Raw genomic sequence first — 57,671 nt, forward strand, 5'->3', positions numbered from 1 at the left:
AGGCGGCAATCGCCCATCATCTGGTGCAACTGGGGCAGGTCTTCGACGGCAAAGGCTTTGGGGTTGTACATGATGATCTTTCCTTGGCGAATGCGAGCATCCTAGGCAGGCTATTGGTCTGTTGTAAGAGCCACTTACGGTGAATTCGATAGGTCCATTCGCGCAGATGTCATGGCCAACGTCATGACGCATCCTCCTTCAACCTTCCCCTACCCTAACCACTGCATGCTGACGGGACATCCGTTTGATAGTGACCGGGCAGAGCCATTTACAATTACGTAAAATTATCCGTCTGAATATATATATGTATGCTTTTACTGACCCAGCGCAAACGTAGGGTTCTGGTTCCTCAATCAAAACCGGAGCCTTTATGTCTACGTTCCTTACAAATGAATCAAGCGCGGCACTGCAGCCCAAATTTTCGACACTTAGCCCTCTAAACCTGTTGCCTGACGGCAATGCATTTGAACCCCATAAGTTTGCGGATCAGTGGTTGCTTGAGTTGCAACTCCTCGGTGACGCTCAGGTTCGCGTGTCTTATCAAGAAATCACAGCAGCCGATAGGGCTGTTGAAGAAAAAACGGCGTTGGTTCCCTTGCGGGCCGCGGTTACACGAAACTTCCTTTACGCCTATCAAAGCAAGGTGGTTCCCACGCTCGCGAGCTCAGCCCGGTGCGAAAGTTGGATTGATTTTCCTTACAGAAATCGCATGAGATTGGATTTTTCGCTGCTTCGGGTTAATGATCTTGCCCTATCAAACAGCGTCTTGACGAAACTGCAGATGGGTATCCCTCCAGATTACCGGGGAGAGCATCTGGCTGTTACCGCTGAGAAGGGGAATGGAAAGGGTCCACCAAATTCCAATGAGGATATTCGAAGCAGAGCATTCAGACTTCTAGATGCCCATCAGGCGGACCTGGCTCTTTTGTTCGCCGGCCTGCCGACATTCGACACGGTGCTTAACCGTCTGCTGGTCGAATTGATCATGGAAAACGTTGATCCGCGCAAATTCCATGAGCCAGTGCTACAGAATATCGATAACGATATCGGTAATTGGTACGTGAACAGCTTCACCACGGATGCGCGTGGACGACGCACGCTCGTTTCATCCAAAACTTTTAGCGAAACGCTTCGGGCGTGTTTATTAAATAACGAGCCCCCAGGTTTCTCTGTAGGGGGCGTAGGATTCTTCACTCGCCCAGACACCGTGCAAGAGGTCGACAGTCTATTCGTCGCTCCGATTGATGAAAGTACAATGCAAGCCATGGATTCGGCATTCAATATTTCCAACCCGACAACCAATTACCAAGTAAGGCGTCAGTTCCTTGATGATCTTGCCGCCTTTCGTTATAAAAAAAATATTAGAAAAACGCTCGAACCATCAGCCGGCTCCACAGCTGAAGAGGCGCTCGCCCTTCGGCTTTCCCAACGTTTTTCATATCTATTCGACTTATATGTCGCTGATCGAGAACCCTCGTCCCGACTCAGCCTGACTGGCCGAAACCTGCAGCGTGGTGAAGATCGCCTGCTGGGCATCATCATGACCCACCCATCAAAGGCTAGCAGGGAAAGGTTGATGAACAGGGAAGGCATACCTCATGTATATGAAGTCATGCTTGAGATGGAGGGCGGAGTGCCGCAAAAGTGGCCCGCTGCAATGGTAATAAAACAAATTGACCAACAGACGTTGTTTCTTTATTCCCTGGAAGGAGGACTACAGCGGTTCGATGATTTTTCAGAACTCATGGAGTCAGTAAATCCTTCCCATGAAGGGCGGGAGCGGAGAATAAAGCACATCGATATTGAACTCATTGAGCCTGTTTTCGAGGCGGCGGCAAAAGACCTGCTGCGGCTCCAACACTCCGCGCTCGAAGCCGTTCTCAAGGCCCCAGAAAAAGCACGGTACGACGTGGATACTTTTGCTGAGGCTACTGAAGCAGCGCTTAAATTACCGATGCTGGCGCTCGATGGCCCTTTGATTGCTCGTGTTGATACCTTGTTCAAGAATAGTCGCCCCATCGCTTATAAAACTGCGTCGGTTTCACAAAAAAAAATCTATCGGCTTTTAGAGGTTGAAGCAGTAGGGGCTGATGAGAGCGCCGCTCTTAAGCGTGTCCAGACGCTCCTGGAGTTTGCCCGCGAAAAGATAAACGCTTATCTCCGGGCCCACTGGCACGTTGATATAGATCCCGATCCGGATAAATCATTGATCACGCTATTCCAAGGGGGCGTGTGCAGATTAGCGCAATCGCGCATGACCAGCTTGACCCAGTTGATGTTGGATAACCTTCGGCCTCGTCAGTATCCGAACGCGATGAGGGAGCTGTTGCCTGTTCAACTTGTCGATGAAAAGGGCCGACCCATTGTTCATCCCGTCACCGGTTGCCTCATTGTGTTGAACGGACCTGAACTTGCCGAAATGGCGAAGAGCCTCGACATCGGCGGCAGCTATCAGATTTATCTCACCGGGAAACTGGGTGCACCAGACTACAAGCAAGCCTGGTGGAACGCGTATAAGGGCAACATGAGCTTCAAGTGCCAGGAGGCCATGCTCCGAAGCGATGAAGCATCCAACGTCACGGCGATCGATCGGGACGTCAAGCCTGCAAAAAATGAAAAGCTGGTCACTCTCTGGTGGAAAGCCGTTCTGTCATCCGCATCGGAAGATGACCGCGCGCAAGTCGGGGGGCGAAAAGTCTACGTCTACGGTCTATTGCTCGGCGGTACCGTAGCTGCCGGAAACCACCATGGCACGATGGGCAGTTCAACCAGCGTTGATGGTGTGTTGATTTTTTCGGATCAAAAAGGGCCAGATATTGAAGGGACTGTCGGCGTTTATTTCCCAGACAGCCCTGATAGCAATGATTATCACGAGTTTCCGAATCTTGGCGGCGGCATCGCACAACTCTTGCAGCTTGAAATCTGGCGGGACTACTTTTCCTCTCGCATTGCCACCAACGATCCTGAAGAACTAAACCGCGTATTAGGGCAGCGAGGTGGTGCGCCCTTGGTCCGTGGTTCGCTAATCACCGGTAATCTTGCTGATGCGCTGTATGCCGCCCATATCAAATTCTTGAGTGCTTACGCGAACCATCGCTCCGCCAGCAACCGGCAAATTCTTCATCAAACCATCGCCATTTTTGCAATGACAGCGTACGAAGCGCTCACGAGCGTCGCGTCGTCCTTTGCGTTTCTTCGTAATTTTTTCGGGCTGTTCCTGTTGGTGTCGAAGACCGGGCGAATTCCGTTGCACCTGAGTATCGTTAAATACCTGACCGCGTTCGGTATAGCGCGGCGCCCCGTTGGCGGCATCGTGGGGCTGCCACGAAGTCGATCTCTTCTCACTGGCATGACGGCACGCTTGAGGCGGCTCGAGGTGCAGAACGGACAACCCTTGGAACAAGCTGTTTATAGCCGTTATGCGGTAGTCGACAGATCGGTCATACATGGGTCCACCCCGGACGCCGGTGGGTTTTATCGCCCGACTGTTGAGGATGTGACCACCGGCACCATCACTGCTCGCCCTGTGTATCTGCGACAACCGGACGGGACAGTGTTCCGGGTGCACGATAATACGAGGTTGAATGCAACCGAGGCCACTCTTGTTGACCCCAATACCGGATTGAGTATCCACTCCAGTGGCGTGATGCGAAGCACCGTAGCGCGAATGTCCGATGGTGAATGGCGCGCTGTAGGATTTGGGTTTGGGGGGGGAGGCCGGAAACGCTCAAGGAGTCCATCGCCTCAACCCGGGCCCTCCAGACCAGCGGGATCTACTCCTGCGCGCTCTTCAGAGCCGGTTCTTCCCCGGTCGATCGAGGATATGGCCGATCTGGTAGAACGATCCGGTGAATGGGATTACTCGGTAATGGATATGGTTCCAGAGTTCATACCCAATCTGCCGAGCTGGCCTCGGGGTCGGGGATTGGTGATCATTGATGAGCGCCGAGGAAGAGAAGCCTCTACGATGCGGTTTGTTCCGCAGACGGCTCCGACCTATCGGTTCGACAACGCCCTGAATTTCAATACGGATGTAGTCTTGAGGCGCAGGGGCGGCAACCATTACGAACTGCTTCAAGCCAACAATGCAGAACCGATACAAGTACCCAGGGATGGAGATTGTTTCTTCAGGGCCGTTGCCCTGGGGTTGAATGCGCTTGAGGGCAGAGCTGATTTTTCGGTGCGGGGATTGCGTGTCGCATCAGCCAGGTACATTCGTCTGAATAGCCACTTGTTCGATTTTATCGAGACGCGACAGCCATTGATAAAAATCGAATCCACGCTGGACAATTTGCTCGGCAGGGAGTCGCTAGAGCTTCTGAGTGTTACTTTTTCCAGAGAGTCCAAGCCGAACGAATTGTTTCTACCGCTCCGTTTATACCTGGGCTCACCCGCAGTCCCTGTTGCAGTACAGCAGGATATATTGAGGGAAATTGCCGGCTTGGTATCCGACCGGCCTCGCTTTGGATCAGTGCCGGTACACACTCCTTATACGTCTGGGCAACTAAAATTAATTCGATCCTTTCTTGGCAGGGTTCTGGCGGGTGAGGCAGATGAGGGGATGTTGAGTTCAATGCTCGCCGACCCATTTTTTGAATTGAATAGGGACCTGATGCACATTCTGCTTGAATATGGCCTGCCGGCGGGTGATCTACTTGGTTTTTACCCTAGGAATCCGATGGGGTATGTCTTGTATGAACAGAAGTTACATGGCGAGTTGGGGAGTATTCAGCGCTTGCAGCGTATCGGCGGCAAGGAGCTTGTGTATCCATCTGAGTTGAAGGCTATCGCCGATAGGTTGAGGCATCGTACAGGTGAGGAGGTTAAGGAGGCTTCCCGGTTGATGGGTATATACCGGTATGAAAAAAGGGTCTGGCGGATGACCCATTTGCTTTTGGCATCTCTTCGCGGTAGACCAGCCATCCTGGCTCGAGCTGAGCTCCTCCTGGCTTCGCAGGTCATTTCAGCTAATCTGGGTGGACAATTGCCCGTGGCGGTGTTTGCAAGATGGGTAGGTGATACGGCGATCAGTTCAAGCAAGCTGACAGTGATTGCAAAATATTCCAGTAGCCGTCTACAGGAGTTGCTGGCAACCGGCAATATCGATATTCAGTGGACTCACTTGTTTAGCCATAATGTGGTAAGAAAAATTGTTATTCGAATGGAAGAGTTGGTGAGTTTCTTCAAGTTTCTTAAACCTTCATCGGCAGACGTGGATATGCCGGCGCTCATCAATTTTTTCAGTGCGCCCGGCGAAAGGCCCGTAGGTAGAAGAGTTGATATGCTGCTCAGCGACCCGACTCTATTAAATGACCTCAGGTCTAACTTCACGCCTGAACAGGCCGAGAGAGTTTGGGGCGAGCTGATCAGTCTTAACTATAGCAATAGCAATATTCTCCATACGCTTAGGCAGCAGAACTCGTTGGCTTCCGAGGCGGACTTCACAGCAGCATTAATCGTTAGCCTTGCGGACGATGCGCGCAGTGCGGATCAAATCGTTGCTAGCATCCTTGCAGATCAGACCATTGCGGCGGATGTTCGGGATAGTTTGTATCAGTTTGTGCTTTCGAATAATCGAGCGGAACACAATTGGTTGAGTTTCGTAACGCATGTCATGCGGTACAAAAGGCTACCGGATTGGGTTTACCAGTATAAAAAACCTGATAGCTGATTCACTCGCTGCGTTGCCAGGTTTTTCAGTGAAGGACCTGGCAATCGTATCGACGACGCAGGGGCTTGTGAGGACAATGGTTCAGACCCGTTAAGGTTGTACTTGTGGTTTCCCTGGCAATTGCGGGCATTCCAGGCAGGTTCGTGTTGAAAAACCATTCTGGTCAATTCGGTAGGCCCATCCGCGAGGAAGTCATGAAGAACGCTACACCGTCGTTGTCCTTCAACCCCGCCGGCATCGAACTGGACCGCCGCCATGGGCTCAGCCGCCAGCTGTACCAGGCGCTGCGTGCCCGGGTGCTGGACGGACGCCTGGCCAGCGGCACACGCCTGCCGGCCAGCCGCGACCTGGCGGCGGCGTTGTCGATCTCGCGCAACAGCGTGGTGCGGGCGTATGACCAGCTCTATGCCGAGGGCTTCATCGAAGGGCGGGTCGGTGACGGCACTTACGTGGCAAAACTGTCCTCGACGACCCTGCCGCTGCACAACATATCCACAAAAGTATCCACAGGCTTTTCAACAGGCTTACCCACAGCTTTATCCACAGATTGGCTGGATTTACCTGTGAGTCCATCCAGTAAAGTTATCCACAGTGATGCCTTGAACCGCGTCGAAAACCACCATTTACCCCCGCCACCCAGTGGCCCGCCGCGAGCATTCAGGGTCGGAGTGCCGGCGTTCGATCTGTTCCCTTTCGACGTCTGGGCCAAGCTGAATGCGGCTTTCTGGCGCAAGCCGGATTTGCAACAGCTGTGTTATGGCGATTCCCAAGGGGACGCACGCTTGCGCGGGTTGATCGCCGCTTATTTGCGCAGCTCCCGCGGGCTGCACTGCACGGCTGAGCAAATTGTGATCACCAGTGGCGCGCAGCAGGGCATTAGCCTTTGTGCACAGCTGCTGGTGGACCCGGGCGACGTCGTGGCGGTGGAAAACCCCGGCTATCGCGCGGCGGGGCATGCGTTCGCCGTTGCTGGCGCGAACGTCAGGGGCGTGCCGGTTGATAGCGATGGCTTGGATTGCACGGCGCTCGGTGCGTTGAACCACTGTCGGCTGGCCTACGTCACCCCCTCCCACCAATATCCGACCGGGGTGGTCATGAGCCTGCCACGACGCCTGGAACTGCTGGCCTGGGCCGAACGCAACGACGGCTGGATCGTCGAGGACGACTACGATGGCGAGTACCGCTACAGCGGTGCGCCCCTGGCGCCCTTGGCGGCGCTGGACCGCCAGAGCCGGGTGCTTTACGTCGGCACGTTCGGCAAAGTGGCGTTCCCGGCCTTGCGCCTGGGCTACCTGGTGCTGCCGCCAGGCCTGGTCAACGCCTTCGCCCGCCGACGTGCCGTGGACGTGCGCCACTCCGAGGTCAGCACCCAGGCCGTGATGGCCGAGTTCATGGCCGCCGGGCATTTTCAGCGGCATATCCGGCGCATGCGTCGCGCCGCCCTGGCGCGGCGTGATGCGCTGTTGGCAGGCTGGCCCAAGGCCGTTCCGGGTGTCGGCGCCATGCCCACGGTCGTGGCCGGGCTGCATGTCACGGTTCCCGTGGAGAGTATCGAGCGTGAAGCTGAACTGATCGCCCGGGCGGCAAACGCAGGTGTCGAAATCAATGGCCTGAGTGGCTATTGGTTACCCACTACATCTGGAAAAGTCAGCGCTGGGCTGGTGCTGGGGTTTGCGGCAGTCCCGCCCGCAGCGATCGGCACCGCGCTGGCGAGCCTGGTAACGGCCTGGAAAACCTGACGGCCCGCAACCGAGACATCCATCGCAGGCCGCGTTGTGCTTATGAACGTTTCTCTGAGAAAAATACCGGTAAGGCTTGGTCCACGGCAATTTCGCTGCGGTAGTGATCGATCAACTGACGTTGGCTCAATCCATCCGTAGAGATATCGGCGAATCCCGACCCGACCTGCTCAAACGTCTTCAGGCGCGCCGAAAGATAAAAACGCGCGGTAACCCAAGGCGTGGAATAGTTGAAGTCTGCGAACCAGAGCGTTTTTCCGGTATTTCTGTCTTTGATTTCATACCTGTCGAGGAATTGCGTTTGCGGGTTTTTGATGCGTCGTCGGTTGATTGTTTTGGTAATACGAATGAGGTTTCGCTCTTTCAACCAGACAACACCACTCATGGTTGGTGGGCTCTGCTTGATGAGACTCAGTACGCTTTCGTATTCCTGGTCCCATAGCGCGGTCGATTCTCTTTTAAGTTGCAATCGCAAGGATTCGGCCGAGCGTTGTTGTTCCGGTGGCGGTTCAACCGTTTCATTCGTGGTCACACCTTGTACCTGATCAAGGGCCTTCCTGATGGCTATCCCGACCGTTTCCATCCGGCGTGCATGCGTGCTCAGGATCATGGCGATGCCGGCAGGTGTACGTTCTGGCTGCTGCAGGTCTGTCTCGATTCGCGCCTTGAAGGCAGGCAGTCCGTCAATCAGGGCTTGGCCTTTTGAAACGCTTGTTTCCAGGGCTGGAACCGCCAGTGGCGTGTCGGACGTTTTATATTGGACCCATTCGCCCGTTTCCTTACGGTGGAATGTGGCGATGACTTCACCCGTGAGCGGACTCTTCACGTCGAGCCAACCCGTTTCTTCGTGCGCGCTGGAAAGGCGAGGCACACCGCTGACGAAGCCGCAAAAGCGAGTCCTGATAAATTTCTTTCTGGGCCCGGGACGTTGTTTATAAAGAGTCGCCGTATGTCGCTTGCGGCTGCGCTCATCGAGGGCTTGGGCCAAACCACGCAACGCTCGTTTTTTGAGATCACCTATTCGCTGTCGCAGGCCAGTGAGTTGCTGAAGATTAGCGCTGTCCTGGTATTCGCTATCCATGTAGTCGAGGTGCTCGTCGATCCCGGTGAACTGTTCCGTCAGGCTACCGAGTGCGTCGATTTGTTCATCCAACCGGATCCTGCTGCGCTCATCGAGCGCGTCGCGCAGGGTTTGGAAGGCCACCATCGTGTTGTCGATCTGCTGGTTAATCTCCTGCCAGCCTTCAGGCATCGTGTCGACGCTTTCAATAGCCAGACAGAGGTGGCGATACATATCCAGTTGAAGCAGGCGTATATCGTCGCTTTGGTAGGGAGGCATCTTTAGGCGATGGTCCCGGACGATCTCGAAGCCCCCCTCCCCGAGTTCCTTGAGCTTGGAATATCGAGTCTCTATGTAGTCCAGGCGCTCGATCATGTCGTCGCCGATCTGAATCATGCTGTTGGCGGCGTCGATGTGCTGTTGTTCCAGTACCTTGACCCGAGACAGGGTCATGCTCCTCGCTTGCTCCATGGCCGGGACAAAGCGCTCTTGCAGCATGGCCATTTCCGCGAAGGTGTAGTTGATCTGCGCATCCAGGTAGCTAACACCCCATCGGGCATAACCGGGTCTTGACTGGAAAACCGGCCATTCCATCAATCGCTTCAGGGCCTCTTCGTAAGTGCCCCGCTGTGCTGCCAAAGTCTGCGAGTAGACGTCACGGAAAATGGCTCTGGTTGTGTCGGGGGCCCGCTCCATGGCTTGAGCATCCATGGTCAACACGCGCTCGTTGGCCCGTCTTGCTTCTTCAATTATCTGGAGTTCGCCAAGCAACTCGATGTTTCGGCGTTGTGCGTTGAGGGTGACCTTTTGCCTGGAGCTTTTTGAACCGCCGCCGCGTAGACGCAATCGGCTATCGATGCGCCATTGACCATGTACGTTGCTGACCAGCGCAGGCCCGGAACGTGTTTTGATGCTGACCTGCTCTGCCTCGACGGCGACCTCGAACCATTTGTCCGCCATTTTCGCGTACCAATGTTGATCTTTCTGATAGAGCCCCTTGAGCGCGCCTTCGCTCGTGGGGAGTCCTGGGTCGTCGGGGGCATCGATGCTGAAACTCTCGAGCTGACTGATGTCCTCCCTGGATTTACCCATCAACGCGCCGCTGGTATGGATGACGTCGTAATGGTCCTGCGGCAACTCTTTTTGTACGAGCGGCGCGAGTGTCTCGATCGATAGCTTGGGCTCCGGTTCTGGCAGATTGCGCTCAGGGACGATTTGCGGCGCCTCTGTCGGACGGCTACGGTTTTTTGCTCGGTTGCGCTCGATGGCAACGTTGATGACGCCTAGGGCTACGTTGAGCAGCAAATCGACGAATATTTCCCACTTGGCCTGGCCCTTGGCCGCTTCGTCGTTTTGCGTCAGTTGCTCAAGGTCGTTCATGATTTGCCAGAGCCAGACCGTGGTGTTCGCCGTTGTCCCGAGATAAGGCAACGCCAGATTGAAAATCAGCCAACCCGCTTGTTTGAAAGATTCCCAGCGGTTCTCGCTATTAGAGACTGATTGACGGTCGGCGAGCGTGATCAAGGCGTCGGCGTTGGCCCTGAACAATAGCGGCATAAAGTCGGTCCCCAGGGTCTCTTCGCTGAGCGTGACGGGGCCGGCAGTGGCCAATGACGTGATTGGAGTCGCCACGAAATCCACGATGGCCCAAGGCGAGGGCAGGGCGCCAGGAAAAACATATCGGCTGTAGGTTTCTCGCACACCGTCGGGCAGCCATGCCAGCACCGATTGGCGCAAGGAAGCGGTTTGCTTGATGGCATACAACAGGTTGCTGAACGAGGGGAACTGGCACAGCTGCGGTTCGAGCAAGGGGCGGTAAAGCAGGCAAGGACCGGCGCTCGATACCTGTGGGCCAATCACGAACATGTTGGCAACGATGTCCTCGGAAAGACCCAGTTGCAGCTCGGGCACGAACGCCAGTTTGCGCAGGACAATGATTTGGCCGTCAACCTTGCGGTCGGCTTCCAAAGGCTCCATCAGCGCCGCGACATAACGACATCCGCGGTCATCTATATTGCCCTGGCGCCGCAACTTGCCTTCCAGCGCAAGCAGCGGCAGTTGTACGCGTAGCTGTTCGGTAAACAACTTTTCTCGACGGCTCGACTCCGTCGGATCGTCAAGCAGTTTGGTTTTGATCAACTGCGGATAAACCCGGCCGATATCGACCTGAGTGATGAGCTTTTCAACGTAATCCACCGTTACCCACTTGGGTAATTCGGTCCCGTCGCGAGCGCTCACGGTCTTATTGCCCGAAGGAAGTGCTATCAAGTTTTGCAAGGCCAGATCGACGAGATTGAACCGGGTCGTGTCCAACTGGAACGGAACAACAAAGGTTCCCCAGACAACGGGGCTTTTTATTTCGATTTCGATGTTTTCCGGGGCGGGTATCGAAGCGTCGCGATGATCGAGTTGCATCTGGGTTTTCAGGGCGGCCGAGGCATATTCCTTAATGGCGGGAATATCGTCCAGATAGGTTTTGCCGGCATGGGAACTGCTTAGCGCTGACAGGGTTTTCATGTACTGGGCGAACAGAATCTGGTCGGCCTCGGATGCTTCCTTTAGCCACTCGGGTATCTGATGTTGGAACCATTGCTCTCCGGGGCCGGTCGTCAAGCCATTGGTGGATGGTTCGATTTCAGTGAAGGTCTTATACAGCTCCACGTGGGAGAGGCCGAGGATCCTGACCTGCATGGCGACAAGCCCGCAGGCCTTGCTGTCGAAAATGCTGCCGCTGGGCTCATACAGCTGCCACCGTATTTTTATGCCGCGGTTCAGGCCACCCAGGTGGGTTGGAAGGGATTGCCCCAACGCATGGCGCGAGTCGAACCGCTCGTAGCCGTTGAGCAACGAGTGGGTCAGGATCACTTCCTTGTTGTCAATCAGGCCGATCAGCACCACCAGCGAATTTTCATTCACACGGGTTGCCCGTTCGCCGTCAACGATATCGATGTCGATCAGATACGCGTGGCTGTCGAACTTATCCTCGCGGTCTTTTGAGGACGGGTGGAGAAACAGCTGCCTGGCCATGTCGCATTCGGTGGCGCTCCAGCCTTCGACCTGCTTGACGTTCCAGAGCTTGCGCAGCGTGCCGGACAGTTCCTGCCAGCGCGCACTGTAGTTGGCAAATGGAGCGTTCCAGTAGTTCAGTTGTTTTTCCTGGCTGGCCGTCGGCATGACGGGCACCAGCTCATTGATCAGGCGTCCGATCTGGTCGATGCGCACCGGCAAATGCACCTCGGGAACGGTGATAGGTAGCTGGGTCAGGAAGTGCAGCCCTTCAATCAACAAGGTCGGCAGGTTCGCGTCCGCACGCTCGGCCAGCAAATTACTGAGCGATTGATAACGGGTGGGGAGCTCTACGATTTCGCCGTCGATGATGTCCCAGTCCGGTGTGCCGAGGACGGTTGTGTATGGGTCCAGGTCCAAAGACGGATAGAGGTCTTTGAGCGCGTCGCGCAGAAGTTCGGCGGCCACTTCCGGATAGCTGGGGCCTGCAAGCAATTGGTTGAGCAGGGCGGCCCTGATGCTTGCGTCGGATATGGGGTCTGTGTCGATAGAATCGAGTGTCATCTGAGTGTCCCGGTCTCGAGATATAAGAAAACCCCGAAGCCGAACGCTTCGGGGTTTTCATGCTAGAGAGGCACGGGACGCAGAAGGTGGTAACTATGTATAGCGCGCCTTACTGGCCAGATTTAATCCGCGTCCAGGCACGCGTGCGCGCACGCTCGGCATCCCTGGGTAAAGGTTGCAGGGTGTAGAGCGTGGTCATGGCCGCTTCAGTCGGGTACAAGTTGGGGTTGCCGCGGATCGCCGGGTCAACCATTTCGGTGGCGTCCTTGTTCGGGTTTGGATAACCGACAAAATCACTCACCGGTGCGATCACCTGCGGTTGCAGCAAGTAATTGATGAAGGTGTAAGCGTCGCCTGGGTTCTTTGCGCCTTTAGGGATGGCGAGCATGTCGAACCAGATCGGCGCGCCTTCCTTGGGCAGGCGCATGTCCACCGTCACGCCATTCTTGGCTTCCTTGGCGCGGTTGGCGGCCTGGGAGAAGCTGCCGGAATACCCGACGGCCACGCAGATGTCGCCATTGGCGATATCCGCCATGTATTTGGACGAGTGGAAATAGGTGATGTAGGGCCGGATTTTCATCATCAGCGCTTGGGCCTTGGCGTAGTCCGCCGGCTTCTTGCTGTTGGGGTCCAGGCCCAGGTGCTGCAAGGCCAGGGGCAGGATCTCCGACGGCGAATCGAGCAGCGCCACGCCGCACTGCTTGAGCTTGCTGATGTTCTCTTCCTTGAAGATCAGGTCCCAACTGTCCACCGGCGCGTTGTCGCCCAGGGCGGCCTTGACCTTGTCCGGGTTGAAGCCGATCAGGATCGTGCCGTACATGTACGGCACGGCGAACTTGTTGCCCGGGTCGTTGGCTTCGATCAGCTTCATCAGCTTGGGGTCAAGGTGGTTCCAGTTCGGCAGCTTGCTGCGGTCCAGGGGCTGGAATACCCCGGCTTCGATTTGCTTGGCCAGGAACACATTGGACGGCACCACCACGTCATAGCCGGCGTTGCCCGTCAGCAGCTTGGCCTCCAGGGCCTCGTTGGTGTCGAAGATGTCATAGACCAACTTGACCTGGCTGTTCTGCGCCTTGAAATCCTCCAGGGCCTTGGGCGTGATGTAGTCGAACCAGTTGTAGACGCGCAAGGTGCGCTCCTCGGCCAGCGCCACGCCGCTCAGCAGCGCGGCGCACAGGGCTGGAGCCATCAAACGCTTGAGTCTGTTCATACTGTTATTCCTCATTGGGCGCTTTGGAAACCTTCGAGAACGTTCACGGCGTTGATGCCGATTTCTGCCACCGCGTAGCCCCCTTCCATCACGAACAGGGTTGGCTTGCCAAGCGCCGCGATGCGCTTGCCCATCGCCAGGTAGTCCGGGCTGTCGAGCTTGAATTGCGAAATCGGGTCGTCCTTGAAAGTGTCCACGCCCAGGGAGACGACAATGACATCGGCGTCGTAGCGTTGGAGTTCGCCGCAGGCTTGCTCAAGGGCGTCGCTCCACGTGTCCCAGCCGGAGCCTGCGGGCAAAGGATAGTTGAAGTTGAAACCTTCGCCGGCGGCTTCGCCGCGCTCATCGGCATAGCCGAGGAAGAACGGAAACTCGGCTTCCGGATGGCCGTGGATCGAGGCAAACAGTACGTCGCTGCGCTCGTAGAAGATTGATTGCGTGCCATTGCCGTGGTGGTAGTCGACATCGAGGATCGCGACTTTTTTGTGGCCTTGGTCAAGGAACGCCTGGGCAGCGATGGCGGCGTTGTTGAGGTAGCAATAACCGCCCATCAACTCGCTGGCGGCGTGATGTCCGGGCGGCCGGCACAATGCGAACGCGCTGGGCGCGCCCCGCTGGATCTCGGCCTGGGCGGTGAGGGCGACCTGGGCTGCGCTGTACGCCGCCTGCCAAGTCCCGGCGGTGATCGGCGCGCCGCCGTCGAAGCTGTAATAACCGAGCTGGCCGTGCAGGCTGGTCGGGATGACGGGGCGCAGGGTACGGGCCGGCCAGGTGTAGGGCAGCAAGTCACCGTCGCGGTTGAATTCGGTCCAGCGGTCCCAGGCGCCTTGGAAAAATTCCAGGTACGCCGGGGTATGGATGCGCTGGATTGGCCCCAGGCCAAAATCCTCGGGTGCTCTGACCGGACCCAGGCCTTGGGTCTTGACCCGGTCCAGCACATGGTCGGCCCGGGAGGGCATTTCGAAGCAGGGCATCAATTGCCCATCCATCAACTCGCAGCGTCCGTGGTGCAGGTGGTGATCGTCGGAATAGATCGTCAGCATTTTTGTTCTCCGCAGGGCTGATTCGCTGAAACACAGTCTTGCGGCGCGCAGCGTTTCGGAGAACGGCAGGAGAGGCCAAAAGGGGATCGAAACGGCCAAAATATTTGACCGTAAATCGCCCCTTGTTGGCGCGGGCGTGCGCTGGTTCGGGGCGTTGCGGACCAGGGCTGTCCAAGGGCATATAACGATGGGGTCGCGAAGAGGTGCTGCAGCAAGCCTTCCAGCTTGAAAGCCAGCTTCTTTTTTTGTCGTCAGCCGTTAAACAAGAAAGCGGCCGATGGGCCGCCTAATCCTTACTCTGTCGTGGTTTACGCGCTGGCAGAAAGCTTGACCGAGCGCGAGCCTGCGAGTGCACCATCTGGCTCATCGGAGGACCCTCGACGGATGCGGTCGAGTATCCGCAAATCCATTGAGCTTGTGACACGAGCTTTGCGCAAGCCGCGTACGTACAAGCAGCCAAGGTTGTCTTGCCCTTTATGCTTACCGGCCTTCCCGCGTTGGGTTGCTTTCAACTTGCTCATTTTTTGATCACCTCTGAAACGATGCTATTACTCATCGAGAGTCAATACAAGGGCACCGTTTATCATCTGGAATTCATTTTCGACGTATATGGGGACTGCACCGGGCAACGGACTATCTATTTCAATGAGTTCCGCACCAATGATCTTGCAATACTGAGTAACGGCAAGCACGCAAAGCTCGATGACTCTTCTCTTCAAAGGGTGTGAACCACCCTCCCGCTTGGGATGGCCTTCCAGTAGTTTGATCCGCACAACGGTGCGTTTGCCGCTGGGCGTGGCGAAGCATAGACCGCACAGTAAATTCCCGTACCACAGCGCAAGGTCAAGATGTCGGGCATTGCTTTTGATGACCCTTGGAGAGTCATGCCAGGGGAAACCATGGTCTGATTCCCATCGGTTAAATTGTTCAAGTGCATCAGCATCGATGTTGCCGAAGCGCACCAGTGCAAAATCAACACCAGACGCTCGTTCGGGATCTGCTGGTTCGTGTGCTAGCAACGTCAATAGCTCGTTGGAAGCTGTGCGGGCCGCACTGGCATAAGCCCGCCATTCCTCATATTTGCGCCGTGTAACTTTCCCCACTTCTAAATCCTTGATATCAACTTTTTTTGCACCCCCTCAAAAAGAATGCTGATGCTTAAAGTATTTCAGCAATTACTGACGGGGTTGGCCGTCAAGCCGTTCGCTGATATCAGCGACGAGGAGACGATAGGGGTTGAGGGCAAGGCGCACAAGCCGGCGGTTTCTGGCGTTGTTGTAGGCAAAGGCGCAAGGATGCGTGGCTTGGCGGATGGGGGCTGAGCAATCCTTCAGAAGCGCCTCACAACCCGTGGCGAGGGAGCTTGCTCCCGCTCGGTTGCGCAGCGACCGCAAGATATCAGGGCCGCTCCGCAGCCCAGCGGGAGCAAGCTCCCTCGCCACGGGGATCGTGTTGAAACCAACGCGGATCACGGCCTGAACTGACTCGGCGCCACGCCGCTCCAGCGCACGAACGCATGGCGGAAGCTGGCGGTTTCGCTGAAGCCGAGCAGTTCGGCGATCCGATAGATCGGCAACTGATCTTCGCAGAGCATCTGCTTGGCTCGCTCGAAGCGCAGTTCATCGAGCAGTTCCTGATAGCTGCAACCCAGCTCCTTGAGATGTCGGCGCAGGGTGCGCGCCGAGCAGTTCATGTGTTCGGCCAAGCCTTCCAGGCCCGGCGCGGCGTCCAGTTGCGCGGCGAGCCGTTGGCGGATCCGGCTCAGCCAGGCCTGGCGTCCGGTGAATTCGGTGTTCTGCCGCCGGCAGCGTTCGGCCATGGCGTGATGAGTGATCGGGTCGGCCAAAGGCAAGGGTTGCTCCAGCCAAAGGCGATCGAAAGCGAAGGCGTTGTCGATGCTGTCAAAGCGCACCGGGCAATCGAATAGCGCGCCGTAGCGTGTGTGATAGTCCGGTGCCGGATGCTCGAACCGCGCGGCACGCAAGGGCAGCGCGTGGCCGAGCAGGTCGTTGCAGATCACCTTCAGCGAGACCATGCAGAACTCGGCATTGAATACCGCCAGGGCCGGGTTTTCCCGATAGTCACTGGCGCTGAGCCAGATATGTTGGCCGTCGTCTTCCAATGCCAGCTCAAACAGTGTTCCCAGTAGCGCTGGGTAACGCAGCGCCAAGCGCAAAGCGTCACCTAAGGTGGCGCTGGTGAGCAGGGCGTATCCGAGCATGCCGTAAGACGAAACGTGCATGTTGAGGCCCAGTTCCAGGCCGATGTCGCGCTTGTAAGCCACGGCGTTGGCGCACACCTGCATCTCCTGGTTGGTGGTGATGCGCGTATCGGCCCGGCTCAGGTCCGCGGCGCTGATACCACTGCCGGCCAACAATGCATCGCTGGGCAAGCCTTCGTTCTTGAAGGCGTTGAGCACCAGGGAGACAGCGTTGAGCGTGGTGAGGTGGGAATGCAGCATGTCCGTTTCCAGCTTGGGGAAGTTGGAAACGGAGCAAGTTGCATGCCGGTAAAAGCGATAACCGGGTACCGCACACTGTGCTCAAGGGCCGCTTACGCTTGCAGGTGATGGGTCGCGGTGCCTGCTTTTGTTGGCTGCCGACGGCCTTCCATTCACCTGACTATATGGAAATAGCCATGCCGACTTCCAACGCTGCGCCTTCGGATCCAGGTCCGCGACGTCCCCTGCAAGATGATGAAACACTCGCTTCATTGGCCTTGAGTGTGCACCTGCTGTTCTCATCGCGCCCAACCCTGATGGAGGCCGCGCGGTTTACGCTCCAGGAAATTTTCGATGAGCGCTACCCCACCTTGGGTATCAGCGCCGCCAGCGCGGTCATTCTTGAGCCGCAATGGCGCGTGGAAGAGGGCCAGCAACGCTTCATCGGCTACAACGCCCATGGGCTGACGGATTTGTTGTTGGAGCGATGTCGCGGCGCGGCCGCCCGGACGTTCAGCCAAGCAAGTTTCCTGGCGAAATCCGCCGGCGCGGAAAGCCCCGGGAAGGAAAGCGTAGCGCTGGACGACATCCAACAAATGATCGATGAATGGGCACCGTTGTTGTTGGAGTGCTATCAACAACGCCTGGTTGCGTTCTGGAGCTCCGGCGTTACCAGCGTCTGGCGCAGGCTGTCCGACCTGTTCCGCGCTCAGTTGCGACAGGCCGCGTCGGGGCTTGTCGGCGAAGAGCTGGCGACCGTTCAGGCTGTCCTCGATTATCCGGACAATACACAGCGACAACGGGGCCTGGGACATGCCGCCACCCAGGCGCGCATCACATTTGTCTACGATGGCGACAGCAACAACCCTCGTCCGGATGATGTTCTGGTGATATCGATGACCCGTCATCCAGGTGAGCGAGCAATCGCCTTGTTGTACTCCCTGTCGGGCGGGATTGAGCGGTTCAGTTCGGTGTCGGCCCTGGAAACGTCCTGGTTCGGTTCGCCCTCGGCACGCCATTCAAAGTTGAGAAACTACACGCCCGAACACGACATTTTCGACGCCTTGACCCTTTGCCTCCTGGAGCGTCAGTTGCAGCTCATGGCGGCGATCAAGCCTGCCGACTTCGCCGATTCGGCCAGCCTCGAGCGCCGCTTGGCGCAGATCTCCAGCCCGAGTCTTTTGCTCGGGGCATTTCGCTCAGGGCATGAGTCCAGGCTGTCGGCCTTGTGGGACAGGCTCCCCGCATGGCTCCAGAATGCTTCGTTGGTTGATCGCAGTGCCTACAGCCGTCTGTTGTCATCGCTGGCGAACCTGCATCGAAAGAACCAGTCATTCATGACCGGTATTCCAAAGATCCTCGAGTTTGCCGAGCAGGCGCTGAAGGAGAAAATGCTCGAGGATGACCGCACGCGCACGAATATCCGCGTGAGCGATATCGAGGTGACGTTGTCTCGGTTGAGCAATTCATCGTTCGAGATATCTGATCCGCCTTTTCCACCGCCCACCTATGAACGGGAAACCCAAGCGTTTGCCCAACTGGCGATAAAAAACCTCGGTGCCTTTCCCCACGTCCTCTCGACGATCACCTACCAGGGCGGCGAGCCACCGGCCTGGATGACCTATGACTATCTGCGGAACCTGACCTCGCGGGCCGATATCGGCAAGAACTATCCGCAGATGCTGCAACGTCGGTTATTGGACGACCCCCTGGAGCGGGCCCGCAGGCAGAAACACTTCAGCGACAGTCTGGGCATTTTGTTGCCGCTGCTGGCACTGGAACTGAAAATCAAAAAGAGCCTGACGGACCTCGCTTATCGCCATGTGATCGCGGTGTCGCGGTCGGCGACGGATGCCGGGCATGAGTCGGTGATCAGGCCACTGGCGTTCCTGCCTCACGCTGACGCGACGCCCAACAGGGTCAGCAACGTGTTTGTGATCGGCCCGAAGGACATCAATCAGGGGCCCCAAGTCCTTTATCGGCCTGCCTCGCCCACACCCTTGATCGAGTTCGCCTCGTGTGCGGCACTCTTCACCGCCATCAAAACCCCCGGGGCATTGCAGCAAAGCGTTCTCGCCGGACTGGCGCCCTCTGCGCGCCGGGTCTACGCCAATGGCGGCTTTCAAGAGCCGCACATAGGCCGGCTGGTTGTCTCCGATTTCGACATCCTCCCGACGCCTGGCCCCGCCTTGCTCGCCAGCGAGGCGCTGCAGGGCGATATTGCCGGCGCGCTGTACCAGGCGTGTGCCCAGGCGCTGATTGACCAGGCCAGGCGGGCTTCCGTCGCCGATTCTCAGGCCCGTTGGGACAGCTTCAAGCAGTTCGCGTGGGTGGCGTTCAACCTGCTGTTGCCGCTGTTTGACGGTCCGGTGATGATGATCGGTCTACTGGTCCAGCTCACGGCCAGCCTCCATGAACTGGCGGAAAGCGAGCGTGCCGAAAACCGCTGGGAGGCGATGGCCGGTGTGTTGATGAGCCTGGCATTGGTCCTGGTGCATGGGGGCTCGCGTTTGAGGGGCATATCCCGCCTCGATGAGCTGCCTATCGTCGACGATGAGCCGGGTATTCGTCCTGTCCCGCTCGATAATACGATCACCAAGGCCCCGGTAACGTCCGTTTCCGCGAGTCCATTCGGCGCGAAAGCGAGGCTGGTCTATGGATGGTCGAGCCCACGTGCCAGATTTTCAGCGCAAGAGCTGGTCACGCTCGATACCTTCAAGCTGTCGGCGCCAACCACTATGCAAGGACTGGTGACTTCCGGTGAATACAACGGGCTCTACCAACGAGGCTCATTGTGGTTCGCCCTCGTCGAGGGCGATTGGTACCGCGTATCCCGCAGGCTTGACGGGGTGGTAATCATCGACCCTGCCCATCCGGCGCGAACCGGCCCCTGGCTTGAGCATGACGCGCAGGGCCACTGGAAATTGGGGTATGGCCCGCGCTTGCTGGGCGGTGCAGGAGGGTTGAGCACGCGTGCCGCCAAAAAGCTCAAGAGCCTGGAGAAAAAGGGCCGCGATTTGTTGGCCACGCTCAGCCAGCGGGTTGGCGATGCGCGATGGTTGGCCGAGAGCGAGCGTCCTCCCATCGATGTGGAAGACCTGATCGTGGGCAAGTCGACCGAGTTCAATCTCTGTGCCGAGGAGATTGCGCAGTTGACCGCGTCCCTTGGCGATCAGGCCCCGTGGGCGTTGATCAATGCACTGAGGGCTGCCGCCGAGCGACTTAGCCGGTTGGGACGAGCCACGCGTATCAGGATGGTCAAGTCGAAACTTCCAGACGTAGGTGCGGTGGAGTACTTGTTGGAGGAACAAGAGATCACTATCCGCAGAATCGGCGATCGCAAGGATATTTCAGGAGGCAAAGGTGCCGATTTTCTACAGGAGTATGAGATTCGCGACACGCATGAAAACCGGGTGCTGTGGTACGCGCACTTCCACTATCTGAAAAAGGACGCCGCCGCGCAGGATTTTTCCAAGGCGCATCTGAAAACCTTCGCGCAGCGCGGGCGAGGTCTTGATTTCCAGCGGGCTCAGCAACAGTCCGGCCAGGCCGTCGACAGGATCTGGCGAGCCAACATCGGGAGCGCTGCCGCCAAGGCTTTTTTTCTCTCGCTGTAGTCGTGTGCAAACGCCTGTGGGGCGCCTGCCTGGGCCCCACAGGTCTTGCGAGCTGTCAGATCAACTCACCACACAGATCCAGCTCAACCAGTCGCCGAACCTCATCCACTGGCAACCCCGCGCCAATCAGCGCGTGCAACTTGCCGAACGCCGCCTCGCGGGTCATGCCGCCACCGGACAGCACGCCAACGCCACGCAAGCGGCTACCCGCTTCGTACACGTCCAGCTCAACGCCACCTTCATGGCACTGAGTGACCGCCACGACTATCACGCCGCTGTCCCGCGCCCGCTCCAGGCTCGCGAGGAAGGCCGGGTTGTCGCTTGGGCCGGTGCCGCTGCCGTAGCACTCCAGCACCAAGCCTTGGATGCCGCTGCCCAGCAGGCCTTCGACAATCTCGGCGCTGATACCAGGGAACAGCGGCAGCGCGGCGATATTGGCCAGTTGTTTCGGTTGGTTGTAGTTCAACTGCGTCGGCAAGGCGGTGGCCTTGATGCCGCCGCCCTGGCGTTCCAGGCGCTTGAACGGATGCCGTCCAAAGCTGCGCACCTTAGCGCAACGGGTCGGCGCCAGCAGTTCGCCGTGGAAGTACAAATGCACACCCGGCGCCAGGCCCTGGCCGAGGGAGACGAGCGCGCCACCGAGGTTTTCCCAGGCGTCGCTGTCAGTCACGCCGGCGGGCAACATCGAACCGGTGAAGCAAACTCGCGCGTGCAAGCCCAACAACTGGAAGCTCATGGCGGCGGCGCTGTAGGCCAGGGTGTCGGTGCCGTGCAGGATCAGGACACTGTCGCAGCCTTGCACATCCACGGCATCGACCACCGCTTCGCGCAGTTGCTGCCAGTAGCCTGGGGTCATGTTGGCGCTGTCGATCAGCGGCGACATTTCCCGAAAGCGCCACTGCGGGACGACCAGTTCCGGCTGGCTGTGCAGGTAATCGCGCATCCGCGCTTCGAAGCCGGATGCCGGGGCCAGGCCGTGGGCGCTGGCCTGCATGCCGATGGTGCCACCGGTGTAGAGCACCATGACGTGTTGGGCGGCAGGATAAGTCGAGGCATTCATGGGTGTTCTCCGAGGACGAAAACAGCAGCTTCATTTGCTGCTACAACATAAGGCCGAGCATGACGCCGACCTTGTGTTGTGTCACGCCGGGCGCAGGGGATGCGCCCGGTTTTTTTCAAACGGACTGTTGATCAGCGTTGCGCTGCAGCCAGGCTTGCCGGAGCGTTTCCAGATTCGACGGCAGGCGCCGCAGGGGTCGCAGGCCAAGCCTTGCGGTCCAGGTCCAGGTCCGGGAACTTGCTCGAGTCGAACACCGGCACCTTGATGCCAGCCGAACGCTGATCGTCGTAGTCACGCAAGATGCGCATGCCGACCTTGAACAACAGGAACAGCGCGATCAGGTTCACGAACGCCAGCAGGGTCATGGTGATGTCGGCGAACGCAAACACGGTGCCGAGGTTCTCGATGGCGCCCCAGAAAATAAGGCCCAGGACCAAGGCTCGATAGGCCATCAGCGCCTTGCGGTTTTCGCCGAGCATGAAGCGCAGGTTGTTCTCGCCCAGATAGTAGTTGTAGAGGATCGAGGTGAACACGAACAACGACAAGGCTACGGAGATGAACACTCGGCCCCAGTCACCGACCACGGCCGCCAGGGAGTTCTGGGTCAGGGCAATGCCGTCACCTTCGAAGCCCGGGGTGTAGAAACCCGACAGCAGGATCAGCAGCGCGGTGCAGGTGCAGATCACGAAGGTGTCAAGGAACACGCTGAACGCCTGGACCACACCTTGGGCAACCGGGTGTTCGACCGACGCGACGGCTGCCACGTTAGGGGCGCTGCCCAGGCCAGCTTCGTTGGCGAATACGCCACGCTTGACGCCCATGATGATAGCGCTGCCGATCAGGCCGCCAAAGGCTTGGTCCAGGCCGAAGGCGCTCTTGACGATGGTCGCCAGCATGCCCGGTACATGTTCGAATTGCAGCACGATCACGTAGAGGGTCACGGCGATATACGCCAGGGTCTTGACCGGTACGAGCAGGTCGGCAACCTTGGCGATACGCTTGATCCCGCCGACGAATACCAGGCCCAGCAACGCAGCCAGGGCCAGGCCGGTGTAGGTCGTGTCGAAGCCGAAGGCATTGTTCAACGAGTGCGTCACGGCGTGGGCTTGCAGGCCGTTGAAGGCGAAGCCGAAGGTGATCAGCAGCAGGAACGCCATGATCATGCCCAGCCAGCGTTTCTGCAGACCGTGCTGGATGTAGTAGGACGGGCCGCCACGGTACTGGCCTTCGGAGTCGCAGCGCTTGTAGAGCTGGCCGAGGGAGCATTCGAAGAAGCTGCTGGACATGCCGACCAGCGCGGTCACCCACATCCAGAACACCGCACCGGGCCCGCCGAGGGTCACGGCGATGCCGACACCGGCAATGTTGCCCGCGCCGACACGGCCAGCCAGGCTGAGCATCAGGGCCTGGAACGAACTGAGCTGGTCGGTGCTGCTTTTCAGGCTGTCTCGGAACACCGAAAACATATGAAAGAAATGACGGAACTGGACGAAACGCGAGCGGATCGTGAAGTAGCCACCGAGCCCGACAATGAGCACGATCAGCACTTTCCCTGAGAGGAAGTCGTTGATGACTTCGAGCATGTGTATTCCTCGCTGTTTTTTGTTTAAGAAATGATGGCCATTTGGAAACATCGTGTTACATCGGCCCGCAGACGGCTCGACAGGTCAGGCGATGTTTCGTCCCGGTCCACTTCGCGGGTTTGTTATTAGTTCGGTTTTCGCATGTTGATGAGGCCTCGTTGACGACGACCACTCATGCGAAGAGGGGCGGCACTATACCTATCAGTGCGACGCCCGTCTGCACAGTTGTGGTGCGTGCGACGAAACGGACCTTTGTAGCTCCTGGCCTATCGGTCAGGTTCTTGCGGGAACGAGCCAGCTCGCGATGGCGGGCGACGCGGGTTACAACGGCAGCGTGTCGTCGTTTATCACGAGCCGGCTCGGTCCTACAGGTTCTGTCTTGCTTGCAGTCATTTGTTAAAAAAAAGGGCTTGGAGAACGAGTCCCCAAGCCCTCAAAAGGTGAGAGGTGTCTAGTCCCTCGACCTGGTGAGCAGTGGTCGCGTCGATCAAGCCTTCAGCGGGACCAGACGCGGAGCAATCATATTTTCCGGGCGCAGGATGTCGTCGAGCATGGCGTCGTCGAGCAAACCTTCTTCGCGCACCAGTTCCAGCACGCCACGGCCGCTTTCCAGGGCAACACGGGCGATGCGAGTGGCATTTTCATAGCCGATGTACGGGTTCAGGGCGGTGACCAGGCCGATCGAGTGCTCGACCAGTTCACGGCAACGCGCTTCGTTGGCGGTAATACCGACGATGCAGTGCTCGCGCAGCATGTCCATGGCCCGTTGCAGCAGGCGGATCGAGTCGAAGATCTTGAAAGCGATCAGCGGTTCCATCACGTTCAGTTGCAGTTGGCCGCCTTCGGCCGCCATGGTCAGCGCGAGGTCGTTGCCGATGATCTGGAACGCGACCTGGTTGACCGCTTCGGGGATCACCGGGTTGACCTTGCCAGGCATGATCGAACTGCCTGGCTGGCGGGCCGGCAGGTTGATTTCGTTGATGCCGGTGCGTGGGCCGCTGGACAACAGGCGCAGATCGTTGCAGATCTTCGACAGTTTCACCGCGGTGCGCTTGAGCATGCCGGAGAACAGCACGAAGGCGCCCATGTCAGAGGTGGCTTCGATCAGGTCGGCGGCCGGGACCAGCGGCTGGCCACTGATGGTTGCCAGGCGTTGGACGGCCAGCGCCTGGTAGCGTGGGTCGGCGTTGATGCCTGTGCCGATGGCGGTGCCGCCCAGGTTTACTTCGGTGAGCAGTTCAGGCGCCAGGGTTTTCAGGCGTGCCAGGTCTTCGCCCAGGGTGGTGGCGAAGGCGCGGAATTCCTGGCCGAGGGTCATTGGCACGGCGTCTTGCAATTGGGTGCGGCCCATTTTCAGGACGTGGCTGAATTCCTGGCCCTTGGCGGCGAACGCCTGGATCAGGCTGTCGAGACTGGCCAGCAGCGCGTCATGACCCAGCAGCAGACCCAGGCGGATCGCGGTCGGGTAGGCGTCGTTGGTGGACTGCGCCATGTTCACGTCGTTGTTGGGATGCAGGTACTGGTACTCGCCTTTCTGGTGACCCATGGCCTCCAGCGCGATATTGGCGATGACTTCGTTGGCATTCATGTTTGTCGACGTGCCAGCGCCGCCCTGGATCATGTCCACCACGAATTCTTCGTGGAAATCGCCGCGGATCAACCGTGCGCAGGCTTCGCTGATCGCGGCGTGCTTGGCTTCGCTGAGTTGGCCCAGCTCACGGTTGGCGTCAGCGGCGGCTTGCTTGACCATTGCCAGACCGACCACCAGCTTGGGGTAATGCGAGATCGGGACACCGGAGAGACGAAAGTTGTTGATAGCTCGCAGGGTCTGGATGCCGTAATACGCTTGCGCCGGTACTTCGAGTACGCCAAGCAGGTCTTTTTCTGTGCGGAATGATGCAGCGGAGGACATGATGGAAATCATCTCAATAAGGACCCGGTCTGTGCCGGAACGCTGTGAATCCTAGGCTTTCAGAAAAATTTGGGCCAATGCTGTTAAACACTGGCCTATGCGTATTCGGCATAATGCGCGTGTGACGTCGACGACTCGGCGAACGTGTGACCTGTTTTGGTGCGTCCTTCGGAGGACGAAGATGAATCTTGAAAGCAAATGGCTTGAGGACTTCAGTGCCTTGGCCGCGACTCGCAGTTTTTCCCAGGCGGCCGAGCGGCGCTTTGTCACGCAACCGGCTTTCAGTCGGCGGATCCGCAGCCTGGAGGCGGCGCTGGGGCTGACGCTGGTCAACCGCTCCCGTACGCCGATCGAACTGACTGCGGCGGGACAGCTGTTCCTGGTGACGGCGCGGACCGTGGTCGAGCAATTGGGCGAAGTGTTGCGGCATCTGCATCATCTGGAAGGCGGGCAGGGTGAGGTCATCCAAGTGGCGGCGGCCCATTCCCTGGCGCTGGGTTTCTTTCCGCGCTGGATCGCGCAATTGCGCAACGAAGGCATGAACATCGCCACGCGGCTCGTGGCGACCAACGTCGGCGATGCCGTGCATGCGTTGCGCGAGGGCGGTTGTGACCTGATGCTGGCTTTCTACGACCCGGATTCGGCGATGCAAATGGACCCGGAGATCTTTCCATCCTTGCACCTGGGCCAGACCGAAATGCTCCCAGTCTGTGCGGCCGACGCTGACCGCAAGCCCTTATTTGACTTGGAGGGCGAGGCCAGCGTGCCCTTGCTGGCCTACAGCGCCGGGGCATTCCTGGGACGTTCGGTGAATCAGTTGTTGCGCCAGCGCGCGTTGCGCTTCACCACGGTCTATGAGACGGCCATGGCCGACAGTTTGAAAAGCATGGCCCTGGAAGGGCTGGGCATCGCCTGGGTGCCGCGGCTCAGCGTACGCGCCGAGCTGGAGCGTGGGGAATTGGTGATCTGCGGCGGACCACAATGGCATGTGCCGCTCGAGATCCGCCTGTACCGCTGCGCTCTGGTGCGCAAGGCCAATGTACGGTTGTTGTGGCGCAAGCTCGAGGGCGGGGTTGCGCAAGGCGGGACCGGCTCTTGAATCAAGCACTCCCACAAGGGTTCTCCATTGACCTCAGGGTCAATAAAACCGCCGTTTAACCGCAAATGACAGATGGTCGCGGCAGGGGCTGTTTATCTGCTTCATTGCGGTATACTGCGCGGCCTTTGGCCGGTCCAGATCGGCCATAATTCGTACAACAAGCCACGCTGGTTTTCCCGCGTGGCTTGTTGTTTTTTGACGCGCCTGCGGGCGCCCAGAGAGAAGAGGCACGACGATGAGTGCACTGGTTGGCGTGATCATGGGCTCCAAGTCCGATTGGTCCACCCTTAGCCACACCGCCGATATGCTGGAAAAGCTCGGCATCCCTTACGAGGTGAAAGTGGTGTCCGCCCACCGCACCCCGGACCTGCTGTTCCAGTACGCCGAAGAGGCCGAGTCCCGTGGCATCGAGGTGATCATCGCCGGAGCCGGTGGCGCGGCCCATCTGCCAGGCATGTGTGCGGCCAAGACGCACCTGCCGGTGTTGGGCGTGCCGGTGCAGTCGTCGATGCTCTCGGGTGTCGATTCGCTGCTGTCGATCGTGCAGATGCCGGCTGGCATCCCGGTTGCCACCCTGGCCATCGGCAAGGCCGGCGCGATCAACGCGGCGCTGTTGTCGGCGAGTATCCTGGGGGCCAAGCATCCGCAGTTTCATACCGTGCTGAAAAAATTCCGCGCTGAGCAGACAGACAGCGTCCTGGACAATCCGGACCCACGCATTGCCTGAGGTTGTTGACGAATGAAGATCGGTGTAATCGGTGGCGGCCAGTTGGGTCGCATGTTGGCCCTGGCGGGTACGCCGCTGGGAATGAACTTCGCTTTCCTGGATCCGGCGCCGGACGCCTGTGCCGCCGCGCTGGGCGAACACCTTCGGGCCGACTATGGCGATCAGGATCACCTGCGCCAATTGGCTGATGAAGTCGACCTGGTGACCTTCGAGTTCGAAAGTGTCCCGGCCGAGACCGTTGCCTTCCTGTCCCAGTTCGTCCCGGTCTACCCGAGCGCCGAAGCCCTGCGCATCGCCCGCGATCGCTGGTTCGAAAAGAACATGTTCAAAGACTTGGGCATTCCGACACCGGCTTTCGCTGACATTCAGTCCCAGGCTGACCTGGACGCCGCGGTCGCGTCCATTGGCCTGCCGGCCGTGCTCAAGACCCGTACTCTCGGTTACGACGGCAAGGGCCAGAAAGTCTTGCGCAACCCCGAAGACGTTGCCGGCACCTTTGCCGAGCTGGGCAGCGTCGGCTGCCTGCTGGAAGGCTTCGTACCCTTCACCGGTGAAGTCTCGCTGATTGCCGTGCGTGCCCGTGACGGTGAACTGCGCTTCTACCCGCTGGTGCACAACACCCACAAGGACGGAATTCTCAAGCTGTCTGTCGCCAGCACCGACCATCCGCTGCAAGCCTTGGCCGAAGATTACTCCAGCCGAGTGCTCAAGCAGCTCGACTATGTTGGCGTCATGGCGTTCGAGTTCTTCGAAGTGGACGGTGGCCTCAAGGCCAACGAAATCGCCCCGCGCGTGCATAACTCCGGACATTGGACCACTGAGGGCGCCGAGTGCAGCCAGTTCGAAAACCACCTGCGGGCGGTGGCCGGGCTGCCACTGGGGTCGACGGCCAAGGTCGGTGAAAGCGCAATGCTGAACTTCATCGGCAAAGTGCCGGATACCGAAAAAGTCCTGGCGATTGCCGACTGCCATCTGCATCACTATGGCAAGGCGTTCAAAGTGGGCCGCAAGGTCGGTCACGCCAACCTGCGTTGCGCCGACAGGGCCACGCTGGCCCAGCAGATCATCAAGGTCGAGACCCTGATCGCCGAGCAATAATCCGAACATTCGTTGAACCATTCGTCGGCCGGCTTCTCTCATGGCAAGGTGCCAAAGTCTGACTAGGCTTTGGCATAGCAATTCAACCAGAGGGAAATGCCATGGGAATCATCGGAACCATCTTAATCGGCTTGATCGTCGGCCTGCTGGCGCGCTTCCTCAAACCGGGCGATGACAGCATGGGCTGGATCATGACCATCCTGCTCGGTATCGGCGGTTCGTTGGCAGCCACTTACGGCGGCCAGGCCCTGGGCATCTATCAGGCCGGGGAAGGCGCAGGCTTCATCGGCGCCCTGGTGGGTGCGATCGTGCTGCTGGTGATCTACGGCTTGATCAAAAGAAACTGATCAAACCTGATGAAGCCCTCTCTGCGCGGCACACGGAGAGGGCTAAACTGCCCGGCGTTTCATTCCTCACTCATTGCCGAGCCCTTTCATGCGCCGTTTAGTGTTGACCCTTCTTCTGCTGGGCAGTGGCCTGGCCCATGCCGCCGAGCTGCCGGAAACCGACTGGCTCGAACTGATGCCAAAGTCCGACCAGAAAGCCCTCGAGGCCATGCCTGAGATCGACCACAACTCCCCCGAAGCCAGCGGCATCTTCACCGAAAAGGGCGGCCTGAAGCAGAGCAAAGGCTTGCCGGCGGTGATGTATTCGACCAAGACCGTGGCGTCGATGAACGACAAGCACATCCGCCTGGGCGGTTATCCGGTTCCTTTGGAAACTGACGCCAAGGGCCGGAGCACGTTGTTTTTCCTCGTGCCTTATCCAGGTGCCTGCATCCACGTCCCGCCACCGCCGCCCAATCAATTGGTGCTGGTGCGCTATCCCAAGGGTGTCAAGCTGGACGATATCTACACACCGCTTTGGGTGACCGGCACGCTGAAAATCGAAAAAGTCGATAACGACTTGGCGAGCGCGGCCTATGCGATGGAGGCGCAAAAGGTGAGGGTGGTGCAGGAGGCGGATCTGTAGGTCTGTAATACGCTCACTGTAGGAGCGAGTAGGCTCGCTCCTACATGAATTGGCCTTGTTTAGAACTGCTTGCTGCGGATGCTTACGCCAAGGGTATGGCTGGCATCCGGCAACAGTGTCACTACATCGTCCATCACGTTTGCGGTCTCGATGCACAGCATGCGCTGCCAGCCATCGTCGGCCATGTCGCTGAAGGCCTTGGCCCTTTCGGTCCAGGGGTTCCAGATCACCGCCGAGCGTGAGCCGCTGCTGGTCAGTTCGATGCGTCGCTGCCAGTGCGGGTCAACGATGCTCAGCGTCGGCGGAGTATCGAGATAGATCCGGTCGGTTTCGCCGGCAAAATGCAGGTCGCCGGCCTGGGTGTGGATCTTCCAATCGTCCAGGGTCTCGATGTAGCTCAAGCCATCCACACCGTCGACATGCACATTGCGCACATCGCTGACAGCGAAATAACTGTGCAGCGCCTGGCTGAGGCTGACGGTTTCGCTACCACGGTTGTGGCTGGTGAGACGGATGTGCAGTTGCTCGTCCATCACTATGGTCAACGTCAGGTCGACGTGATGGGGCCATCCGGACAGGCCGTTCTCGGGGTAGGGCAAGACGAATTCGATCTTCAGGCTTTCGCCCTCGGCCTCGATGCCCTTGAGTTCCCAATCCATCGCTCGCACCAAGCCGTGGGCCGTGGCCGGTTCGTTGTTGACGCGCATCGCCTGGACGCTGTCGGGGTTGCGTGTCAGGTTGCCGAACCATGGCCAGCACACCGGCACGCCGGCGCGGATGCTCTTACCGGTCTTGAACGTGGCCTGGTCGTTGAGCCAGATCAGCGGCGGCTGGCCGTCCACTTGATAGCTGAGGACATGCGCGCCTTGCTGGGCCACCAGCAACTCGGCCTGACCGTGGCGGATGCGCCAACCGTTCAGTTCATCCAGTTTGACGGCTTCGACGTTAGGCGTAGGCATCTTGCAAATCTCGTTCAGGAACATGAACTGCAATGGACCGCAAAACGGTCGCCGTGTTTAACGGGCGCGTGGCGGAACCGAGCGGGTGCGACCACTGCCATCGATGGCGACAAATACAAACACCGCTTCGGTGACCTTGCGCCATTCACTGGACAGCGGGTCATCGCTCCAGACTTCAACCATCATCTGGATCGAGCTGCGACCGATTTCCAGGGCCTGGGTATAGAACGACAACTGCGCGCCGACGGCCACCGGCACCAGGAATGCCATGCGATCGATAGCCACCGTCGCCACGCGTCCGCCGGCCACCTTGCTGGCCATCGCGGTGCCGGCGAGGTCCATCTGGGACACCAGCCAGCCGCCAAAAATATCGCCAAAGCCGTTGGTGTCGCGAGGAAGCGCGGTGATTTGCAGGGCCAGGTCGCCTTGCGGAATTGGATCTTCTTGTTCGAGCTCTATCATGCCGGGGGGCCTCTGACCCGTAACTCTGTCTTGTCTTTCAGGTGAATAGCCGTCTTTGAAAAAAACGATTCAGCCCGAACATGCCACGTTCGTCACGTTTTTCGTAAAGGCGTGCCAAAGGGAAACTCTGCGAAACCGGCTGATTTGACTACATCACCAACGACGTTTTCGCACAGCAACCCCTTACAGAGTGTCGCAAGGTTGCGAGTATATCGGGCGATAGACGTCGAGACGACCACTGGGTTCTGATTTCGACTGTCTATTACGCACCTCTATGTGCTTTTTCGAACAATTTGCTATCGTGCCGGACCTGCCCAGGCTCCCATTGCGCGTTGTCGGGGCCGCAGAACCGACTATAAGAGAAGCCCTTGCCATGACCACTGCGCCTTCGAGCACGGCGACGTCCGCACAACCCGCCCGTCCGCTGACCCGTAATGACTACAAGACCTTGTCGCTTTCTGCCTTGGGCGGTGCGCTGGAGTTTTACGATTTCATCATTTTCGTGTTCTTCGCCACTGTGGTCGGCAAGCTGTTCTTTCCCGCCGAGATGCCCGAATGGCTGCGCCTGATGCAAACGTTTGGCATCTTTGCCGCCGGTTATCTGGCCCGGCCGCTGGGCGGGATCGTCATGGCCCACTTCGGTGACCTGCTGGGTCGCAAGAAAATGTTCACCCTGAGTATTTTCATGATGGCGGTGCCGACCTTGATCATGGGCTTGCTGCCGACATATGCGCAGATCGGCATGTGGGCGCCGATCCTCTTGTTGCTGATGCGGGTGATTCAGGGCGCTGCGATTGGCGGCGAAGTACCGGGGGCCTGGGTCTTCGTTTCCGAACACGTCCCGGCGCGCCACATCGGCTACGCCTGCGGCACCCTGACCTGCGGCCTGACGGCGGGGATTCTGTTGGGTTCGTTAGTCGCTACCGCCATCAACAGCATTTATACGCCGGTGGAAGTAGCGGATTATGCCTGGCGGATCCCGTTCCTGCTGGGCGGCGTGTTCGGCTTGTTCTCGGTGTATCTGCGTCGCTGGCTGCACGAAACCCCGGTGTTCGCCGAGCTGCAACTGCGCAAGGCCCTGGCCGAAGAAGTACCGCTGCGAGCCGTGCTGCGCGACCATCGCGGCGCAATCGCCATCTCGATGCTGCTGACCTGGCTGCTGTCAGCCGGTGTCATCGTCGTCATCCTGATGACGCCGACGGTGCTGCAGACCGTGTATCACTTCAGCCCGACGACGGCATTGCAGGCCAACAGCCTGGCGATCGTATTCCTGAGCCTGGGTTGCATTGGTGCCGGTGTACTGGCCGACCGCTTTGGCGCTGGCCGGGTATTCGTTTTCGGCAGCGGTTTGTTGTTGATCACGTTCTGGACCTTTTACCACAGCCTGTTTACCCATCCCGAGTGGCTGTTCCCGCTGTACGCCTTGAGTGGCTTGCTGGTGGGCACTATCGGCGCGGTGCCGTACGTCATGGTCAACGCGTTCCCGGCCGTGGTGCGCTTCAGCGGCCTGTCGTTCTCCTACAACCTGGCCTACGCGATTTTCGGCGGGTTGACGCCGATGATCGTGACCCTGCTGTTGAAAGAAAGCCCGATGGGGCCGGCGTATTACGTGGCGATCATCTGCGGGATCGGGATGGTGATCGGTGGGTATCTTTGGAAGAAGGGTCGCTAAGGTCGATTGAGTTCAAGGCTTTCGCCAGGCCGAAAGCCTTGCGTCGCATTCGGCAGCGGGGAGGCGCGCTCCGTGTCCTAGCATATTTTCCAGTGCGTTGGCAGCAAGCACTGGAGAGATCACCCCGGTCATGACCATTGAGTCCAACAGCCACAGCGCTCCATATACTTGAAGATCATCTCGTTGTGCTTGGCGCCTGAGCTTGCCATCTCCTGTCAGAAGTGGTCTACCCGTATCTTGCGCGAGTAGGTAGCAAGATACGTCTGCCAGCGAGCTATTGTTGTGCTCGATCTTGAGATTGAAAAGTCGAGCCACCCCAGGACCATCGAAGGACTCGACAATCAACCCAAAGGCAAGTAACTCGTCATGAGAAAAGTCCTCAAGCTCTTGTAGCACGAAGTCTGTGCAGCAAAGTGTGAATGGCAACTTGAACATGTGCTCCAGCAACCCGGCATTTCTGAAATCGATCCAGATATTCGTATCGCTGATGTAGACCAGACTCATGCACTCTCCAGTGAGCCCAGAAAATTGGGGTCAAGCACACTCACTGGTTTTTGTAACAATTCGGCTGCCCGGGATTTGGTCATAAGCCCTTCGGCCAGCCCCCAAAACACTAACGATTCGAAGCGTTGCGGCGGTTTGCATGGCATAGGCTCGGGTTCGTTTTTACGCCATCCATTTGCACTGAACTGAATGGTCAGAGACTTGTAGCCGCCTTCGCTCAAAAGATGAAGATCTTTAAGACGGCGTAGCGCTGCCTGCATAGAAATTCCATAGTCACGCTTGGCAATGAGAAGCTCACGAGGATGGACGCGGGAACGAGGATGGCTACCAAAATCGTTGATGACGCCTTTTGCTGGATATAGGAATGCCCCAGCGAAACGGTGGCAGCAATTTTCCTTGTCCCGCTCGGACATGTCTTCTGGCAATCGCATAACCCAATGGCCAAGCTCATGGGCGGCGGTGAAACGTATTCGCTCACCGGGACGTTCAGCGTTCAGCGCGATTAAGACATGGCGGCCATCAATGCTAGCAGCGCAGGCACCGTCGAAATCGCCTGGCCCATTCAGCATCACGACCTTGATGCTGTGCTCTTCCATTTGCTCGGTCAGGTTGGAGATGGGGTCGCTGCCAATCCCCCAGAAATTTCGCAATTCCTCAGCCGCCCCTTCTGCTTCGTCTATGCAGGAAACTGTCAGCATTTGTGGTGGAGTGGCAGGTGTTTGGATAGTGGCCGGATCGAAGCAATCTTCCAAAGCGATGTAGCGCTCAAGATGTTCACGCATCTGTTCTTCAATCTGTATCTGGCGGTATTTGGGCATTTTCGCCAGTTTGCGAAATTCCAGCGGAGCAAGCGGGACCAAATCCGCCCGGAAGAAGTATTCAGGACTGATCTGCAATATTTTCGCGATTTTCAACAGGCGAGCCGAGCCGGGGGTAGCCAACCCCTTCTCATATTTGCTGAGTGCTTGCTTAGTGATGTCACCTAGCTCAAGCGCCAAGGCTTCAAGCGACATACCCCTCAAGACGCGGGCGCGGCGAATTCGTTCGTTGATCATGAGTGCCTCTCGTGGTTGACAAGGTTATGTTTTTTTCTTAATTTGTCAACCTTGAGGCTTAGGGTTTTTCTATCGGTCTGTTGTTCTGGGAAAAAAGTCAAAGGCATCAAGAACCCTCCGGCAATCTCAATACTGGCCTTTCATCCAATTGTCATATTTCAGCAATAGAGTGTTCACACGGCTTACCGATACTTGGCCGACTTAACACACCCTATCTGCTAGGAGTAAGGCATGAAACTGAAGCGTTTGATGGCGGCAATGACTGTTGTCGCTGCTGGCGTTGCGACTGCCAACGCGGTTGCTGCTGTTGACCCTGCGATCCCGAGCTACACCAAGACCACTGGTGTGTCGGGCAACTTGTCCAGCGTCGGCTCCGATACCCTGGCCAACCTGATGACCTTGTGGGCTGAGAACTACAAGAAAGAATACCCGAACGTAAACATCCAGATTCAGGCCGCCGGTTCCTCCACCGCGCCGCCCGCACTCACCGAAGGCACCGCCAACCTGGGCCCGATGAGCCGCAAGATGAAGGACAACGAACTGCAAGCCTTCGAAACCAAGTACGGCTACAAGCCAACCGCTATCCCGGTGGCCGTGGACGCCCTGGCCGTATTCGTCCACAAGGACAACCCGATCAAGCACCTGACCATGGCTCAAGTCGATGCCATTTTCTCCTCGACTCGCCTTTGCGGCGCCAAGGCTGACGTCAAGACCTGGGGCGACCTGGGCGTGACCGGCGACCTTGCCAACAAGCCAGTCCAGCTGTTCGGCCGTAACTCGGTGTCCGGCACCTACGGCTACTTCAAGGAAGAAGCCCTGTGCAAAGGCGACTACAAGCCAAACGTCAACGAACAACCAGGTTCGGCTTCGGTTGTGCAGTCGATCAGCAGCTCGCTTAACGGCATCGGCTACTCGGGCATTGGCTACAAGACCGCCAGCGTGAAAACCGTTGCCCTGGCCAAGAAAGAAGGCGGCGAGTTCATCGAAGACACTGAAGAAAACGCCCTGAACGGCAAATACCCGCTGTCGCGTTTCCTCTACGTTTACGTCAACAAGGCACCGAACAAGCCTCTGGCCCCGCTGGAAGCCGAGTTCGTCAAGCTGATCCTGTCCAAGCAAGGTCAGGAAGTCGTGGTCAAGGATGGCTACATCCCGGTTCCAGCCAAAGTCGCCGCCAAGGCACTGGCTGACCTCGGTCTGCAAGCAGGCGGCAACGTTGCCAAGCAGTAACACCTGAGCCCGGGCCAACGCCCGGGCTTGCTGTGGGAGAGAAGACCGCTCCCACGGCCTAATTTTCCTGTCCGCTGCCAGCGTCCCGTTGGCGGCGGATTTGTTGCGTCACTTCACTGTCATCTTTCTGTCATACAGGATCGCTAGGGTGTGCGCATGAATGATCTGGCCAACTCCACAATGACTACGACTTCCCCTCCCAAGCGCATTGACTTCAATACGCCTGAGCTGCAACGCAAGCGCCGCATCCGCGCGCTCAAGGATCGCCTGACTCGCTGGTACGTGCTGGTCGGCGGCCTCGCCGTCCTAGCGGCAATTACCCTGATTTTCTTCTTCCTGGCCTATGTGGTGCTCCCGCTGTTCCAAGGTGCGGACCTCACGGCCAAGGACTCGATCACGCCTGCCTGGATGCAAGACGCCGGCAAACCCTTGATGATCGCCATCGAAGAACAGAACCAAGTGGCCATGCGGATTTCCGACAAGGGCCAGGCGCTGTTTTTCGAGCTCGACAACGGTGCCGAACTGCGCCGCGTCGACCTGCCGATTCCGGCCGGCGCCAGCGTGACCTCCATCGGCGAAGACCAGCCCGGCAGCCCGTTGGTAGCGATCGGACTTTCCAATGGCCAGGCCCTGGTGGTGCGCCACACTTATAAAGTCAGCTATCCCGACGGCAAGAAAACCATTTCGCCCGCCATCGAATACCCTTACGGTGAAGCGCCGATCGCGTTGAACGAGCAAGGCGCGGCCCTGGAACATGTCAGCCTCAACGCCACCGATTCGACGTTGCTGCTGGCTGGCTCCAGCGGCGCGCAACTCTATGTGCTTTCGCTCACCAGCGAAGAAAACATGATGACCGGTGAAATCACCAGCGAGCAGACGCGTATCGACCTGCCGCAGATGACCGAGCCGGTGAAGAACATTTTCGTCGACCCGCGCCAGCAGTGGCTGTATGTAATCAACGGTCGCGCCCAGGCCGACGTGTTCAGCCTGCGGGACAAGAGCCTCAACGGTCGCTACAAACTGCTGGAAAACGCCGAAGCCCAGATCACCGCCGCTGCTCAGCTGGTGGGCGGTATCTCGCTGATCTTTGGGGACTCCAAAGGTGGCTTGGCCCAGTGGTTCATGGCTCGCGATCCGGATGGCGAGCTGCGTTTCAAACAGATTCGTACCTTCCAGATGGGCTCTGCGCCGATCGTTGAAATCAGCGCCGAAGAGCGTCGCAAAGGCTTCGTCGCCCTCGACGCCGCCGGCAAGCTTGGCGTGTTCCACAGCACCGCCCACCGCACCTTGCTGGTGGACCAGGTGGTCGATGGCGAAGGCCTGTTTGGTATGTCGCCGCGTGCAAACCGGTTGATCGTGGAGCAGGGCGGCAAGCTGCAACCGTTGTCGCTTGAGAACCCGCACCCGGAAGTTTCGTGGAGCGCGTTGTGGAGCAAGGTCTGGTACGAAAACTACGACGAACCCAAGTACGTCTGGCAATCGACCGCCGCCAACACCGACTTCGAACCCAAGCTGAGCCTTTCGCCGCTGACCTTCGGCACACTGAAAGCGGCGTTCTACGCGATGCTGCTGGCGGCGCCGCTGGCGGTTGCCGCAGCGATCTACACCGCCTATTTCATGGCTCCGGGCATGCGCCGCAAGGTCAAGCCGGTGATCGAGCTGATGGAAGCGATGCCGACGGTGATCCTCGGTTTCTTCGCCGGCCTGTTCCTGGCGCCGTACGTCGAAGGGCATCTTCCGGGCATCTTCAGCCTGCTGATGTTGCTGCCGATCGGCATCCTGGTCGCCGGTTTTGCTTTCAGCCGCCTGCCGGAATCCATTCGCCTGCGAGTGCCGGACGGCTGGGAAAGCGCCTTGTTGATCCCGGTGATCCTCTTCGTCGGCTGGCTCTCGCTGTACATGAGCCCGTACATGGAAACCTGGTTCTTTGGCGGCGACATGCGCATGTGGATCTCCCATGACCTGGGCATTACCTACGACCAGCGCAACGCCTTGGTGGTTGGCCTGGCGATGGGCTTCGCGGTCATTCCGAACATTTACTCCATCGCCGAAGACGCTGTGTTCAGCGTGCCGCGTGGCTTGACCCTGGGCTCGCTGGCCCTCGGTGCGACACCGTGGCAGACCATGACCCGCGTGGTCATTCTCACCGCCAGCCCGGGTGTCTTCTCGGCATTGATGATCGGCATGGGCCGTGCGGTGGGCGAGACGATGATCGTGCTGATGGCCACCGGCAACACGCCGGTCATGGAAATGAACCTGTTCGAAGGCCTGCGCACCCTGGCGGCCAACGTGGCGGTGGAGATGCCCGAGTCGGAAGTCGGCGGCAGCCATTACCGCGTGCTGTTCCTGTCGGCCCTGGTACTGCTGTTGTTCACCTTCGTCATGAACACCCTCGCCGAGCTGATCCGTCAGCGTCTGCGCAAGAAATATTCGTCGCTTTAAGAAAGGTAGAAGTCTGTGAAACAGAACTCCCTGAAAGGATGGTTCAAGAGCGGCGCCCCGGGCGTCTGGATCAGCGGGGGCGCGGTGTCCATCGCGGTCATCATGACCATTGGCCTGTTGGCGGTGATTGCCGTGCGCGGCCTCGGCCACTTCTGGCCGGCCGACCTGATCCACGCCAGCTACAACGTACCGGGCATGCCGGCGCACCTGGTGGTTGGCGAAGTAGTACAGAAAGAAGAAGTGCCTCGCGAACGCCTGAAAAGCGCCGGCCTGCCGGTGCCGGACGAAGGTCCGGAATTCATGACCCGCGAATTGGTCAAGGTCGGTAACCGGGACCTCAACGGCACTGATTTCACTTGGATCGTTGGCGATTGGCTGACCAACCAGACGACCCCGCCGGAACTGATGGCCCTTGAGCGACGTGAGTGGGGCAACTTTTACGGTTACCTCGTCAACGTCAAGGAGCAAGGCAAAGTCATCGCCGAGGGCGAGTCCGCCTGGCCGCAGTTGCAAGCTCGTATTCAGCGCGTCAACGACCTGGCCGACGAGCTCAAGACCTTGGAAAAAGTCGACATCGGTGCGATCAACGCCGGCCTCGAGCGCATCCGCCTGCACGGTCGCAAGCTGGAACTGGACGGCAAGCTCGACGCCGCCGCCCAGGCCGACCTGGAAAGCGAACGCGCCGAACTCAACGCCCGCTACAAGGACATCGAAGCGCGCCTCTCTGACCTGCATGCGCAGTTCAACCGCGACAGCCTGACGGCCCGCGATGCCAACGGCAAGGAAGTGGAGATCGAGATCGGCAAAGTGGTGCACGCCTACCAGCCAAACGGCATGGGCACGTTCACCAAGATGGGTTTCTACTTCAGCAAGGTCTGGGAATTCCTCAGCGACGACCCGCGTGAAGCCAACACCGAAGGTGGCATCTTCCCGGCGATTTTCGGCACCGTGATGATGACCCTGATCATGGCGATGATTGTCACGCCGTTCGGCGTGCTGGCGGCGGTCTACCTGCGCGAATATGCCCGTCAAGGCACGATGACCCGCTTGATCCGCATCGCGGTGAACAACCTCGCGGGTGTTCCAGCCATCGTCTACGGTGTGTTCGGCCTGGGCTTCTTTGTCTACGTGCTGGGTGGCTCGGTTGACCGGCTGTTCTTCCCTGAAGCTTTGCCCGCGCCGACCTTCGGCACCCCGGGGTTGCTCTGGGCGTCCCTGACCCTGGCGCTGCTGGCGGTGCCGGTGGTAATCGTCGCCACCGAGGAAGGCCTGGCGCGAATCCCGCGGACCGTTCGCGAGGGTTCCCTGGCTCTTGGCGCGACCAAGGCCGAGACCTTGTGGAAGATCGTCCTGCCGATGGCGAGCCCGGCGATGATGACCGGCATGATCCTCGCCGTGGCCCGCGCCGCCGGCGAAGTGGCTCCGTTGATGCTGGTGGGCGTAGTGAAATTGGCCCCGTCGCTGCCGCTGGACGGCAACTACCCGTATTTGCACCTCGACCAGAAAATCATGCACCTGGGCTTCCATATCTATGACGTCGGCTTCCAGAGCCCGAACGTCGAAGCGGCCCGGCCACTGGTGTACGCCACGGCGCTGCTGCTGGTGCTGGTGATCGCCACGTTGAACCTGTCAGCGGTGTGGATCCGTAACCACCTGCGCGAAAAATACAAAGCGTTGGATAGCTAAAAAGCCTTAGCCACAAGCGGCAAGCTACAAGCCGTTTTTGCTCAAAACTTGCAGCTTGCAGCTAGAAGCTTGCAGCTACGAACGGAGTGAGATCATGCAACACGAAGCACATACACACGGCATCAACATGTCGGCCCTGGGCCGCGACAAGCAGAGCCTGAACCTGGCTCAGGAAACCGTCGCCATCGAAGTGCCCGGCTTGAACCTGTTCTACGGCCAGAAGCAGGCACTGTATGACGTCAGCCTGAACATACCGAAACAGCGCGTTACCGCGTTCATCGGCCCGTCGGGCTGCGGCAAGTCGACGTTGCTGCGGACCTTCAACCGCATGAATGACCTGGTGGACGGTTGCCGCGTCGAAGGTGAAATCAACCTCTACGGCAACAACATCTACCGCAAGGGCGAGGACGTTGCCGAGCTGCGTCGCCGCGTGGGCATGGTGTTCCAGAAGCCCAACCCGTTCCCGAAGACCATCTATGAGAACGTGGTCTACGGCCTGCGCATCCAGGGCATCAACAAAAAACGCGTGCTCGATGAAGCCGTGGAATGGGCGCTCAAGGGCGCGGCGTTGTGGGATGAGGTCAAGGACCGCCTGCATGAGTCGGCCCTGGGCCTGTCCGGCGGCCAGCAACAACGTCTGGTGATTGCCCGTACCATCGCCGTGGAACCGGAAGTGCTGTTGCTCGACGAACCGTGCTCGGCCCTCGATCCGATCTCGACGCTGAAGGTCGAAGAGCTGATCTATGAGCTCAAGTCCAAGTTCACCATCGTCATCGTGACCCACAACATGCAACAGGCGGCTCGGGTATCCGACTACACCGCGTTCATGTACATGGGCAAACTGGTGGAATTCGGCGACACCGATACCCTGTTCACCAATCCGGCCATGAAGCAGACCGAGGATTACATTACCGGTCGCTACGGCTAGCCGTATAGCCGCAAGCGTCAAGCTGCAAGCGGCAAGTAAAAAGCGATCCGAGTCACGACACATATCAGCTTGCAGCTTGAAGCTTGCAGCTCACAGCTTTTGCGGAGCAAAACCATGATTTCGAAGGAAGGTCTCACTCATCACATTTCCGCGCAGTTCAACGCCGAGCTGGAAGAGGTGCGCAGCCACCTGCTGGCCATGGGCGGGCTGGTGGAAAAACAGGTCAACGACGCGGTGACCGCGCTGATCGAGGCCGATTCCGGCCTGGCCCAGCAAGTGCGCGAGATCGACGACCAGATCAACCAGATGGAACGCAACATCGACGAAGAGTGCCTGCGCATCCTGGCCCGTCGCCAACCGGCTGCGTCCGACCTGCGCCTGATCATCAGCATTTCCAAGTCGGTGATCGACCTGGAGCGGATCGGCGACGAAGCCACCAAGATTGCCCGTCGGGCCATCCAGTTGTGCGAAGAAGGCGAGGCGCCACGCGGCTACGTCGAAGTCCGCCACATCGGTGACCAAGTGCGCAACATGGTCCGCGATGCGCTGGACGCCTTCGCCCGTTTCGACGCCGACCTGGCGCTGTCGGTGGCCCAGTACGACAAGATCATCGATCGCGAGTACAAGACCGCCTTGCGCGAGCTGGCGACCTACATGATGGAAGACCCGCGTTCTATCTCCCGGGTACTGAGCATCATCTGGGTGCTGCGTTCCCTGGAGCGTATCGGCGATCATGCGCGCAACATCTCGGAACTGGTCATCTACCTCGTGCGCGGCACCGACGTACGGCATATGGGGCTCAAGCGGATGAAGGAAGAAGTTGAAGGCACCCCGTCCGAAACCGCTAATGTTCCCGGTGAAACTGACGATAAGTAAGATTGCCAAGAAAAGCGCCCGGCCTTTTGGTCGGGCTTTTTTTTGCGGTTTTTTTAATCGAAAGCAGCACCCCGCGAACGAAAAGTCCCGGCGTGACTGAAGGTTTTTGGCAATGCGCCATCAGTAAAGCGGTATGCTTGCCGGGATTTTTTAGAGGTGTATCTGGATGAGTAAGGTCAGTGTGTTGGTCGTGGACGATGCTTCGTTCATTCGGGACTTGGTGAAGAAGTGCCTGCGCAACTACTTCCCAGGCATCCGCATCGAAGATGCGGTGAATGGCAAGAAAGCCCAGGCCCTGCTGGCCCGTGAAGCGTTTGACTTGGTGCTGTGCGACTGGGAAATGCCGGAGATGTCCGGCCTCGAACTGTTGACCTGGTGCCGCCAGCAAGACAACCTCAAGGGCATGCCGTTCGTCATGGTGACCAGCCGTGGCGACAAGGAAAACGTGGTCCAGGCGATCCAGGCCGGTGTTTCCGGCTATGTCAGCAAGCCCTTCACCAACGAGCAACTTCTCACCAAGGTCAAACAGGCGATGCACAAGGCCGGCAAGCTCGAGACCTTGATGAACAGCGCCCCGACCAAGATGAACTCGGCCTTCGGCAATGATTCCCTCAGTGCCCTGACGGGTGGTAAGCCTCCGGTTGCGGCTGTTGCTTCGGCGCCTGCAGTGAATCCTTTTGCCAAGCCAGCCGCCGCCCCGGCTCCGGCAGCCGCTGCCGCCCCGCCCCGTGGTTTGCTCAACAGCCCGCCGGTGAAGGCACCGGCCGCGTCGGCGCCGGCTGGCAATCGCGGCCAAGGCCAGTTGCGCCTGTCCAGCGGCACCCAGCAATGCGTGATCAAGGCCCTGAGCCTCAAGGAAGCGCTGTTGGTGGTCAAACGCACCGACACCCTGCCACAGGTACTTGAAAGCGCCGTGCTGGACATGGAGCAGGGCGACAACGCCGAAACCGCTCGCTTGAACGGTTACCTGCACGCCATCGTCGCTCACGAACAAACCCCCGACAGCGAGTGGCTGCAACTGACCTTCCGCTTCGTCGACAAAGACCCGCAGAAACTCGACTACATCTCCCGCCTGATCGCCCGCGGCACGGCGCAGAAGCACTTCGTTCCGGGCGCCTGATCCGGCAACGCAGGTCATTCCCACGCAAAGCGTGGGAATGACCAGCAACACCGATCGCTGATCCGATTTGAAACATCTGTCGACTACGCTGGTCCATCCCAGCTGCTAGTCTGCTTTGCAGGCCTTCATTTCGACAGAATTCTTGCCCATGCTCGTGCCGTTGCTGTTCGCCTGTGGTCTAGTCCTGGCCGCCACCCCGGCCCTGGCCATGACCATTTACAAATCCACCGACGCCAATGGCGTGGTCTCCTACAGCGACCGCCCCAGCAAAGGCTCCCAGGTGTTCGTGTTTCGTGATCGCATGGTCGAGCGCCTGGAGCGCCAGGTGTTTCTCGACATCAAGAAGCAGAACGGCGCGGACGCGGTGTTCGTGCGCAACGATTTATACGCCCCGGTTGAAATCGAGCTGAGCTTTGCCGGTCTGCGCAACGTCAGTGGAGCGCCGAGCCGGCCGATTCGCCGGGTGCTGCCGGCACGCAGCAACCTGCGCCTGGCGTTGCTGACGGCCACTCGGCCCGGCAGGCCGCTGGTGTATACCCCGAGGTTCGAATACTCCCTGGGCGACCCGGCAGGCACGGCGCAGGCGTATCGTTATCCGTTGCCGTGGCGTGGCGGGCCGTTTCGGCTGAGCCAGGGCGCGAACGGCCAATACAGTCACTACGGTCCGAAGAACCGCTACGCCATGGACATCGCCATGCCCGAGGGCACGCCGATCATCGCGGCGCGGGGCGGCGTGGTGATCAAGACCGAGAACGAGCAGACCGGGCGCGGCACCGACCCGTCCGGCAACTTCGTACGCGTGTTGCACGATGACGGGACCATGGGCGTCTACCTGCACTTGCAAAAGGGCTCGGTGGGTGTACGAGAAGGGCAACGGGTGTCGGTTGGCACGCCATTGGCGTTATCGGGCAACACCGGCAACAGCTCCGGCCCGCACCTGCACTTCGTGGTGCAGCGCAACACCGGGCTGGGACTGGTGTCGATTCCCTACCAATTCAACCAACCGGTGGGCGACTTGCCCAACTTTGCGGTGGGCAAGCAGTAGCACTCACGCTGGATGGGCTTTTCGTGGCGAGGGAGCTTGCTCCCGCTGGGTCGCGGAGCGGCCCCAAAAGCGACGACTGCTTCGCCCGAAGCGTCGGACCGGCCGAGCGGGAGCAAGCTCCCTCGCCACGGTGGGTTATGTCTTTAACTTGAGGGCCGGTTGACGGTCAATCAAGCATCAACACCTTCGCCAAAATGATCTTCGGCCCTTTCATCTTCTTGATGATGATCCGCAGGCCTTCGACCTCCAACACTTCTTCCTCTTCTGGCACCCGTTTCAGTGTTTCATAGACCAGCCCTGCCAGGGTTTCCGCCTCGATGTGGTCCAGGTCGATTCCCAGCAGGCGTTCGACCTTGAACAGCGGCGTGTCGCCGCGTACCAGCAGTTTGCCCGGTTGATAGGCGAGGATGCCGCGCTCGGCCTTGCGGTGTTCGTCCTGGATATCGCCTACCAGCACTTCCAGTACGTCTTCCATGGTCAGGTAGCCGATGATGTTGCCGTCGGCTTCCTCGACCACGGCGAAATGCGAGCCGCCCTTGCGGAACTGCTCCAGCAATTGTGACAGCGGCATGTGCCGCGACACGCGTTCCAGCGGCCGGGTCAGCTCGGCCAGGTTGAACGACTCTGGAATGTGATCCAGGGCCGCCAGTTCCAGCAGCAGGTCCTTGATGTGCAGCAGGCCGACAAACTCCTGGCGCTCGCTGTCGTACACCGGATAACGGCTGAACTTATGGCGACGGAACATCGCCAGGATTTCCTTGAGCGGCGCGTTGAATTCCAGCGTCACCAGGTCTTCCCGGGAGTTGGCCCAGTCCACGACTTCCAGTTCGCCCATTTCCACGGCGGAGGCGAGCACGCGCATGCCTTGGTCGCTCGGGTCCTGGCCACGGCTGGAGTGCAGGATCAGCTTCAGTTCTTCGCGGCTGTAATGGTGTTCATGATGCGGGCCAGGCTCGCCTTGGCCGGCGATGCGCAGGATCGCGTTAGCGCTGGCATTGAGCAGGTAGATCGCCGGGTACATGGCCCAGTAGAACAGGTACAGCGGCACAGCCGTCCACAGCGACAGCAGCTCCGGTTTGCGGATCGCCCAGGATTTTGGGGCCAGCTCACCGACCACGATGTGCAGATAGGAAATGATGAAGAAAGCGGTAAAGAACGACACGCCCTTGATCACTTCCGGCGACTGGACGCCGACCGCGCCCAACAACGGCTCGAGAATGTGCGCGAACGCCGGTTCGCCGACCCAGCCCAGGCCCAGCGAAGCCAGGGTGATACCCAGTTGGCAGGCTGACAGGTAGGCATCGAGCTGGCTATGGACGGTGCGCAGGATGTGCCCGCGCCAGCCGTTCTGCTCAGCGATGGCCTCGACCCGGGTCGAGCGCAGCTTGACCATGGCGAATTCAGCCGCAACGAAAAATCCGTTGAGCAGGACCAGGATCAGAGCAAAAAGAATCATGCCGAATTCGGCGAAGAGTGTAGCGAGGGACAAGCCAGGGGAAGGGTCCATGATGGAGTTTTGCAGGTTCCGTATGTTCGTGAGAGTGAAAATCAGTGCCTGAAAAGGCAGGCACAAGTCAGCCAATGTAGCGGCTGACCCGGCGATTGCCTAGTGGGGAGCGCTGGCCGGTGTCACTCGTCGCGGCTGGGGAGGCGTCCGCGAACCACCTGCGCCGGGGCGAAGTGGCAGGTAAACGTGCTGCCATGGCCCGGCACGCTGCTGATTTCCATGCGTGCGCGATGACGCAGCAAGACGTGTTTGACGATCGCCAGCCCCAGCCCGGTGCCCCCGGTGTTGGAGTTGCGGCTGGAGTCGACCCGGTAGAAACGCTCGGTCAGGCGCGGCAGGTGCTTGCTGTCGATGCCGATGCCTGAGTCGCGCACGCTCAGGTGCGCGCCTTGTTCATCGCCCCACCAGCGGACCTGGATTCGCCCCTGTTCCGGCGTGTATTTGACTGCGTTGAACACGAGATTGGAAAAAGCGCTGCGCAATTCCGCCTCGCTGCCCTTGAGCTGCACGGTCGGGTCGGCTTCCAGGGTGATTGCCTGCTGCTTGGGGCCGGACAGCTCTTGGGCGTCCTCCACAATGATCTGCAGCAACTCGTCGGTGGCCACGGGCTGGTTGTCCGACGGGTAATCGGTGGCTTCCAGCTTCGCCAGCAGCAGCAAGTCGTTGAGCAAGGTCTGCATGCGCCCGCCTTGCTGCTGCATTTGTTGCAATGCGCGGCTCCAGCGTGGGTTCACCTCCTCGACGTTATCGAGCAGGGTTTCCAGGTAGCCGCAGATCACCGTCAACGGCGTGCGCAGCTCATGGGACACGTTGGCAATAAAGTCCTTACGCATCTGTTCCAACTGATGAATGCGCGTCACGTCCCGCACCAGCATCAAATGCTCGTTGTTGCCGTAGCGGGTGATATACAGCTGGATGCGCAGGCGATCGTTGGTCGGTGAGGGAATCTCCAACGGCTCGGCGTAGTTGTCCTGTTCGAAATATTCCTTGAAGCGTGGATGACGCACCAGGTTGGTCACCGGCTGGCCGCTGTCCTGTGGTGTCTTGAGGCCCAGCAGGGTTTCGGCGGCGCGGTTCCACCATTCCAGGTTGCCGTCGCTGTCGAGCATGATCACCGCGTCTTTCAGCGCGGCTGTAGATTCCTGGACGCGGTCGATTACCGCTTGCAGGCGCCCGCGCACGCGTTGGTCGCGCCGTTGCAGGTGATAGATGCTGTCGAACACTTCGCCCCACAGGCCGTAGCCGTCGGGCGGGGCCTCGTCGGGCTGGTGCAGGCGCAGCCACTCGTGCAGGCGCAGCAACTGCTTGAGGGTCCAGGCCAGGTAAAGCGCCAGTCCCACGGCCAGGCTCCAGCCGTAATAGCCTGTGATCAGGCCGATCAACAGGCAACCGGTCACCAGCAACAACATGTGGCGGATCAGGGTGCCATGCCAGTTTTGATTCACGTGAACGCGCGTCCTTGTCAGCTTGTCGGGCGGTAAGGGCTCGGATCAGGCCTTTGTCGAAAAACGATAACCGGTGCCGCGCACGGTTTGTACCAGATTTTCGTAGGCATCGCCGAGGGCTTTGCGCAGCCGTCGGATGTGTACGTCCACGGTGCGCTCCTCGACATACACATTGCCGCCCCAGACCTGGTCCAGCAGCTGGCCGCGGGTGTAGGCGCGCTCTTGGTGGGTCATGAAGAATTGCAGCAGGCGGTATTCGGTCGGCCCCATCTCGGCGGGCTTGCCGTCGATGGTCACGCGGTGGCTGATCGGGTCGAGCAGCAAGCCACCGACTTCGATCGGTGCTTCGCCATCGGTCGGACCGGCACGCCGCAGCACGGCCTTGAGGCGCGCCACCAGCTCACGCGGGGAAAACGGCTTGGTGATGTAATCATCGGCGCCGACTTCAAGACCCTGGATCTTGTTGTCCTCTTCACCCTTGGCGGTGAGCATGATGATCGGGATATCGCCGGTCAGCTCATCACGCTTGAGGCGCCGCGCCAGCTCGATGCCAGACGTGCCGGGAAGCATCCAGTCCAGCAAGATCAGGTCGGGCTTGCGGTCGACGATGATGGCGTGGGCCTGTTGAGAGTTTTCTGCTTCCATGCAGTCATAGCCGGCCATCTCCAACGCAACGGCAATCATCTCGCGGATGGGCGCCTCGTCGTCGACGATCAGAATGCTCCTGCCAACCATGGGGTAATCCTCTTGTCATTTAACTGTCTTGCGCCGCATTAGATAACGGAATTATTGCAGTCGTGTGACAGTTATTTCCCTGGACGGCAGCAGAAGCGATCCTGGGCTAGGCTTTTGGGTCCGAATCCTGACAACTGCAAAGGAAGGTTTCCATGAATCATTACACCCAATCCATCAAGGTGCTGGGGCTGGTGGCTGCGCTGGCGCTGCCGGCGATGGCGTTCGCGGCTGATCCGGCGATGGTCAAGGATGGCGTGTTGGTCGATCACAAGGGCATGACCCTGTACACCTATGACAAGGACGACGACAGCAAATCAATGTGCAACGACAAATGCGCCGAGAATTGGCCACCGCTCAAGGCCGAAAGCACCGCCACTCCGTCAGGCGAATGGACCGTGATCACCCGCGACGACGGGGCGTCGCAGTGGGCCTATGACGGCGATCCGCTGTACACCTTCGTCGGCGACAAGAAGGCCGGCGACAAGACCGGTGACGGCAAGGGTGGCGTCTGGAAGATCGCCAAGCCTGACTGACCAGCACCAAACCGCTCTTCGTGGCGAGGGAGCTTGCTCCCGCTCGGTTGCGCAGCGACCGCAAGATTTTTGGGGCCGCTTCGCAGCCCAGCGGGAGCAAGCTCCCTCGCCACAGGGTTCTTCTTCATCCCAAACCCAGCGCTCGGCCACAGAACTCACCGCAACCCGTAATCCAGCACAATCCCAACGAAAATCGCCAACCCGGCCCAGTGGTTGTGCAAAAACGCCTTGAAACAGCGCATCCGGTCCTTGCCACGGGTGTACCAGAACTCCCAGGCAAAGCACGCGGCAGCGGCCACCAGCCCCAGATGGAACCAGCCGCCCAGCTTGAATTGAGACCCAGCCAGCAACAGGCAACCCAGCGCCAGGCCTTGCAGCGTCAGAATGATCGCCCGGTCGGCATCGCCAAACAGGATGGCCGTGGACTTCACGCCGATCTTCAGGTCATCGTCCCGGTCGGTCATTGCGTAGTAAGTGTCGTAGCCCACCGTCCACAGCAGGTTGGCGATGTACAGCAACCACGCGGCGGCCGGCAGATGGCCGGTTTCGGCGGTGAACGCCATCGGCATGCCCCAGGAAAACGCCGCGCCCAAAACCACTTGCGGGTAATAGGTGTAGCGCTTCATGAACGGATAACTGAACGCCAGGGCCAAGCCGCCCAAGGACAACAGGATCGTTGGCGCATTGGTGCACAGCACCAGCAGGAAACTCACGCCCATCAGCACCGCGAAGAACACCAGCGCTTCTTTCGAGCTGATCTTGCCGCTCACCAGCGGGCGCTGTTCGGTGCGCTTGACGTGGCCGTCCACCTTGCGATCGGCCCAGTCGTTGATCACGCAACCGCCGGCGCGGGTCAGCACCACGCCGATCACGAAAATCACGATGTTGGCCAGGGAAGGCGAGCCTTCGCCGGCAATCCACAGCGCCCACAATGTTGGCCACAGCAGCAGATAGATGCCGATGGGCTTGTCCATGCGGGTCAGTTGCACGAAGTCCCAGGCCCGCGGGTTCAGGCGGTTCAAGGATTTGAGCAATTGCACGTACATCAGCAGTTCTCCGAATAGGCGCGGGCGACGGTCCACAGGCGCGGCAGGAAAATCTCCGCCACCAGTACGCTCAGCGTACCGCGATCGAAACGCGAGCGACGGCCCCACAGCGCGCTGGCGCGAACCTCGGGCGGCAACCATTCGCTGGGGTAGTGACACACCTCGATAGCCCGGCGCTGGAACGCCTGGTCGCAAAACAGCAGCTCACCCAGGGAGCGGCTACCGAGTTCGTCCATTTGCAAACCGTCGCCCTGCAAGGCGCTGCGGGCCGCCACGCTACGGGCAAATACCCAAGGCTCGCCGTGGCCGCGCAGGTACACCTCGCGCACCCAACCCTCGCTGCCCTCGGCCAGATCCAGCGCGGCACATTCGTCGGCGCGCAACGGCTGCCAGCCCTCGAACAACGGCGTCACGCTGAAATGCTCGTCCGACAGGCCGGTCAGGCGTCGGGTCAAGGATCCGTCGTCGAACAGCCAGTCCAGCACGCAGGCATCTGGACGGGGCGACAGCAGGTGCTGGGGCAGCCATTGGAGTGTAGGAAATATCGAATTTGTCGGCGGCACAGAGGTCTTGATTGGCAGCAAATGAGGCCGCGAGCTTACCATGTCGGTCATTGGATTTGACTGAGCGGACCCGCCGCCGCGCGGATCCTGCTTGCATCTGTAGCGAACGATCAGTACAAAACCGCCCTGAGCTGGAAAATACCAGCCAAGGCCTGACATCTTGAGGAAGTATTGGAATGAAGAAGTGGCAATGTGTTGTCTGCGGCCTGATCTACAACGAAGCTGAAGGCTGGCCGGACGACGGCATCGCGCCCGGCACTTTGTGGCAAGACGTGCCGGAAGACTGGCTGTGCCCAGATTGCGGCGTCGGCAAAATGGATTTCGAGATGATCGAAATCAACTGATCGTTTCTCAAGTGGAGAGCAACATGAGCGCACCTGTCGTCATCGTCGGTACCGGCCTGGCTGGCTACAACCTGGCCCGGGAGTTTCGCAAGCTCGACAGCGAAACCCCGTTGCTGCTGATTACCGCGGACGATGGTCGTTCCTACTCCAAGCCGATGCTCTCCACGGGCTTCGGCAAGAATAAAGATGCCGACGGCCTGAGCATGGCCGAGCCAGGCGCCATGGCCGAGCAGCTCAAGGCAGAGGTCCGCACCCACACGCGCATCAGCGGCATTGACCCAGGCCACAAGCGCCTGTGGATCGGCGAGGAAGCGGTGAGTTATCGCGACCTGGTCCTGGCCTGGGGCGCCGAAACCGTGCGCGTGCCGGTACAGGGCGACGCGGCGGACTTGATCTTCCCCATCAACGACCTCGAAGACTACGCCCGCTTTCGGGCCGCCGCCGCTGGTAAGCGCCGGGTGCTGCTGCTAGGCGCCGGTCTGATCGGCTGCGAATTCGCCAACGACCTGATCCTGGGCGGCTACGAAGTGCAGCTGGTAGCGCCATGCGAACAAGTCATGCCGACGCTGTTGCACCCAGCCGCCGCCGCAGCGGTACAGGCCGGACTGGAAAGCCTTGGCGCGCGTTTCCACCTGGGGCCGGTGCTCAATCGCCTGCAACGGGTGGCCGACGGATTGGAGGCGCACCTGTCGGACGGCCAAGTGATCGCCTGCGATCTCGTGGTCTCGGCCATCGGCCTGCGCCCACGCATTGACCTGGCGGCGGCCGCCGGGCTGGTGGTCAATCGCGGCGTGGTGGTTGATCGTCACCTGAAAACGTCCCACGCCAATATCTACGCCCTGGGCGACTGCGCCGAAGTCGATGGCCTGAACCTGCTCTACGTCATGCCGCTGATGAGCTGCGCCCGAGCCTTGGCCCAAACCCTGGCCGCAAACCCGACCGCTGTCAGCTACGGCGCCATGCCGATTACCGTGAAGACGCCGGTGTGCCCGTTGGTGGTTTCTCCGCCGCCACGGGGCAGCGAAGGCGTGTGGAGCGTCGAAGGGCAGGGCGCCGACATCAAGGCCCTGTGCCGCGACGCCCAAGGCAACCTGCTGGGCTACGCCCTGACCGGTGCGGCGGTGATGGAGAAACTGGCGCTGAACAAGCAGCTTCCGGCCCTGCTGGCGTAAATGCCGGTCGTTCTGTCGGATATACCGTGCTTTTGAAGCGACAAAGGCCCGCCGGACACTGGCGCCGGTTACGGCCCCGTGCCATCCTCACTCCCGTCTGCCGCAGAGTAGAGCCTGCGGCGCCTTAGGGGCTGTTCCGAAGAGAACAGCACGGACATAACAACAAAAAAACCGTCAAAGGGGCTTCATTCATGCGTAAACCAGAACTCGCTGCCGCTATCGCGGAAAAAGCGGACCTCACCAAAGAACAAGCCAACCGCGTCCTCAACGCCGTCCTCGAAGAAATCACCGGCGCCCTGCATCGCAAGGACAGCGTCACGCTCGTCGGCTTCGGCACCTTCCTGCAACGCCACCGCGGCGCCCGCACCGGCAAAAACCCACAAACCGGCGAGCCAGTGAAGATCAAGGCCAGCAACACCGTTGCGTTCAAGCCAGGCAAGTCGTTGAAGGACAGCGTTAACCCGTAATTGCGGCGAGTACCTCGGTCGAGGGAAGAAAGCGGCGACAAAAAAGGCATACCGATGAATCGATATGCCTTTTTTTGCGCCTTGGATAAACCGTGGCGCAGCGGTTAGCGCGGATCGACGTTGTTCAACACTCGGTTCGCCAGTAACGAACTCAGCTCGATCAGTTGCTGGATGCCTAGGAGAAAGTGGCGGTGCGCCATCCAGGTCGAAGGCCAGGGTGCTGACCATCGCGTCAGCGGAGGCCAGGGTTTCGCTGAGGTTGGCCAGTAGGCATTCGTTGTCCATGTCTTGTACGACGGTGAACAGCTGGCCGGGTTGAGGGGGTTCTTCGGGCTTTCAGGAAGACGATAGGCCCCGGGGGCAAGGCGCACAAGCCAGCGGATTCTGGCGTAGTTGTAGGTAAAGGCGCAAGGATGCGTAGCTTGGCGGAAGAGGGAGACTCAGGATGAATTTTGTTCTGACGGATGCCCCCGATTCGTGGCGAGGGAGCTTGCTCCCGCTCGGCGGCGCAGCCGTCGTAGGCCGGTTGATGCGGTTTGTCTGTAGGAACGCGCCGGGCCTTTTTGGGGCGGCTTTGCCACCCAGCGGGAGCAAGCTCCCTCGCCACGGATCCGGGGTTGCTGGTGGAACTCGGGCGGCAAAATTGAGACCGGCGTCATGGCCTCGAAAACGGCCTCTTCAGGCACCTTGATTGTTACCATCCATTGCTTGAAGATCTGCCGCTCGTTCAGCCTCCCTCTTGCCTGGAAAACGACCCGGATCATGACGCTCTATCGCCTCCACGAAGCCGATTTCGACATCCCTGACACCTGGCAGGACCAGAGCATCAACATCTTCAAGTTGCCAGCCGTCGGCGGCGCCAAGGAAGCCAGTTTCGTCATCAGTCGCGACCCGAGCCGAGGCGATACGCCGTTCAACGATTATGTCGATCAACAACTGGCGAGTGCCGAGCAGCAACTGCCTGGGTTCAAGCTGATCAAGCGTTGGGATTTTTTCCTCCACGAACATGCCGCCGTGCTGCTCGATTACACCTGGCAGCGCGAAGGGCGAGAGCTGATGCTGCGCCAGGTGTTCATCGATCGCCAACCCGTAGGGCTGATCACCACGTTGACCACGACGCCGGGTGATCTGGTGCATCACGAACCCGCCTGGAAGGCCGCCATGCATTCCTTCAAGGTTTTGTCCGCGACCGCCTGATCAATCTCCGGAAGACCCTCACGCAATGGATATGCTGGCCGCTGCGCGCCTCGGCGACGAAATAGCCCACGGTTTCGGTGTCGCCGCGATGGTGGCGGGCGCGTTGCCGGTGCGTTGATCGGCGCGGCGGTGGTGGCGGCGACGGTCGCGACCGGGGGTGTGGCGCTGGCGATCATGGCGGGCTCGATTGCCGCCGGCGGCTTGTCGATGTTCCAGATTCTCAAAGGCCTGAACACCATTTTCAACTTGCCCGAGCCTACGACGGGCGCGTTGATCATGGGCAGCCTCAACGTCCACATCAACCGGCGCAACGCCATGCGTGCCGGCGTCGACATGTCGGCGGGGTGTACGGGCCTGCCGATGAACCATCCGATCTGGCCGTTCCCGGTGCTGATCGCCGAGGGCAGCGCCACCGTCTATATCAACGGCAAGCCAGCGGCGCGCTTGCAGAGCAAAATGGTCTGCGGCGCCCACATCAAGACCGGCAGCCCCAATACGTTTATTGGCGGGCCGACGGTCTCGGTTGCGTTTGTCCTCGACATCGAAGGGTGGCTGCACACCGGCCTCGAAGCTTTGGGGCTGGTCGCCATGGGCGCGGCGGCTGTACTGGCGGCGATGGCCGGCGCGGCGGCGTTCGCAGGCTTCGTGGTGATTGGCGGCGCCATGATGGGCGGCATGGCCTTGCTGGGCGATCTGGGTGATCGCCTCGGGCCGGGCTATCGCGACTTGCTCCAGGGCATCGCGGGTATGGCACTGCTGGGGCTGGGGCCGAAGATGGCCCGCCTCGGCGCGGCGCCCAAACCTCGCGCCGCGGCATACAAGCCGGGCACCACCGAAGCCGATATCATGGCGATTCCCAAGGGCAGTCGGCCGCCACCGAGCGACTACCTTGAAGGTCCGTATATCGACAAGCACCTCAAGACCTTCGAGGACGAGGGCGGCAGTTTCCTCTTCACCACCGACGACATCGCCAACCCGAAATATGGTTCGTTCAACCCGAACAAATTCGTCATGGCAAAGTCCGACCTCAGCGCGGTGGTGACCGAGTACAAGAAAACCGGCGACGTTTCGGTGCTGGAGTCAGCCCTGGGGTACGATCCGGGATCGCTGGTGGGCAAGGACATCTACATGCTGAGCCTGGACAAACCCAAGGTGCTGATGCCGACCGGTAACGAAGGCGGCGTGAACTCGCTCTGGCGCCCCGGTGGCCTGACCCATCCGGGCGGCATGCGCGAAGCGGTGCTGGACAACGTACCGATCTTCCACGGCAATGACATCAACGCACTGATGAAGGCCCAAGACGTTGTGAGAATCCCATGAGTAATCCGCAAGACAACGTGCTGCTGTTGGCGCTGGCCAATGACGAGTTGGACAAATTCCTGGTGGGCGAGCCGTTCTACTTTCTCGAAGCCAAGACTGACAACGACGAGCCACAAAACGTCGTGGCCGCGTTCGACCAACTGATCATGCCGTACTGGCGCCAGACCCACGACGCGACTTTTCCCCCGCGTTTCGTGGCGGCCCTGCTGACGATGCTGGCGACGTACCCAGACCGCACGCGGGCGATCTACATCGCCGCCGACTGGGTCTGGTATTACCGTTTCTGCCAGGACAAACAGCGCCAGCAGCCGCTCGGCCCGTATGGCGATCTGTTCGACGTGGACATGGGCAGCGTCGCCGTAGCGCTCAAGCGACTGCTGGAAAACCACAAGGCTGAACTGGTCGCCGACACCCGCTGGGCCGGCGCGGCGTGGAACAGCTCGGACGGCATGTGGACGCCGCTGATGCGTTCGGCGGTGATGGTGCGGGACAAGTTGGGTGGGCCGGACTTTGTGCCGGGGAATATTTGATTCATTGGGCGGCGTAGCGGTTGGCTTGCAGTCAAATGATCGAATCGATATCCAGCGTATAGGGCTTGCCAATGACGTAGCCGTGGGCGCCGTGGATCAGTTCGGTATCAACATCCGCAGCCGGTGCGATAGCCAGTTGCTCGGCCACGCGGTTCTCTGGATGTGCTTGCCAGCGGCTCAGGTTCAGCGCTAGTTCGAAGTGTTCCGACAGGCTTCCGTAAACGTCCTTGGCGGTGACCAGCAAAGTACTCAGCGCTGTCAGACGAGCGCGGGTGGCATGTACCTTGTCGACTTCGCGATTGAGCGCATCGATGATCGATTGATGGGTGCGCACGTAGGCATCTGGGCGCGCCAACATGTGACGACGTTCGTTGCGCAACTGCTGGGTGACCTGTGCCAGCGCATCTTCTATGCGCTCATATTCGCGTTGAGTCACCAGGGTGCTGCTGGATTCTTGTGCTTCCTGCCATCGGCGCAGGGTCGCCCAGCAGGCGGGAACATAGCTGGAAGTCATGAGATGGTTGCCGGCCTGGAAGAATTGGGCCAGGAAACCCGGACGATCCGGCAAGCCACGTCTGTGCTGCAAGGCAATCTCGCAGGCAGCGTGCTGCGTGAGAGTGTCGCACCCTGGCGTCCACAGGATCGACGATTGCTCCCGACGACTGAACTCCACAGGCAGGAAATGCCGCAAGGTGCCGTGGTGTTCGTAGGGCTCGCCCGTCCAGTTGTAGATGCCGGCCACGAACACAGAGAAACCGACCGGTACGTTGGCGAACGCTAGCGTCAGGCCTGTGCCATAGACACTCGTCTTGGTATCCATCCAACTGCCCGGTACGCTGGGTACCGGGTCGTTGTGATTGACCATGCGGTAGTGCACCAGGGGCTCGGCGTTCTTGACGAAGGAGGCATCGGCGGCGCGAGGGGCGCCGTAGGTGTAGAGCTGGATGTTGTAATTAAATCCCTTCCTTAGACGCAGCATCTCAGCGAGCAGCAAGGCCGCTGCGCCGCCCAGGCTATGACCGCAGATCAGCAGTTTCTGGCCGGCATAAAACCGTTCCAGATAATCAATCACGAAAGCCGCGGCTATTTTAGCTGCCCCATAAAATCCTTGGTGCACCTTGCCGAGACCTTCTTCAAACGGGACCTGGAGCGCATCGGCGTCACGCAGGCCGTCGGCGAGCATCTGCGCAGTGCCGCGTACCGCAATCAGGATTACTTCGTCGCTGTGAGTGATGAAGGCCTGGGTGTCGGTGCTTTCTTCATCTGCCGTGTCATCGAGAAAATGAATCTGCGCGGGATGCTCCTGCTTCGTTCCCAATTCCGGATTATTCACCGGGTAAAGAGCGGGATCGAACGGTACGATTTCCAACCGTTTGGAGTAGGGCACGTCTTCATACAGCGGGTAATAGGATTTTGTTTGTCCCGGGTCTACCCTCCAGAGTTCCTCGCTCTTGGCCAATGCATCTCCGAACCAATTGCCCACGCTCGGTTGCTCGGGGAAGCTCACCGGCGTGTTTATCGGCGCCTGACCAGGCTCCTGGCCGAAAGGGCAGTAACTCAAGGTCGCCATCAGGGCCAGCTGGTACAGGTTGAGCGCGCAGAACTCCGGGTCCAGGGACAGCATGGGCCGCAAAGCCCGCAGCGGTCGTACTTCCAGCACGGTATGCCTTCGAGACGCCAGCGTCACGCCAACCTTGCCAAACTCGCCCATGAGCCGTGCCGCGCCCTGGTTGGGCGGGTAATGCCGGTAGACCTGCGGCGGCAGGTGGGCGACATGCTTGACCAAGTCGCGTACCTCCACCTGAAAGAATTGACCGGCGCAGGCTTGGGCGGGGGGTTCCCGGGTGCGGGTGGCGTTGTCGTTCAGGTAGCGGGTTTTCTCGGCGCGGACTTGAAGTTCAGTTATTTTGAGTGGGTAATGGGGCCGCGATTGTAGCAACGAATAGGCCTTTTCAACTCCTCTATAGTCCTGGTCAAAATACAAGGCAATCGGTCCAGCGAAGTGATCGTCAACCTTGCCTGTGCCTGAGGCATCAAGATTGCCGCGGTACGTTTGCCCTTCCGAATCGGTGACGACATAGGCCAGCCATGCATAAGGCTCGCCCGCGCCAGACTCATCCACCAACTGAAAACTGGTCCATTTGCCTGCTACCGGGCAGGCGAAAACACGGCTGCTCAGGAGTGGGGCCAATTCCGTTTTAGACAGCGTCATGCAATAAACTTCCTTATTCGGTGCAGCCTGGGTAAATGGTGCACGGCTCTCCGTCCGGCATATGAAAACCGCTGAAATCGTTGTAATTGCCGTAGCAGAAGCCGTAATGATCTTCGAAGTTGTCCCCCATGCAGCGTTTCCAACCGTTAGGCACTTTCACCCAGGTGTCACGAATGGCGGGTCTTTCCTCGCTTGCCAACTTGATCTTTATCCGCACCGTTTTCCCCGGCAGCTGATCAAGGGTGTACGCCGAAAAAGGCCGACCATCTCCGACGTCGCCCTGTGGGTTGGTTTTTTTGCAGTCGAGGAGTTTTACGATGCGTCGTTGGGCTCCCGAAGTGCGGAACAGCCACTGACATTGGCCGTAAAAAGTGCTTTCACCCGCTTCGTTGAAAGGGCCTTTGTACTGCTCTTCCAACTGATCACGGATCACCACGTTGGCGGAATCGCGACTGGAATCGAGCCAATGCGGACCATAGATAGAGCTGAGCTCGAGTTCGATCCGGCTGACCACCAACGGACAGCCTTTGCGGGTCCTGCGGATCGGGATTTCGGCAACGGGCGAGTGATTGCTCTTGAACACCGGCGCCAAGTTGTCCTTCTTCCCAACGGTGCAGGTTTCCCCTGGGGCGGGGACGTAACGCACCACTGCCTTATAGGCAAAGCCAGGCGGCAAGTCAGCTGTAAATGTAAATGTGTCGGGCTGTTTATCGGCGCATCCAGCCGACATCGCCAGGCAATAGCCCAGGGTAGCGATCCGTAAGATTTGTTTCATCACGGCGTGTTGCCTTGCCAGACATCCGCCATCAGCCGCACCCGATCATAATGTTCCTCGGGGCTTTCTCCTCCGCACACTTGCCATTGCGGCGTCAGTGTTCGAGCTGGCACCTGCAGGCTTTTAATCAACAGAAATGCCAGTGGCTCGGGCGCCAGCCAGTTCCAGGCTTCTGCCTGGTCGAGTGTGGCGCGCAGCCAGGCGTCCGGATCCTGGTGCTCAGCCAGTTTGACGTAGGCGTCCAGGTGCTCTGCCAGCAAGAAACGGTGTGCGTTGCCCCGCCGGATTTCCCGCGCTTGCTGTTCGGGTATTGGCACCTGCAACCAAAACGGCGTCTCCGGGACCGGATGTACTCCTGGATTTGGATTATCGACGCGCTCCCAACGAGCGCCTTGCCAGTAGCAAACGCTGGCCGCTGGCCCGAGATAGGCGGCATGCATCTCGACGGGCAAGTGTTTGAGCGCCCGGGCTAACACTCGACCGTCCTGGAATCGATACACCGCCTGATCAGGGCGTTGACCAATGATCAACCGCTCACGCCAGTGCTCGACCAGCTTCGGTAGGTGGCCTTTGGGAAGGCTGGCCAGCCACCCCCAATGAGTGGCCGGCCGGCCAAGCAGTTCGTTGATGTTTTTATCGTGGGGGTTATCGAAGGTGAAGACGAAGGGCCCAACCTCGCTGAGGTCGGCAAGCGGGGTTTGGCTATAAACGCTCAGGTAACAGTCGAACTGGCTGTTTTTGAGCAGCGCTTGGCGCATCGGCTGTTCGTTCTCTGAATCCAGGACGACGCACAAGGCGTGCCCGAGGCGTTGTTGTTCGAACAACCATTGCTGCGGCAGTGAGTCGCTCATACGGTAGTGGCCTCCGTTGTGCAGACGCCCTCGCGACAGGCGTCGCACAGGGGGCAAAAATCTGATCCTGCGGCCTTGCTGGCCGTCATGAGGGCGCGTTGAGTGGGGGCGAAGGTGGGTGGCAGGTTCAGCCACGTGGACAGGGGGGCGACCCGCTCCGGGTTGAGCGACGCGGCACGCGGACCCGACAACGG

The 57,671-nt window shown here is 59.3% G+C and carries 45 protein-coding genes and 2 pseudogenes (2 of these 47 running past the window's edge); 24 read left to right on the top strand and 23 right to left on the bottom strand.

The genetic code is table 11. The features are described 5' to 3' along the window. Window positions 1-71 carry the 5' portion of an FMN-binding negative transcriptional regulator gene (locus tag HU806_RS10725; protein WP_186611350.1) on the bottom strand. It extends 571 nt beyond the left edge of the window, so the window shows 71 of its 642 coding nt (coding positions 1-71); it begins with the start codon at window positions 69-71; its stop codon lies off the left edge, out of view. 299 nt (window positions 72-370) lie between these two features. On the opposite strand from HU806_RS10725, the gene HU806_RS10730 reads away from it, so the two are divergent. Together HU806_RS10730 and pdxR are read left to right on the top strand one after the other, a co-directional pair. Then, a complete protein-coding gene (locus HU806_RS10730; RefSeq protein ID WP_186611351.1) occupies window positions 371-5,671 on the top strand; it encodes a dermonecrotic toxin domain-containing protein in 5,301 nt (1,766 codons plus the stop codon). 194 nt (window positions 5,672-5,865) lie between these two features. After that, entirely contained in the window at window positions 5,866-7,410 is a 1,545-nt protein-coding gene (gene pdxR / locus HU806_RS10735; protein ID WP_186611352.1) for a MocR-like pyridoxine biosynthesis transcription factor PdxR, read from the top strand. A 40-nt stretch (window positions 7,411-7,450) separates the two neighbouring features. Here pdxR and HU806_RS10740 read toward each other — a convergent pair whose 3' ends face one another. The 4 genes from HU806_RS10740 to HU806_RS10755 form a co-directional block, all read right to left on the bottom strand. Continuing rightward, window positions 7,451-12,040, bottom strand: coding sequence for a dermonecrotic toxin domain-containing protein (locus tag HU806_RS10740; protein WP_186611353.1), 4,590 nt, complete (start codon window positions 12,038-12,040; stop codon window positions 7,451-7,453). 109 nt (window positions 12,041-12,149) lie between these two features. Further along, window positions 12,150-13,250: a polyamine ABC transporter substrate-binding protein gene (locus HU806_RS10745; protein ID WP_186611354.1), complete on the bottom strand. Its 1,101-nt coding sequence runs from the start codon at window positions 13,248-13,250 to the stop codon at window positions 12,150-12,152. 11 nt (window positions 13,251-13,261) lie between these two features. Next, window positions 13,262-14,293: a histone deacetylase family protein gene (locus tag HU806_RS10750; RefSeq protein ID WP_186611355.1), complete on the bottom strand. Its 1,032-nt coding sequence runs from the start codon at window positions 14,291-14,293 to the stop codon at window positions 13,262-13,264. A gap of 548 nt (window positions 14,294-14,841) precedes the next feature. Beyond that, window positions 14,842-15,396 (bottom strand): hypothetical protein, encoded by a 555-nt coding sequence (locus HU806_RS10755; RefSeq protein WP_186611356.1) that lies wholly within the window; start codon window positions 15,394-15,396, stop codon window positions 14,842-14,844. A gap of 51 nt (window positions 15,397-15,447) precedes the next feature. Here HU806_RS10755 and HU806_RS10760 point away from each other — a divergent pair, with 51 nt between their 5' ends. After that, window positions 15,448-15,615, top strand: a complete 168-nt coding sequence (locus HU806_RS10760) for a hypothetical protein (protein WP_186611357.1) — start codon at window positions 15,448-15,450, stop codon at window positions 15,613-15,615. A 146-nt stretch (window positions 15,616-15,761) separates the two neighbouring features. Here HU806_RS10760 and HU806_RS10765 read toward each other — a convergent pair whose 3' ends face one another. Next, complete coding sequence (locus tag HU806_RS10765; protein WP_186611358.1) at window positions 15,762-16,754, bottom strand: AraC family transcriptional regulator; 993 nt, start codon at window positions 16,752-16,754, stop codon at window positions 15,762-15,764. Window positions 16,755-16,930: 176 nt separating this feature from the next. On the opposite strand from HU806_RS10765, the gene HU806_RS10770 reads away from it, so the two are divergent. Beyond that, window positions 16,931-20,350: a dermonecrotic toxin domain-containing protein gene (locus HU806_RS10770; RefSeq protein ID WP_186611359.1), complete on the top strand. Its 3,420-nt coding sequence runs from the start codon at window positions 16,931-16,933 to the stop codon at window positions 20,348-20,350. A gap of 55 nt (window positions 20,351-20,405) precedes the next feature. Here the strand turns inward: HU806_RS10770 and HU806_RS10775 are convergent, their stop codons facing one another. The 3 genes from HU806_RS10775 to aspA form a co-directional block, all read right to left on the bottom strand. Then, a complete protein-coding gene (locus tag HU806_RS10775) occupies window positions 20,406-21,410 on the bottom strand; it encodes an asparaginase (protein ID WP_186611360.1) in 1,005 nt (334 codons plus the stop codon). A gap of 131 nt (window positions 21,411-21,541) precedes the next feature. Continuing rightward, window positions 21,542-22,993 (bottom strand): alanine/glycine:cation symporter family protein, encoded by a 1,452-nt coding sequence (locus HU806_RS10780; RefSeq protein ID WP_186611361.1) that lies wholly within the window; start codon window positions 22,991-22,993, stop codon window positions 21,542-21,544. Window positions 22,994-23,480: 487 nt separating this feature from the next. Further along, complete coding sequence (gene aspA / locus HU806_RS10785) at window positions 23,481-24,905, bottom strand: aspartate ammonia-lyase (protein ID WP_186611362.1); 1,425 nt, start codon at window positions 24,903-24,905, stop codon at window positions 23,481-23,483. Between the two features lie 181 nt (window positions 24,906-25,086). On the opposite strand from aspA, the gene HU806_RS10790 reads away from it, so the two are divergent. The 5 genes from HU806_RS10790 (at window position 25,087) to HU806_RS10810 (ending at window position 28,801) form a co-directional block, all read left to right on the top strand. Next, window positions 25,087-26,004: a LysR substrate-binding domain-containing protein gene (locus HU806_RS10790; protein WP_186611363.1), complete on the top strand. Its 918-nt coding sequence runs from the start codon at window positions 25,087-25,089 to the stop codon at window positions 26,002-26,004. A 235-nt stretch (window positions 26,005-26,239) separates the two neighbouring features. Continuing rightward, on the top strand, window positions 26,240-26,731 hold the full coding sequence (gene purE / locus HU806_RS10795; protein ID WP_003187060.1) for a 5-(carboxyamino)imidazole ribonucleotide mutase: 492 nt from the start codon (window positions 26,240-26,242) through the stop codon (window positions 26,729-26,731). Window positions 26,732-26,743: 12 nt separating this feature from the next. Then, window positions 26,744-27,829 carry a 5-(carboxyamino)imidazole ribonucleotide synthase gene (locus HU806_RS10800; protein ID WP_186611364.1) on the top strand — a complete coding sequence of 362 codons (1,086 nt, stop codon included), beginning with the start codon at window positions 26,744-26,746 and terminating at the stop codon, window positions 27,827-27,829. 101 nt (window positions 27,830-27,930) lie between these two features. Continuing rightward, window positions 27,931-28,176, top strand: coding sequence for a GlsB/YeaQ/YmgE family stress response membrane protein (locus tag HU806_RS10805; RefSeq protein ID WP_186611365.1), 246 nt, complete (start codon window positions 27,931-27,933; stop codon window positions 28,174-28,176). Between the two features lie 88 nt (window positions 28,177-28,264). Continuing rightward, window positions 28,265-28,801, top strand: coding sequence for a DUF3299 domain-containing protein (locus HU806_RS10810; protein ID WP_186611366.1), 537 nt, complete (start codon window positions 28,265-28,267; stop codon window positions 28,799-28,801). 59 nt (window positions 28,802-28,860) lie between these two features. Here HU806_RS10810 and HU806_RS10815 read toward each other — a convergent pair whose 3' ends face one another. Both HU806_RS10815 and HU806_RS10820 read right to left on the bottom strand, forming a co-directional pair. Then, a complete protein-coding gene (locus HU806_RS10815) occupies window positions 28,861-29,760 on the bottom strand; it encodes a D-hexose-6-phosphate mutarotase (RefSeq protein ID WP_186611367.1) in 900 nt (299 codons plus the stop codon). Window positions 29,761-29,817: 57 nt separating this feature from the next. After that, complete coding sequence (locus HU806_RS10820; RefSeq protein WP_030139126.1) at window positions 29,818-30,222, bottom strand: acyl-CoA thioesterase; 405 nt, start codon at window positions 30,220-30,222, stop codon at window positions 29,818-29,820. A gap of 373 nt (window positions 30,223-30,595) precedes the next feature. Between HU806_RS10820 and HU806_RS10825 the strand changes: the two genes are divergently transcribed. Next, window positions 30,596-31,894, top strand: a complete 1,299-nt coding sequence (locus tag HU806_RS10825; protein WP_186611368.1) for an MFS transporter — start codon at window positions 30,596-30,598, stop codon at window positions 31,892-31,894. A gap of 12 nt (window positions 31,895-31,906) precedes the next feature. Here HU806_RS10825 and HU806_RS10830 read toward each other — a convergent pair whose 3' ends face one another. Both HU806_RS10830 and HU806_RS10835 read right to left on the bottom strand, forming a co-directional pair. After that, window positions 31,907-32,398 (bottom strand): PIN domain-containing protein, encoded by a 492-nt coding sequence (locus tag HU806_RS10830; protein WP_186611369.1) that lies wholly within the window; start codon window positions 32,396-32,398, stop codon window positions 31,907-31,909. Beyond that, window positions 32,395-33,453 carry a helix-turn-helix domain-containing protein gene (locus tag HU806_RS10835; protein ID WP_186611370.1) on the bottom strand — a complete coding sequence of 353 codons (1,059 nt, stop codon included), beginning with the start codon at window positions 33,451-33,453 and terminating at the stop codon, window positions 32,395-32,397. Before HU806_RS10835 ends, HU806_RS10830 begins: the two co-directional genes overlap by 4 nt. A gap of 231 nt (window positions 33,454-33,684) precedes the next feature. On the opposite strand from HU806_RS10835, the gene HU806_RS10840 reads away from it, so the two are divergent. The 7 genes from HU806_RS10840 (at window position 33,685) to HU806_RS10870 (ending at window position 42,780) form a co-directional block, all read left to right on the top strand. After that, window positions 33,685-34,683 (top strand): phosphate ABC transporter substrate-binding protein PstS family protein, encoded by a 999-nt coding sequence (locus tag HU806_RS10840; RefSeq protein WP_186611371.1) that lies wholly within the window; start codon window positions 33,685-33,687, stop codon window positions 34,681-34,683. A 156-nt stretch (window positions 34,684-34,839) separates the two neighbouring features. After that, complete coding sequence (locus HU806_RS10845) at window positions 34,840-37,125, top strand: ABC transporter permease subunit (protein WP_186611372.1); 2,286 nt, start codon at window positions 34,840-34,842, stop codon at window positions 37,123-37,125. A 15-nt stretch (window positions 37,126-37,140) separates the two neighbouring features. Further along, window positions 37,141-38,811, top strand: a complete 1,671-nt coding sequence (gene pstA / locus HU806_RS10850; RefSeq protein ID WP_186611373.1) for a phosphate ABC transporter permease PstA — start codon at window positions 37,141-37,143, stop codon at window positions 38,809-38,811. A gap of 94 nt (window positions 38,812-38,905) precedes the next feature. Continuing rightward, window positions 38,906-39,739, top strand: a complete 834-nt coding sequence (gene pstB / locus HU806_RS10855; RefSeq protein ID WP_186611374.1) for a phosphate ABC transporter ATP-binding protein PstB — start codon at window positions 38,906-38,908, stop codon at window positions 39,737-39,739. 114 nt (window positions 39,740-39,853) lie between these two features. Continuing rightward, on the top strand, window positions 39,854-40,615 hold the full coding sequence (gene phoU / locus HU806_RS10860; protein WP_030139132.1) for a phosphate signaling complex protein PhoU: 762 nt from the start codon (window positions 39,854-39,856) through the stop codon (window positions 40,613-40,615). 166 nt (window positions 40,616-40,781) lie between these two features. After that, window positions 40,782-41,735 (top strand): response regulator, encoded by a 954-nt coding sequence (locus HU806_RS10865; RefSeq protein WP_186611375.1) that lies wholly within the window; start codon window positions 40,782-40,784, stop codon window positions 41,733-41,735. Window positions 41,736-41,883: 148 nt separating this feature from the next. Further along, complete coding sequence (locus HU806_RS10870; protein WP_186611376.1) at window positions 41,884-42,780, top strand: M23 family metallopeptidase; 897 nt, start codon at window positions 41,884-41,886, stop codon at window positions 42,778-42,780. Between the two features lie 166 nt (window positions 42,781-42,946). Here the strand turns inward: HU806_RS10870 and HU806_RS10875 are convergent, their stop codons facing one another. From HU806_RS10875 to phoB, 3 genes are all read right to left on the bottom strand, one after another. Next, window positions 42,947-44,287, bottom strand: coding sequence for a hemolysin family protein (locus HU806_RS10875; RefSeq protein ID WP_186611377.1), 1,341 nt, complete (start codon window positions 44,285-44,287; stop codon window positions 42,947-42,949). A gap of 122 nt (window positions 44,288-44,409) precedes the next feature. Continuing rightward, entirely contained in the window at window positions 44,410-45,696 is a 1,287-nt protein-coding gene (phoR, locus tag HU806_RS10880) for a phosphate regulon sensor histidine kinase PhoR (protein ID WP_189672443.1), read from the bottom strand. Window positions 45,697-45,777: 81 nt separating this feature from the next. Continuing rightward, complete coding sequence (gene phoB, locus HU806_RS10885; protein WP_003177195.1) at window positions 45,778-46,467, bottom strand: phosphate regulon transcriptional regulator PhoB; 690 nt, start codon at window positions 46,465-46,467, stop codon at window positions 45,778-45,780. A 152-nt stretch (window positions 46,468-46,619) separates the two neighbouring features. On the opposite strand from phoB, the gene HU806_RS10890 reads away from it, so the two are divergent. Then, entirely contained in the window at window positions 46,620-47,000 is a 381-nt protein-coding gene (locus tag HU806_RS10890) for a COG4315 family predicted lipoprotein (protein WP_186611379.1), read from the top strand. A gap of 155 nt (window positions 47,001-47,155) precedes the next feature. Here the strand turns inward: HU806_RS10890 and ubiA are convergent, their stop codons facing one another. Then, window positions 47,156-48,046 carry a 4-hydroxybenzoate octaprenyltransferase gene (ubiA, locus tag HU806_RS10895; RefSeq protein ID WP_186611380.1) on the bottom strand — a complete coding sequence of 297 codons (891 nt, stop codon included), beginning with the start codon at window positions 48,044-48,046 and terminating at the stop codon, window positions 47,156-47,158. Further along, window positions 48,046-48,609 carry a chorismate lyase gene (locus tag HU806_RS10900; protein ID WP_186611381.1) on the bottom strand — a complete coding sequence of 188 codons (564 nt, stop codon included), beginning with the start codon at window positions 48,607-48,609 and terminating at the stop codon, window positions 48,046-48,048. Before HU806_RS10900 ends, ubiA begins: the two co-directional genes overlap by 1 nt. Window positions 48,610-48,785: 176 nt before the next feature. Between HU806_RS10900 and HU806_RS10905 the strand changes: the two genes are divergently transcribed. The 3 genes from HU806_RS10905 (at window position 48,786) to HU806_RS10915 (ending at window position 50,592) form a co-directional block, all read left to right on the top strand. Beyond that, window positions 48,786-48,953 carry a rubredoxin gene (locus HU806_RS10905; protein WP_186611382.1) on the top strand — a complete coding sequence of 56 codons (168 nt, stop codon included), beginning with the start codon at window positions 48,786-48,788 and terminating at the stop codon, window positions 48,951-48,953. Between the two features lie 23 nt (window positions 48,954-48,976). Continuing rightward, window positions 48,977-50,125 carry an NAD(P)/FAD-dependent oxidoreductase gene (locus HU806_RS10910; protein ID WP_186611383.1) on the top strand — a complete coding sequence of 383 codons (1,149 nt, stop codon included), beginning with the start codon at window positions 48,977-48,979 and terminating at the stop codon, window positions 50,123-50,125. A 191-nt stretch (window positions 50,126-50,316) separates the two neighbouring features. Continuing rightward, complete coding sequence (locus tag HU806_RS10915; RefSeq protein ID WP_003213368.1) at window positions 50,317-50,592, top strand: HU family DNA-binding protein; 276 nt, start codon at window positions 50,317-50,319, stop codon at window positions 50,590-50,592. A 104-nt stretch (window positions 50,593-50,696) separates the two neighbouring features. On the opposite strand, the pseudogene HU806_RS26475 reads toward HU806_RS10915, so the two are convergent. Beyond that, window positions 50,697-50,913, bottom strand: a pseudogene (locus HU806_RS26475) (DUF6124 family protein); the annotation flags it as partial. A gap of 441 nt (window positions 50,914-51,354) precedes the next feature. Between HU806_RS26475 and HU806_RS10920 the strand changes: the two are divergent. From HU806_RS10920 to HU806_RS10930, 3 genes and pseudogenes are all read left to right on the top strand, one after another. Next, complete coding sequence (locus HU806_RS10920; RefSeq protein WP_186611384.1) at window positions 51,355-51,789, top strand: DcrB-related protein; 435 nt, start codon at window positions 51,355-51,357, stop codon at window positions 51,787-51,789. 25 nt (window positions 51,790-51,814) lie between these two features. Further along, window positions 51,815-53,109: pseudogene (locus HU806_RS10925) on the top strand (PAAR domain-containing protein). Continuing rightward, a complete protein-coding gene (locus HU806_RS10930; RefSeq protein ID WP_186611385.1) occupies window positions 53,106-53,639 on the top strand; it encodes a hypothetical protein in 534 nt (177 codons plus the stop codon). The pseudogene HU806_RS10925 and the gene HU806_RS10930 overlap by 4 nt, the downstream one beginning before the upstream one ends. Before the next feature lie 31 nt (window positions 53,640-53,670). On the opposite strand, the gene HU806_RS10935 is transcribed toward HU806_RS10930, so the two are convergent. The 4 genes in view from HU806_RS10935 to HU806_RS10950 are tightly spaced (at most 13 nt apart) and all read right to left on the bottom strand, a layout consistent with a single transcriptional unit that may run on beyond the window. Next, window positions 53,671-55,851 carry a Tle2 family T6SS lipase effector gene (locus tag HU806_RS10935; RefSeq protein ID WP_186611386.1) on the bottom strand — a complete coding sequence of 727 codons (2,181 nt, stop codon included), beginning with the start codon at window positions 55,849-55,851 and terminating at the stop codon, window positions 53,671-53,673. Window positions 55,852-55,864: 13 nt separating this feature from the next. Further along, window positions 55,865-56,626, bottom strand: a complete 762-nt coding sequence (locus tag HU806_RS10940) for a hypothetical protein (RefSeq protein ID WP_186611387.1) — start codon at window positions 56,624-56,626, stop codon at window positions 55,865-55,867. Continuing rightward, window positions 56,626-57,477, bottom strand: a complete 852-nt coding sequence (locus HU806_RS10945; protein WP_186611388.1) for a DUF4123 domain-containing protein — start codon at window positions 57,475-57,477, stop codon at window positions 56,626-56,628. The genes HU806_RS10940 and HU806_RS10945 overlap by 1 nt, the downstream gene beginning before the upstream one ends. Continuing rightward, window positions 57,474-57,671, bottom strand: partial view of a type VI secretion system Vgr family protein gene (locus HU806_RS10950; protein ID WP_186611389.1) — the end only. The gene runs 1,872 nt beyond the window's last position; the window shows 198 of its 2,070 coding nt (coding positions 1,873-2,070); its start codon lies off the right edge, out of view; its stop codon occupies window positions 57,474-57,476. The genes HU806_RS10945 and HU806_RS10950 overlap by 4 nt, the downstream gene beginning before the upstream one ends.

Source organism: Pseudomonas sp. SWRI154, from assembly GCF_014268645.1.
Classification (GTDB): domain Bacteria; phylum Pseudomonadota; class Gammaproteobacteria; order Pseudomonadales; family Pseudomonadaceae; genus Aquipseudomonas; species Aquipseudomonas marvdashtae.

Excerpts from the sequence above, each read along its gene's own strand:
- HU806_RS10730 (WP_186611351.1), top strand. The coding sequence starts at position 371 with ATGTCTACGTTCCTTACAAATGAATCAAGCGCGGCACTGCAGCCCAAA.
- pdxR (WP_186611352.1), top strand. The coding sequence starts at position 5,866 with ATGAAGAACGCTACACCGTCGTTGTCCTTCAACCCCGCCGGCATCGAA.
- HU806_RS10740 (WP_186611353.1), bottom strand. The coding sequence starts at position 12,040 with ATGACACTCGATTCTATCGACACAGACCCCATATCCGACGCAAGCATC.
- HU806_RS10745 (WP_186611354.1), bottom strand. The coding sequence starts at position 13,250 with ATGAACAGACTCAAGCGTTTGATGGCTCCAGCCCTGTGCGCCGCGCTG.
- HU806_RS10750 (WP_186611355.1), bottom strand. The coding sequence starts at position 14,293 with ATGCTGACGATCTATTCCGACGATCACCACCTGCACCACGGACGCTGC.
- HU806_RS10760 (WP_186611357.1), top strand. The coding sequence starts at position 15,448 with ATGCTTAAAGTATTTCAGCAATTACTGACGGGGTTGGCCGTCAAGCCG.
- HU806_RS10765 (WP_186611358.1), bottom strand. The coding sequence starts at position 16,754 with ATGCTGCATTCCCACCTCACCACGCTCAACGCTGTCTCCCTGGTGCTC.
- HU806_RS10770 (WP_186611359.1), top strand. The coding sequence starts at position 16,931 with ATGCCGACTTCCAACGCTGCGCCTTCGGATCCAGGTCCGCGACGTCCC.
- HU806_RS10775 (WP_186611360.1), bottom strand. The coding sequence starts at position 21,410 with ATGAATGCCTCGACTTATCCTGCCGCCCAACACGTCATGGTGCTCTAC.
- HU806_RS10780 (WP_186611361.1), bottom strand. The coding sequence starts at position 22,993 with ATGCTCGAAGTCATCAACGACTTCCTCTCAGGGAAAGTGCTGATCGTG.
- aspA (WP_186611362.1), bottom strand. The coding sequence starts at position 24,905 with ATGTCCTCCGCTGCATCATTCCGCACAGAAAAAGACCTGCTTGGCGTA.
- HU806_RS10790 (WP_186611363.1), top strand. The coding sequence starts at position 25,087 with ATGAATCTTGAAAGCAAATGGCTTGAGGACTTCAGTGCCTTGGCCGCG.
- purE (WP_003187060.1), top strand. The coding sequence starts at position 26,240 with ATGAGTGCACTGGTTGGCGTGATCATGGGCTCCAAGTCCGATTGGTCC.
- HU806_RS10800 (WP_186611364.1), top strand. The coding sequence starts at position 26,744 with ATGAAGATCGGTGTAATCGGTGGCGGCCAGTTGGGTCGCATGTTGGCC.
- HU806_RS10805 (WP_186611365.1), top strand. The coding sequence starts at position 27,931 with ATGGGAATCATCGGAACCATCTTAATCGGCTTGATCGTCGGCCTGCTG.
- HU806_RS10810 (WP_186611366.1), top strand. The coding sequence starts at position 28,265 with ATGCGCCGTTTAGTGTTGACCCTTCTTCTGCTGGGCAGTGGCCTGGCC.
- HU806_RS10815 (WP_186611367.1), bottom strand. The coding sequence starts at position 29,760 with ATGCCTACGCCTAACGTCGAAGCCGTCAAACTGGATGAACTGAACGGT.
- HU806_RS10820 (WP_030139126.1), bottom strand. The coding sequence starts at position 30,222 with ATGATAGAGCTCGAACAAGAAGATCCAATTCCGCAAGGCGACCTGGCC.
- HU806_RS10825 (WP_186611368.1), top strand. The coding sequence starts at position 30,596 with ATGACCACTGCGCCTTCGAGCACGGCGACGTCCGCACAACCCGCCCGT.
- HU806_RS10830 (WP_186611369.1), bottom strand. The coding sequence starts at position 32,398 with ATGAGTCTGGTCTACATCAGCGATACGAATATCTGGATCGATTTCAGA.
- HU806_RS10835 (WP_186611370.1), bottom strand. The coding sequence starts at position 33,453 with ATGATCAACGAACGAATTCGCCGCGCCCGCGTCTTGAGGGGTATGTCG.
- HU806_RS10840 (WP_186611371.1), top strand. The coding sequence starts at position 33,685 with ATGAAACTGAAGCGTTTGATGGCGGCAATGACTGTTGTCGCTGCTGGC.
- HU806_RS10845 (WP_186611372.1), top strand. The coding sequence starts at position 34,840 with ATGAATGATCTGGCCAACTCCACAATGACTACGACTTCCCCTCCCAAG.
- pstB (WP_186611374.1), top strand. The coding sequence starts at position 38,906 with ATGCAACACGAAGCACATACACACGGCATCAACATGTCGGCCCTGGGC.
- phoU (WP_030139132.1), top strand. The coding sequence starts at position 39,854 with ATGATTTCGAAGGAAGGTCTCACTCATCACATTTCCGCGCAGTTCAAC.
- HU806_RS10865 (WP_186611375.1), top strand. The coding sequence starts at position 40,782 with ATGAGTAAGGTCAGTGTGTTGGTCGTGGACGATGCTTCGTTCATTCGG.
- HU806_RS10870 (WP_186611376.1), top strand. The coding sequence starts at position 41,884 with ATGCTCGTGCCGTTGCTGTTCGCCTGTGGTCTAGTCCTGGCCGCCACC.
- HU806_RS10875 (WP_186611377.1), bottom strand. The coding sequence starts at position 44,287 with ATGGACCCTTCCCCTGGCTTGTCCCTCGCTACACTCTTCGCCGAATTC.
- phoR (WP_189672443.1), bottom strand. The coding sequence starts at position 45,696 with ATGTTGTTGCTGGTGACCGGTTGCCTGTTGATCGGCCTGATCACAGGC.
- phoB (WP_003177195.1), bottom strand. The coding sequence starts at position 46,467 with ATGGTTGGCAGGAGCATTCTGATCGTCGACGACGAGGCGCCCATCCGC.
- HU806_RS10890 (WP_186611379.1), top strand. The coding sequence starts at position 46,620 with ATGAATCATTACACCCAATCCATCAAGGTGCTGGGGCTGGTGGCTGCG.
- ubiA (WP_186611380.1), bottom strand. The coding sequence starts at position 48,046 with ATGTACGTGCAATTGCTCAAATCCTTGAACCGCCTGAACCCGCGGGCC.
- HU806_RS10905 (WP_186611382.1), top strand. The coding sequence starts at position 48,786 with ATGAAGAAGTGGCAATGTGTTGTCTGCGGCCTGATCTACAACGAAGCT.
- HU806_RS10910 (WP_186611383.1), top strand. The coding sequence starts at position 48,977 with ATGAGCGCACCTGTCGTCATCGTCGGTACCGGCCTGGCTGGCTACAAC.
- HU806_RS10915 (WP_003213368.1), top strand. The coding sequence starts at position 50,317 with ATGCGTAAACCAGAACTCGCTGCCGCTATCGCGGAAAAAGCGGACCTC.
- HU806_RS10920 (WP_186611384.1), top strand. The coding sequence starts at position 51,355 with ATGACGCTCTATCGCCTCCACGAAGCCGATTTCGACATCCCTGACACC.
- HU806_RS10930 (WP_186611385.1), top strand. The coding sequence starts at position 53,106 with ATGAGTAATCCGCAAGACAACGTGCTGCTGTTGGCGCTGGCCAATGAC.
- HU806_RS10935 (WP_186611386.1), bottom strand. The coding sequence starts at position 55,851 with ATGACGCTGTCTAAAACGGAATTGGCCCCACTCCTGAGCAGCCGTGTT.
- HU806_RS10940 (WP_186611387.1), bottom strand. The coding sequence starts at position 56,626 with ATGAAACAAATCTTACGGATCGCTACCCTGGGCTATTGCCTGGCGATG.
- HU806_RS10945 (WP_186611388.1), bottom strand. The coding sequence starts at position 57,477 with ATGAGCGACTCACTGCCGCAGCAATGGTTGTTCGAACAACAACGCCTC.